Genomic DNA, 57,095 nt, shown 5'->3' with positions numbered 1-57,095 from the left:
TTCCAAGACGATTTCCAAAATTGGGTTGGATGATAGCGATATTCCACCTGTATTGGTCGGGATTGCAGAAGTGGAGAACAAAACTGTAATCAGGGCGTTGCTAAAATCGAAAAAGCTAAGGGATATCAACTACGACTTTGTTCATTTTGACTCCCCCGATGAACGAGGCATTGATACTGCACTGATCTATCACAAAGACCATTTTCAGGTGTTCCATGCCGAAACATTACCTCTAATGGTAGCGAACACTAATGGAGACAGAGATTTGACCCGGGACATTTTGTATGTACATGGGAAGTTACACCAAGAAGAAGTGCATGTTTTTGTGAACCACTGGCCGTCAAGACGAGAGGGAGCAGAAATAACGAGTTACAAACGGGTAAAGGCGGCAGAAACCATTCTTCAAAGGCTGGAAAAGATTGATGAGGAATTCCCGAACTGTATCGTTATGGGCGATTTTAACGATGATCCCAATTCGGAAAGTATCCAAACCTTGATGGCTACCAAACAGTTCATCAATCCAATGAAATCCTTATTGTCTCCCGTATCAGGAAGTGCCAATTACAAAGGGGCTTGGAGCCTTTTTGATCAAATCCTGGTTTCCCACAGTTTTTTGAACTATGAACCCGGCACCCATAGTTTTGTTAAAGCGGCTGTGTTCTCTCCCAGATTTTTAAAGGAGTGGAAAGGAAGATACAAGGGCAACCCTTTTCGCACTTATGGTGGCTCCAACTATTTAGGGGGATATAGTGATCACTTTCCTGTTTATGTGGTTTTGGAAGAACACAAATAAGTAGGAAAAAGAATACACTACATAAAAGTTAATTTTCACAACAACTTACAGCAAAACACTATGTAGTTCGTCGAAAAAAGTAGGATTTTTATCGATGAATACTACATATCCTGATATATTCGTAGTCCAAATCTTACCTTAACTTAACTATGGATTACAAGTTACCTATCGGGGCAAAGGGAGCGATCTTCTCCATTTTATTTTCAGTTTTGGGAATATGTTCTGTTTTGGGTCAATCCCAAAAGGCCAAGGAACAGATAAAGGCTACCTACAATCAAAGTAAAATGGCTTCATTCATTTCTGAATTGGAGGCCGAACATCAAAATACAGCTCAAAAAATTAGCCAATTGAAGGCCTCAAAAGGAATCAGGATTTCCGAAAAAGCCATTGATGGTTCCCCTATTGCGTTGAAAGCTATCGGTTCCGATGGAACCCCATTGTACTATACTACATTGAACGATCCATCCACCCAAACCTCTAGGGCCTATACCCTTTATGATAATGGTCTTTTGAATTTGGGACTGACAGGTAGCGGTATGGAAGTGGGTGTTTGGGATGCCGGTATCGCCCTGACTACCCATCAAGAATTTGATACTCGTGCCAAAAATGCGGATGGTTCCAGTGAAGTTAGCCTTCACTCCACTTTGGTTACCGGAAATCTGATTTCCTCAGGAGTAGAGGCAAATGCCCAAGGAGTGGCCTATGGCGCACAGGCCATGACCTACGATTGGAGCCGTGATAAAATTGAAGTGGCCGAAGCTGCCTCCAATGGCATGTTGTTGAGCAACCATTCCTACGGAATCCTTTCTGACAGGGTGCCGGATTGGTATTTTGGGGCCTACATCAAAGTAACACAGGATTGGGACAAGATCATGTACAATGCACCATATTATTTAATGGTGACCGCTGCAGGAAATGCCCAAAATTCGTACGATAACGCTTCCCCTAATTTTGGTAAGACCGCCGATGGGTTCGATTTATTGCTTGGATTTACTACCACCAAAAACGGATTGACCATCGCAGGTGCAAACACGGAAATCGACAGCAAAGGAAATCTGGTAAAAGCTTCAGTTGCGGGATATAGCAGTTTTGGACCTGTGGATGATGGCCGTGTGAAGCCAGATTTGGCTGGGGATGGTTCCAATATCCTTTCCACCAGTTCGGCGACCAACAGTAGCTATCAAGTATCTTCAGGTACTTCTATGGCCGCTCCTGGTGTTACAGGATCCCTTTTGTTGTTGCAACAGTACCATGAAGAATTGTTCGGGACCTATATGAAAGCGGCAACCCTTAAGGGTTTGGCCCTTCATACTGCGGATGACGTGGGAGCCAAGGGTCCTGACTATAAAATGGGTTGGGGAGTAATGAATGCCAAAACGGCTGCCGAATTGCTTCAAAATAAGGAATATACCAGCTTGATCCAAGAAGAAAGTCTTGCCAATGGAGAAAGTTTCACTATCACAGTGGTGGCCAACGGAAACGAACCTTTGATGGCTTCTATTTCTTGGACAGACCCTGAAGGGGAATATGTGAACCGTGGGGATTTGAACAACACCACTGCCGCCTTGATCAATGATCTGGATATCAGGATTACCAAAAACGGAGAAACTTACCTGCCTTGGAAACTGAATCCTACCAAAGCCAACGATGCTGCCACAAAAGGGGATAACAAAGTGGATCCCTATGAAAGAATTGAAATTGGCAATGCCACTGGAACCTATACTATTACCGTAACCCATAAAGGAAACTTGAAAAACACAACCCAGGATTTTTCTTTGATCGTTTCCGGCGCACAGGTATCCAAATGTTCCATTGAAACGCCATCCGATTTGGAATTGGTGTCTTCATCTCTAGAAAGTTCCACTATGGCTTGGAATGAAGCGGAAGAAACCCTTTTTGAGGTTCAATATAAAAGTATTGATACGGACGACTGGACCAGTGAATTTGTTTGGGACAGCAGTTTTGAACTGGCCAATTTGGAAATGGGTAAGGTATACGAAGCCCGTGTCCGCTCCATCTGTACCGAAAATGCAGTATCCGAATTTTCAGAGACCATCGAATTTGAATTTAACGGCGAGGAGACGCAAATGATGAGCTATGCTCCCCTCAGCTATCCGCAAGAGCTGAACATTTCCGTGTTCCCCAACCCCGCCGTTGACTATTTGAACGTTGAGGCCGAATTGTCCAAAGATGCCCAATACTCCATTGTAACCACAGCAGGTAATGTGATTAAAAGGGGTAATACGGAAGGGTCTATCAACGTATCATCCCTTTCATCCGGACTGTATGTTTTGGTTGTACAGGACTATGCCGGTATCAAGAGTACCAAGTTCTACAAAAACTGATCGCTATGGCATCCATTAAAATCAACCTCCATTTTAATGGGGAAACCCGAAGGCTGGAAAGGCTGGTGAAGTTGATCTTCCTTCCTATCATACTGTTTTAGTCGTCACCCAGAATTCATTTCAGGGTCTCATCAAGCCATAAAATTTCAATCATTAGTGAGATGCTGAAACAAGTTCAGCATGACGATATTCCATGATACTTTTTAGATTTATTTCTCGGATATAATCAGTCCTTCAAATACGAATCATGAAGGTCCAATAAAGTAGTCTTTACCGAATTTTTGTAACCAAGCTTGTTCGCTGCCCTATATTCCTTAAGTTTTTGAACAATGAAGTCGAGATATATAAACTTTCGATTATCTCTGTATTCTTGCAACAGAGCTTCGCTTCTGGACTGATTCTTCAATTGTTCCAAAATTATGACTTCCCCGGCCCTTACAAAATGCTCTATGACACAGGTTTTCCAGTTATAATAACCTTGGGGTCCCATTTCCGTCTCTATAGGATGAAACAACGCTTCTGTTTCTTTAAGCTCGGCATTATGTTGAAGCACTATCTGGTCAGCAAATGCATGTCCAAATTCATGGACGGCAAGACTTTGAAAACCTTCCATTTTAAAAATATAATCCTTTTCTATGGGTCCAAGAATGAATCGGGCCGTATTTCCTTCAGCATTTGCTCCTCCCCACCCAGGGCCTGACCAAATGGTCAAACTTGGTACAATATCATATTGAGTAAAAGAGGATCCGTAAAAGGATTCTATTTCCTTGATAATTGATGGGATTTCATTGAATTCTTTTATTTGAATCAAAGTAGAGTCACGGTAGGGTTTCAAATCATTCCAAATCGTTTCAAAATGCGATTCAGTGTAAAAGGCATCCACTTTTTGGACCAGTTTTCGGATAAAGTTGAATTCCTCATCGGTTTTAAAACCCAATTTAGCAGCTTGTTCTTCAGGTAATAGATAGTTTGGGTCAAGTGGGAATTCTGGTAAATTATACATTAATGAGATGAAAACACCGTAATCTATATCGGCTCCCATGCCGAAAATCTCTTCTAGTGATTTTTTGGTGCCATTTTCCGGATATTGATGGATCAGTTTTGAAATCGGATGATCGGGATCGTTATCCGATGGGTCCCCAAGCTCAATGATATATCCTAGGAATTCAATGTTTTTGAGGAAATGGATGTTTAGATCTGCCTCTTGTGCCTGACTTTTAAGCACAAATAGGAAAGCATAAATGGAAATTAGAATCTTCATCATTAGTTTTTGGCCAAAGAAATACTTTAAGATAATGGCAATCGACCCATAACATGTTTTCAGAAGTGTGAAAACGTGTTATAGGACACATTTAGGTAAAACACTTATCAGTTAATGTATTCTGAAGGTGATTTGCCCATGTGATTTTTAAAGACTTGGTTGAAGGTTGACTTTGAACTGAATCCACATTCCATTGCCAGACCTAAGAAAGTCTTGGTTTTGTTTTCCCCAGACTTCACTTTTTCCAAAAATGCATCAATCCTGTAGGCATTGATGTACTCTTTATAGTTTTTGTGGTGGTAATGATTGATGAGGAAAGAGACATATCTGGCAGGAAGGTTTAGTTCAAGTGCCAATTCTTTTAATGGGTAATTCGGATTTAGGTAGGGCCTGTTTTCCTGCATTGTCCTTTGCAGCAGAACCAAATTATCCTGATCATCATAGTTTGGAAACTCACGGTTTCTTTCTTCAAGTGCCAATGGTGGGAAGGTTTGGTTTTCAAGAAAATTGAAAAAGGCCAAACCAAGAAAAAGAATGATAAAGGTGTATTCAATAATTTCATAATACTTGAACCCAATAAATTCAAATAACAGCCATGCAAGGCAAACAAAGGAAAGGCTTGACATCAGCATTAGAAATCGAAATTGGGTCAGCATGCTTTTTTTTTGGGCCTTGAAATTTTTAAACACGTTCAACTTATAATATTTGACCCAAAATAGCCCAAGTACCAATATCGTTCCGAGTAGCGGTACATATTCGGAAAACCAAATCCACAATGTATGGTTGATCAAAGAAATGGAAGCCATTTTAGACCAAACATCCAATGCATAGGCAATCAAGGCAGGCAGAAAAAGCCATAAATGCCAAGGTAGAAATCTGAAATTATCATCTGTTTGATATTTGATGAATAACCATATACAGGGTGGAATCAGCAGATAATTCAATAGCATCCAATATGGAAATATATTGGGACTATTATTGATTCCCGATTGAGCGCCCCATGAAAAAAGTAGTTCAATTGCAAGTATCAACACCACAATGCCGATGAAGAAATCCCCTTTTTTTGATGTGAAAACCCTTGACAACAACGCAAGGGCAATCAAAAATCCGATTAATGAGGAAAAGAGGAATAAATGCTGTTGAATTTCCAATGTTTATTACCTTTTGTGTTCGCCTTTAGCCTGTAATGTATGGTTGGTTTTGAACTAAAAATAATGAAATAAAATACAGTTTGACCGTAATGGTCAATCCAAAATAACCTAATAATCCGGGAACTATTTTACCGTGACCGATGGAGACCCTATCTCGGTATTATTGGACAAGGGGGTCCTTGGAACTCTTCAGATGGACTGACCAGTGCAAATGCCAGTTCAGTTTAGTAAAATAAATTTAGCACTCTCTATGAAAGGGTCTTGTAGCAATGCGGGGCTTTTTGTTTTCGCTTCCAACGAATCAAGAGCCAATAAACAGGACAAAAATAAGTTCGTGTAAATCAATGGCTTTCCAACCCAAAATTTAAGATATCAGAAGTCTGACTAATTCTTTTGCTTATAGAGAGGAACAGAAGAACACGCCTCCCCATACATCACACTTTTGGCCACGGATTGAATTTTCATCATAGCCAGGATGTACGCGTTTTCGGGAACGGGTTTGCGGGAACATCCCTTAATGATTACCGGTTTATCCGTGAACGCTGAAACATCCAAGTTCTCCAAAATAGATTGGTACAGGGAAGTTTCCAAATCTACCAAGCTGCCTACAACCACTTTTTTGGCATACGGCTGCAATTGTGATGCCACCAGCATAAAAGCCCATCCTGGGATTATGGCATCCGTGGTACAGGTGAGGGACACATAAGCATCTTGGTACTTGGTCCAATCTTGGGCATCCACATGGGTTCGGAACTCCTTTTCGCGCAAAATCATGCCTTCGTAAAGCCATTCCGAAACGTCCAAAACCTTCCGTTCCCCTTTAGCATAGTAATCCTCAAGATCAAAGGTGACCAATTGGCTTTGCGCTATCCGGTTTATGATTTCTTCTTCCATAATATCATTCCTACCAAAAATGGAACCAACTATAGTTTTTGATTCTGAGACCTGAACCTGCTGGCAGGGGATGTTTTCTGATGTTTTGTTTTCCTCCCTTTGACCCGCTTTCTCCATAACTCGAATGATGCTCGCTTAAGGTTGCTTCGCATCACTTCCCTTACATCATTTTCCTTCAATCCAAATTGATATTCTATGGCCTCAAAAGGGGTTCTATCTTCCCAGGCCATTTCAATGATCCTATCAATTTGTCTTATTGTCATCTGTTCTTGGACTTATAAGGGTCTTTTACAAAAGTCCAAGCTCCAATTTCGCCTCCTCGCTCATCAGTTCCTGGGTCCAAGGGGGATCAAAGGTGATTTCCACTTCCACATCGTTAAGATCGTCAATGGATTTTACCTTTTCCTCCACTTCAACAGGCAAACTTTCAGCTACCGGACAGTTGGGAGAGGTCAGGGTCATCAAAATTTTGACATCATTGTCCTCGTTTACAAATACATCGTAAATCAACCCGAGTTCGTATATGTCCACAGGTATCTCTGGGTCATAAATGGTCTTGAGGACCCTTACTATTTTTTCACCCAGGTCCTGGGTATCTATGGTGATTTCTTCGCTCATCTTTTTCTAGTTTAATTGTGTTTGGTAAGCCACTGCGTACAATTTCAACTGCTTGATCATACTTACCAAACCATTGGCCCGTGTGGGCGACAAATGCTCCTTCAATCCAATCTCATCAATAAAAGCGGTGTCGGCATCGATGATATCCTTTGGTTTTTGATTACTGAAAGCCCGAATGAGAATTGCTATGATGCCTTTTGTAATGATGGCATCACTATCCGCCGTGAACACCAATCTGTCGCCATCCAGCTCGGCATGGACCCACACCTTGCTCTGACAACCCTTGATCAAATTGTCATCCGTTTTGTACTGTTCTTCTATCAAAGGGAGTGACTTCCCAAGTTCTATCATGTATTCATAGCGCTGCATCCAATCATCGAACATGGAGAATTCATCCACTATTTCTTCTTGTATTTCTTGAATATCCATAGCAAAAAATTCAATTGTAAAAGTACCACAATACTTCTACCCAAACAACTGGTAGGCCATAGAGAAACATTATAGCATACAACAAAAACCCAATGGTCTATCTACCCATTTTGTCGGATATGGCATAAATCCTATCAATCAATTTCACAAGATTTTCCGGGGGATTATTGTCATCAAAGGTTTGGGTACTGTACGTTCCGTTGTTCACCTGTATGCTCAATTGGCCGGATGGAGCCCGGTCCGATGCATGCAAAGTAGAAGGGATTTCAATATTTTCCAGATTGGGAATGTCTATTTTGGAAAGCAAGGACACTATATCGTTCCAATCCGCTTCCGTGGTTTTTCCTTCAATTTCATAAGCGTCAAGACCTGTCTTTTTCACTGTTGTCTTTTGCGGATCTATATTAAATACAAAGGTGGACCTTCTCCCATAACTTTCGTAATGTACGGCTTCTATAGTGTTCATCCCTTGGTTTGAATTACCACATCCCATAAGATGGGTCAATACGACGAGAATTATATATCCTATTTTCATGGTTCTTAAATGTAAGAATAAAAAAAGGCACCGAGTTTCGGTACCTTTCAATTAATTCGATAGTTTTTTAGTCGGCCATTGCCGCACGATACCCTCCTGGAGCAAAAACAGACCACATACGTTCTTTTTGACCTTCGGTGAACATGTTCAAGCACGGGTCATCGGAATAGTCCATGAAGTTCATGGTCATGTCGTTGGTTCCGCAGCTCACCGTTGGGTATACGGGGCATCCCCTACTCGGTCCATCAGAATCGGGGGTGTCATCCACAAAATCGGAAGCCCCACAGCCTCCATCACCCCAAATGTGTCTTAGGTTCAACCAGTGGCCCACCTCATGACTTGCGGTCCTGCCTGTTGAATACTGGGTAGTTCCCGTGAACCTATAGTCCAATACCACTCCATCGGTAGCGCGATCACCCCCTGGGAATTGGGCGTAGCCCAAAATGTTCCCGCCACGATAAGGCATATTGTTCACGACCCAAATGTTGAGGTATTCTTCAGGATTGACCACTGGAGAAACAAACTTCATGGAATCGTCCGGTCTCCATGAACGCCTTCTGTCATAAGTCCTGATTACTTCCTGAAGTGTAAAAGTGATGTTGATATCGGCTTCCACAGCAGAAAATTCGGATGGAATCGTTGCTCTTCCAGGGTTATTCAGATTGTAGTCCTCATTCAATGCATCAAGTTGATCCTGAATTTGGGACAATGAAATGTTTTCGCTCTGTGTTCTGTAAATAATATGGAAGACCACTGGAATCTCAATGGACCCATCCGCTAGCAGTTTTTGGGTCATTCCCTGTTTTAAAGCAGTTTTTGTATGATCTTCAACGGCCTGCATCCTGATGGCCAAGGTAGGGTCTTGGGCCAATTTTTCTTCCAAAACCCCCATGGAACCACATTGGTCCATTGATAATTCGAACACTTCCTGCTCAAGGGCTTGTTCGGTTTCCACAGTTGTTTCTGTTTTTTCACACGATGCAAATAGCACGGCACCTACAGCGAGATACTTAAAAACTTTTTTCATAAATTTTAACATTTAATTAAGGTTAATGAGGCCTGAAGATATTAAAATTTAACAAAAAATTAAGCTCTTGTTAAAAAAATCGATGAACTACAATATGTGTAAAATTATTCTTCTACAACGTTATAGTGAAACCGTTAAAAAAACAGATCAATAAGATTATAGGAGCATGTTACGGGCTCTTTTCACTCCTTCCACCAATTTATTCACTTCTTCTTGGGTATTGTAGAAGCTAAAACTGGCCCTGACCGTTCCTGGTATCTTGTAAAAATCCATGATGGGTTGGGCACAATGGTGGCCTGTTCTAACGGCTATCCCCAATTTATCGAGAATAGTCCCGATATCATACGGATGAACCCCATCGATATTGAAGGAAATCACCGAAGTTTTGTGCTTGGCCGTTCCATAAATCTGCAACCCTTCTATGGTGAGCAACTGTTCCGTGGCATACTGCATCAATTCTTCTTCATATTGGGCAATGGCTTCAAAACCGATATGGTTCATATAATCCAAAGCGGCACCAAAAGCGATTCCGCCGCAAATATTGGGGGTACCTGCTTCAAATTTATGGGGTAGATCAGCATAGGTGGTCTTTTCAAAGGTAACCTCGGCAATCATCTCACCACCACCTTGATAAGGCGGTAGTTTGTTGAGCCATTCCTCTTTCCCGTAAAGAATGCCTACCCCAGTGGGACCGCACATTTTATGGGCCGAAACGGTATAAAAATCCACATCAAGTGCCTGTAGATCGGGTTTGATATGCGCCGCAGCCTGTGCACCGTCGATCAAAACGGCTGCACCGACTTTGTGGGCCGCATCTATGATCTCTTCAATCGGATTGACGGTCCCCAAAGCGTTGGACACATGGTTACAGAAAACCAATTTCGTTCTATCGTTCAATAGCTTGTGGTATTCTTCCATGATCAATTCCCCATTCAAATTCATGGGAATCACCTTCAATGTGGCACCGGTACGCTCACAGAGCATTTGCCAAGGCACAATATTGGAATGGTGCTCCATGGCAGAGACCATGATCTCATCCCCTTTCTTTAGAAAGGAGGTAAAGCCTGTAGCCACCAAATTGATGCCATGTGTGGTGCCCGAAGTGAAGATCACTTCATAGGAATGGGCAATATTAAAGTGTTTTTGGATTTTTTGTCTTGCCACTTCATACGCATCTGTAGCTTCTTGTGAGAGCGTATGCACCCCGCGGTGGATGTTCGCATTGTACCTGTGATAGTAATCCACGATCACATCGATGACCTGCTGAGGGGTCTGGGAAGTAGCGGCATTGTCCAAATACACCAAATGCTGCCCATTTACCTCTCGGTTGAGGATCGGGAAATCCTTGCGGATGGCATCCACATCAAATTTGTTTGCTAAAATGCTTTTATCTGTCATTTTGAACGCAGTGAAAAATCTTAAATGTCAGGAGATTCCTCGCCCGTCCTTCCCTTGATCAGGAGCTTGGCTCGAAATGACACCTTACGTTATAGATCGAAACCAACCCTTACACCCAACTTATTGGCAATGATCTTATTGATTCGGGCTTTTAGCTCAGGAATACGAACACTTGCCAGAACATTATTGGCAAAGGCGTACATCAATAGGGCCGTGGCCTCTTTCTTTGGAATCCCCCTAGATCTTAGATAGAATAGGGCGTCCTCGTCCAATTGTCCTATGGTACATCCGTGGGAACATTTTACATCGTCCGCAAAGATTTCCAACTGGGGTTTTGAGTTGATGGTGGCTCTGTCGCTCAACAAAATATTGTTGTTCTGCTGAAAGGCATCCGTCTTTTGGGCAATCTTGTCCACAATGATCTTTCCATTGAAGACACCGGTGGAACTATCCCCAAAAATCCCTTTGTAATCCTGATGGCTTTCGCAATTGGGTTGTCTGTGGTGCACCAAGGTATGATGGTCCACATGTTGTTTGTCTCCCAAGATGGTCACCCCTTTCAAGGTAGAATCAATGCGTTCGCCGTTTTGGTAAAAGTTCAGGTTGTTACGGATCAATTTCCCTCCAAAGGAGAAAGTATGCACCCGAACCACACTGTTGTCCTTTTGTGAAATATAGGTGTTATCCACCAACGAAGCGGTCGGGGCATCGTTCTGGACCTTGTAGTAGTCCACAATAGCGTCCTTGCCAGCATAGATCTCCGTTACCGAATTGGTGAACACCTCATTTTCGGTCAAGCTTTGATGACGCTCTATGATCTGCACCTCTGCATTGTCCTCCACAACAACCAAGTTACGGGGCTGTAACATAAGGGCGGCCTCATTTCCCGTTGCCAAATGCAAGATTTGGATAGGCTTTTTGGGCATCTTGTTCTTCGGAATGTAAATGTAGGCCCCTTCCTTACAAAAGGCAGTGTTCAAGGTGGTCAACGACTCATCCTTGGAGGCCACTTTGTTAAAGTACACCTCAATCACCTGCCGGAACATGGGCTTGCTGAAAGCGGAGCTCATCAAACAGACATCCACCCCATCGTGGGTAGTTTCTGAAAGGTATGAACTGTATACACCGTCCACGAAAACAATCTTGTAAGTGTCAATCTCATGAAGGAAATATTTCTTCACATCCTTGTATTCCAACGTTGATTCCTCTTTTGGGAAAATGCTGAAATCTACCTTTTGAAGGCTATTGAGGGATGTATATTTCCATGCTTCCTCTTTCTTGGAAGGAAACCCTTTGATTTCAAAGTTCTTGATGGCCTCTGAACGTACTTCGTGAACCGGGTGGTCCAAGTCCACATTGTTCTCGAAAGCCAAGAATGATGAGATTAATTTTTCCTTTAAATCCATATCTAATCCGTTTTCAGTATCCGATATCTGATTTCTGATATCTGATTTCTGACATCTGATTTCTGACATCTGATTTCTGACATCTGATTTCTGACATCTGATTTCTGAAGTCTTATATCTATTAAACCGTAGCTTCCTGTTTGATCCAATCGTACCCTTTTTCCTCCAGCTCCAATGCCAATTCCTTGGTACCGGATTTCACAATCTTTCCGTTGTACAAAACATGTACATAATCGGGAACGATATAATCCAACAAACGCTGATAATGGGTAATCACGATAATTGCGTTGTCCTTGTTGCGCAATTTGTTCACCCCGTTGGCCACAATGCGAAGGGCATCAATGTCCAATCCGGAATCCGTTTCATCCAAAATGGCCAATTTGGGTTCCATCATAGCCATTTGAAAAATCTCGTTACGTTTTTTCTCCCCTCCGGAGAACCCTTCGTTCAAAGAACGGGAAAGAAATTTACGGTCGATCTCCAACAACTCGGATTTTTCACGAATCTTCTTCAACATCTCATTGGCGGGCATTTCTTCCAAGCCCCTTGCCTTGCGCGATTCGTTGATGGCGGTCTTGATAAAGTTCGTTACCGAAACCCCTGGAATCTCCACAGGATATTGGAACGAAAGAAAAATCCCTTTGTGGGCCCTTTCTTCGGGAGCAAGGTCCTCAAGGTCCTCCCCTTCCAACATGATATTACCTTCTTCTACCTCAAATTCTTCCTTGCCCGCGATTACCGATGCCAAGGTGCTTTTCCCTGAACCGTTTGGTCCCATGATGGCGTGCACCTCTCCGGCATTCACCTTTAGGTCGATTCCTTTTAGGATTTCCTTATCTTCTACGCTTGCGTGTAAATTCTTGATTTCTAACATGCTGTTCTTCTTCAAATATTATTTTAAGTAGTTAGGTGCCTTGGGCAATTTTTCAAAATCCTCTTTTGAATGTTGTAAGTAGACCGTTGCTCCCATTTCATCGGCAAACGCTTCAAAAGCTGCCATGCTTGCCTTGGTCTGGGCCACATCGTAATTAAAAATGGGCACTCTACGGTATTCCCTGTTTTCATAAAAATGGTACATGTCGCCAGAAAGCAACAATGGACCGAATTCGGCCAAATCCACAAACAAGACCTGGTGGCCCGGCGTATGTCCCGGCATGAATTTCATCACCACAGTGCCATCCCCAAACACATCATAATCGGTGTTCGCTATTTTCTTGACCTTGGTCAAATCTTTTATAGCATTATAGATGTCCGCGTTGTTCTTTTGATTTTCCTCACTGGTCGCAAAATCATATTCTTTCTCCTGCACCAACCACGTTGATCCTGCAAAAACATTGGCATGGCCAACATGATCAAAATGTGTATGGGACAAGGCGATATAATTAATATCACTAGGTTTCATCCCGATGGTAGCCAACTGGTTCGCCACGGAGTCCTTTCTAGAAACGGTGAAGGCACCATCCGGAGACGTGTAGGGTGCGTCCATCCCCACCAAGCTTTCGGGAAGTCCGGCATCCCACATCAAGGTTCCCTTTGGATGCACGATTACGTAAAATGCATCGGCAAATTCCTTGGATTGCCCGGTATAGGTGGTATCCTGAGAAAAGAGCTCCAATTTGTTGGCATTCACGGTTCCTCCGCTGAATGCATATAGTTTTATCTCTGGTTTTGCTTCTTCCACTGTGGTCTGTTCTGCCTCAGCGGTTTCTTTTTTGGCCTGCTTGCAAGAAAAAGCAGCAACAAGGACCAATAGTAATGCCATTATCTTTTTCATACTAATTTCTTTAATTATCCTACTGATCCCTCAAGGCTGATCTCCAATAGTTTTTGGGCTTCCACGGCAAATTCCATGGGCAGTTTGTTCAATACCTCCTTACTGAAACCGTTCACGATCAAGGCAATGGCCTTTTCGGTGTCGATACCGCGTTGATTGCAATAGAAAATCTGGTCTTCCCCGATCTTACTTGTGGTGGCCTCGTGTTCTATCTGTGCCGATTTGTTCTTCACCTCAATGTAGGGGAAGGTATGTGCCCCGCAACGGTTGCCCATCAATAGGGAATCACACTGGGAGAAATTACGTGCATTGTCTGCCCGGCTGCTCACCTGCACCAAGCCTCGGTAACTGTTTTGGGACTGTCCTGCCGAAATACCTTTGGAAATGATGGTGCTCTTGGTGTTCTTGCCCAAGTGGATCATCTTAGTCCCGGTATCGGCCTGTTGAAAGTTGTTGGTCACTGCGATGGAATAGAACTCGCCAATGGAGTTGTCTCCCTTCAAAATGCAGGAAGGGTATTTCCAAGTTACGGCGGAACCGGTTTCTACCTGGGTCCATGAAATTTTCGCGTTCTTTTCGCAAAGACCACGCTTGGTCACAAAGTTGTAGACGCCTCCTTTACCTTCCTTATCGCCTGGGAACCAGTTTTGTACGGTTGAATATTTGATCTCGGCATTGTCCAAAGCAATGAGTTCCACTACCGCGGCGTGCAATTGGTTTTCGTCCCGCGATGGTGCGGTACATCCTTCCAAGTAACTTACATAACTGCCCTCATCCGCTATGACAAGGGTTCTCTCGAACTGGCCAGTCCCTGCTTGGTTGATTCGGAAATACGTGGAAAGCTCCATCGGACACCTAACCCCTTTTGGAATGTAACAGAAAGACCCATCGGAGAATACGGCCGAGTTCAATGCGGCATAAAAGTTATCTTTTTTGGGAACAACGGAACCGATATATTTCTTAACCAATTCAGGGTGTTCCTTTATCGCTTCGGAAATGGAACAGAAAATAATGCCTTTTTCTGCCAAGGTCTTTTTAAAAGTGGTGGCCACGGAAACGGAGTCCATGACGATATCCACTGCAACCCCCGCCAATTTCTTTTGCTCATCCAACGAGATTCCTAACTTTTTGAAAGTATCCAACAGTTCGGGATCTACCTCATCCAAGCTATCGTATTTTGGTTTCTTATTGGGAGCCGAATAATAGGAAATATCCTGAAAGTTGGGTTTTTTGTAGGTCACGTTCGCCCACTCGGGCTCCTCCATTTCTGTCCAAGCACGATAAGCCTCCAATCGCCATTCCGTCATCCAATCCGGTTCATCCTTCTTTTTGGAGATGGCAATCACGATTTCTTCGTTCAACCCTTTGGGAAAGGTATCCGATTCAATATCCGTGTAGAAACCGTACTCGTATTCCTTGGTCTCCAGTTCTTTTTTTAATTCTTCCTCTGTATATGCCATACGTTCTCAATTTGTCAATTGACAATGATCAATCAACAGTTTTCAATTTAAAGTGAAAAGCTCTCGCCACAACCACAAGTGCGCTGGGCATTTGGATTGTTGAACACAAAACCTTTTCCGTTCAAACCTCCTGAATATTCCAATGTGGTGCCTACCAAATAGAGAAAACTCTTTTTGTCCACAATGATGCGAACCTCGTTGTCCTCAAAAATTTTATCCGTATCTGCCGCGGTCTTGTCAAACTTCAATTCGTAAGACAATCCGCTGCACCCACCACTCTTCACGCCGACACGCACAAAATCGGTAGTGGCATCATAACCTTCCTCGGTCATGAGTGATACCACTTTTTGTTTAGCCGTATCCGATACTTTTATCATCTTACTTGTATTTAATCTAAATAGCCCACAAATATACTGTATAATAAGGGTTTTACCACATTTACTAACATTATAATAACGAATGATTCCATAGGTCTTTTCTATGGAATTCGTACCCACTGGCTTTCTGGAACATTACATCAATATTTTGAGGCCTTTGTCGTAAAAAATATTATCCCATTGCCCCCTTTACAATTTACAATTACCTGTTTACTTTTGCAAAATGCTAGAAGACAAGAATCCACAACGAACTTCCTTGGAAGAATTGGGCGAATTTGGCCTGATCGACCATCTGACCCAACATTTTGAATTGAAACAACCATCCTCTTTGGTAGGTGTTGGCGACGATGCCGCAGTGATGGACTTCAAGGGCAAAAAAGTGGTCGTTTCTACCGATATGTTGGTGGAAGGAGTCCATTTTGACCTGAGTTACATGCCCCTTAAGCATTTGGGATACAAATCCGTAATGGTCAATCTTTCAGATATTTATGCCATGAATGCCATGGCCACTCAAATAACCATTTCCATGGCGGTTTCCAATAGGTTTTCTTTGGAAGCCCTTGAAGAATTTTACCAGGGTGTGGCGTTGGCCTGCAAGATGTACAACGTGGATCTGGTTGGAGGGGATACTACCTCGTCCAACAAAGGAATGATCATTAGTGTGACGGCTATTGGCTCCGCGGATGAGTCCCAAATTGTGTACCGAAAGGGCAGCAAACCGAACGATCTTTTGGTGGTGACCGGGGATTTGGGCGGTGCCTATTTGGGCCTGCAGGTTTTGGAACGTGAAAAAGAAGTGTACAAGGTCAACCCGAACAGTCAACCTGATCTGGAACCCTACTCCTATCTTGTGGAGCGCCAACTAAAACCAGAGGCCCGAAAGGACATGGTAGAATTGTTGGAAAAGCTGGAGGTTAAACCGACTTCCATGATCGACATCAGTGATGGACTTTCTTCGGAAATATTGCATTTGTGCAAACACGGGGGAGTGGGTTGCAATCTGTTCGAAAATAAAATTCCATTAGATCCTTCAGTCATTTCTACCTGTGAGGAATTTAAAATGGACAGTACCATGGTAGCTTTGGCAGGTGGGGAAGATTACGAACTGCTATTCACCATTGACCAGGCCGATTTTCCTAAGATAAAGGGCAATCCGAACCTAACGGTTATCGGGCATATGACGCAGAAAAGCGAAGGGGTACATTTGATTACAAGGGCCGAGACCAAAATTCCCATTACGGCGCAGGGCTGGAACTCGTTCAAGACATAAAAAAATCCCGAAAATCAAGGGCATCCCTACCATGGTTTTGGGGCACGCAACCGATAGCAGTAGGCAATTACTTAAGTTTCCGGGATCAAAGATTTGGGCCTCTTAAAAAATAAAAAAGGGCTATGCCACTTGGTGCACTACCCTACTTTTTCTTTTTCTGTACATATCTTCCAATGTACTGTTGATTTCTTGCATTTGGGGTGTCAAGACAGATAGGTTGCCGCTGACATCCGTCGTGACCTCTTTCTGGCAATGAAGGCATTTGTATTCCTTGATGTGTTGCGTAACTTTTTTGGAAACCACATAATGGTGACCGAACAAATTGCAGAAAAATGATGAGAATTTGTTGCCGTGGTGGTGGGTAGAAGTTTTCATAGGCCAGTAAGTTTGGAAAAAGCATGCATACGATTTGGGGAATCGAAAAATGCCGTAATTTGGTTAATAGTAGTTTTGTTTATATCAAATTGTTTTTGGTTCAGCTTTTTTATAGGAACGGATGTTAATAACTTTTTATTTTGTACGCTTCCCAACAAAGTCCTTTTTTCGATGAAATGCAGGCTTATCGGCAAAAAGTCATGAAAATCCGTTAAAAAACACTTTTGAAATATACCACATCGATTAGAAATTATCAACAATCCATGGACAAAAAATCGTTAACAATTACCTCTTTTGCCCTTTTTTCCCTCTTTTTTGGGGCAGGCAACCTTATTCTTCCGCCTCTTCTGGGTTTCAAAGCTGGAAATCTGTGGTGGTTGGTAGCCTTGGGGTTCTGTGTTTCGGGTGTTGTGGTCCCTTTGATGGGTATTCTGGCCCATGCCAAATTACAGGGTACCATGTTCGATTTTGCCAAAAAAGTTTCGCCCCTCTTCAGTACGGTGTATTGTTTTATCATGTATGCCATCGCCATTGCGTTGCCCTCACCCCGGACAGCTTCGGTGACCCATGAAATGGCCATACAACCTTTTTGGGATACCCCATACCTCCTTACCAGTCTGATCTATTTTGTATTGGTTTTCATTTTTGCCATCAATAGGACCAAGGTGCTCGATCTTATTGGGAAATTGCTCACCCCCGGCATCTTGATCGTTTTGATACTGATCATTGCCATTGCAGGTTTTACATTGGATTTTGATTTTGCCGATTCCACCCTGGCCAGTCCATTCAGCTATGGAATTTTGGAAGGCTATCAAACCTTTGATGCCATTGGTGCCGTGGTGGTCGGAGCCGTTATCATAGTGTCCATCAACCTGAAAGAGAAGGATTTGGCCTATGATGACAAAAAACGATTGATCCGTACGGCCGGGTTTTGGGCGGGTCTCGGCCTTTTTATCATTTACACTGGACTAATTTTGACGGGCGCCCTTTTTGGAAAATCCTTTGATGGGGATATTTCCCGAACCGCATTGTTGAGTGGCATCAGCATAGCAACTTTGGGCAACACGGCCAACCTATTTTTGAGTGTTTTGGTCAGCCTGGCCTGTTTCACCACCGCTGTTGGTATCGTTACCGGCACTTCGGATTTTGTGAAGAGCCAGTTCAAGGACTCTGCTTTGGCTTACAGGATCACTGCCTTTGTGGGCTGCGTTTTGGGTGTTTTGGTGGGGCAGTTCAATGTGGGTTACATCATTGCCGTGGCGTTGCCGGCCCTTATGTTCATCTACCCCATCACCATTATATTGATTTTGTTGAACGTATTGCCCGATAGATTTACCACGCCCACGGTATTCAAAAACGTGGTCTTGGCAACCATACTTTTCAGTATTCCTGATTTTTTGGGAAGTATTGGTTTTAGGGAACCCATCGACCCATACACCTCATGGATACCTTTAAGCCAACATCAATTGGGATGGGTACTGCCCGCTCTTATAGCCTTTGTTGTTTCAAACATGATCCAACAAAAATCCGAACTCGCTTAGTAAAAAACCGAATCAAAAAAAGATTTCATTTCGGCGGCATAGGGAACCCCGTATTTTTCAAATGTGGCCCGGGTCTGTGCATCGGGTTTCCAGTCAAAAAAAGCATGCCCAACGCCATCGACCACCAAATACTCCACCGTTTGTCCATTCTCCTTTAACAAGTCTATGTAGGGTTGTACCACGGCATCACTGATCAAAGCGTCCTGGGAACCCCGCACAATAAAATGGGGGATGGTGCGATCGGCCACATTAGGTATGTGCTTAATGGGCGAAACGGCATCCAAATACCCTTGATCCGTCTGCTGAATGAACATTTTAAAATCCTTGGAATCAAATGGGCCATAACTTGGAGCCGCCACTTGAACGGCATCCACAATCTCCTTTTTAACCTCATCCACGGATTTGCCTTTTGGCATATAGGTGGGCATGTACTCAAAAACACCTTCCGTTGTTCCAAAACCGCCATCGCCGATCATGGGGCTCAGCACTGCCGCTGCTGCAGAAAGATGCCCGCCCGCACTATCGCCCGTCACCGCAATTTTGGTCGGATTGGCCCCATATTCCCTCGCATGTTCCTGAATATGGGCAATACCACCAAAAACATCCTCAATCAAATTGTGCATAGAATTAGGTGTTGCATCCCCATCCAAGTTGTTCACCCAACGGTAATCCATACTGAACACCACATATTGATTCCCTTTGGTGAGTTCCCTGGCCAATCCCCTCATCACATCCTCGTTATTGGAAGACCATCCTCCACCATGAATGATTACCACGGCAGGAAGGTCCTTTGCGCCTTTTGGGGCAAACACATCATATTTTAATGGTTTAACACCCGGTTTGGCATACACCACATCATGGGTCACATTCAGGTTATCGACCAAGTTACTCTCTACAAAAGTGGCCCCTACGGACATGTCCTTGTCCACTTTGATCTTCATGGTCGGGGTGAAATTCTCAACGCTCGTTGTTCCCCACATGCCCCCTTTGAAGGTGTAATACACCACATCCAAGCTATATCCTTCAGACGGGGTTGCCGTAATGGTCAATTCGGTCCCTGTAGCTACTTGTCCGTCAGCAGGTAGTTCTGGGGAAACTGTGTAGGATCCATTTTCGGGAGCGACCAAGGTCACCACAAAAGTTTCTTGTACTTCTGTATCAATTTTTGGGGTTGATGCCATGATAGTTCCAAAAATAAAAAGGGAACATATTGTGAGTGCTCCTTTCAGTACTACATTATTGTTGGTGTTGATAACATGTTTCATTGAAGGTTTGTTTAGATAGAAGTACAATATATCCAATAAAATGCATTCTTTTAGATCAAAGATCCTTTTTTCCGAAACCACAGAACAGAAAATTTTGTTTGGTGCCAAATGGAGTCATGTGGTCTTCGGTGAGACATTTGATTTTGTCGAACTTTTTCCCGAACAATTCTGTCATTGATTTTTCCGAGTATTGTTGGATTTCGAGACCGCTGCATTTGGTGGGGCCTGCTTCTGAAAAAGTACCCAATACCAAATATTTGGACACATATTGATCGACCAGTTTAAGATAGGTGTCGATTTGCTCAGGGTCAGTCAAAAAATGAAAGGCAGCTCGATCATGCCAAAGATCAAAGGTTTCCATGGGATGGTATTCGACAACGTCACTCACCACCCACTTCACCTTACCGGCACGTTCCCCCAAACGGTTTTGAGCCTTTTCCAAGGCTTTTGCGGAAATGTCGAGCACTGTGATATCGGAATATCCCAAATCCAATAAAAAATCCACCAAATTGCTGTCGCCGCCACCCACATCAATGATCTTGGCATCTTTGTCAAGTGTAAAACTTTCTATAAATTCCAAAGAAGTACTGGGTCGCTTTTGCGTCCAGCTTACCTCATCGGGAGATTTGGTCCCATACACCTGTTGCCAGTGTGCTCTTCTATCCATAAAAATTCAACTCTTCAGGTACAGCAACAGTGTTTGTCGCTATTGGCTTTTTCAAAACATTCCTTACCTTCCTTATAGGCAAAATATGCCAAACCCAGGGTTCCCAAACTATCAATATAAGGTATATTGAAAAGTTCATACACTCCACTGCTTACCAACAAAATGATGGACATGTAGATGCAGACCAAGGTGCAATTGGCATCTGCCAAAATAGGGGCGGAATGGAGTTGGTTACCTACCTTCCTTTTCCACAAAACCAATACCCACATGATCAAAATGGAAATCAAGGAAATTACAACGCCCCAAAAGGTGGTCAACGGGCGATGCCCTGTCCAAATATTGTAGAGACTGGTAACTACCAATCCCGCTACCAAAATGTAAAAGGCAACCCCGGTGATACGCAGTGCGGTGCGTTCAAAATTGTCCCGATTGCTTTCAGGGTTTTTCTGGATGCGTAGGATCATATGCGCAATGCCCAACCCCGAAATCACCTCAATAAAACTATCGGTTCCAAAGCCGAAAAGGGCCAGACTTTCATCCTCAAAACCCAAATAGGTGGAAACGATGCCCTCCACCACATTGTAAAAGATGGTGAACAAGGCCAATCCGAAAGCTGTTTTGTACAACTGTTGTTGCTTTTCCATAAGACTGTGAATTTAGGGGATTTTAGAGCAATAATCAAAAGGTATCAACTACGGGGCAATTCCGATTTCCATTTGACCAATTCTCCCAACAATCTGGTTTCTTGAACTTTGTCCGACACGTTCAAAGCCTGCGCCATTCGGAAAATTTCAAAGTTCAACGTGTCTATCTCGGTCTCCCTTTTATTATTGATGTCCTGTAGGGTCGAAATGAATTGCCCATCGGACATTCTGCTGATTTTCAAAACCTGATCCTCTAGCTCATAAACGCCCAAATCTATTCCCTTTTTGTTGGCGATCAAAGCGCATTCGGCAATCACTCTTTTGGCTATGGACATCACCTCCTCATTCCTGTGGAAAATGCCATTATCCACTTCCAATAAGGGACAAATCGAATTAAAGACGCAGTTGGCAATAGCCTTCTTCCAAATGATTCGTTGGATATCGGTTTCCTCAACAAACCTAAAATTCGGGGTATCGAGGTTTTCCACTACCGTTTTTAAATCGGAGGTATTTTGGTTTATGATGCCAATCGGGGATTCTGCCACAGGTTTATAACTGATCGTGTTCTCATCTATATGCTGGCAGGTCACAAAAAGAACACATCGATAGACTTCCGAGAACCCTTTCCGCAAAAAGGGTTGTTCCACCCCAAGGCCATTCTGCAAAAGAACGATGGGTGAGTTTTTGGTTTTCTCCTCCAGTTTTTTTGAAAGCATTTCATTACCGAACGATTTGTTGGTCAGTACCACAAGACCGTTCAATTGATGGTGGTCTTTCAAGATGCTAACCTGAACATCTTCCTGGATTTCGGTTCCATCCTTAAACTGAAGGGTTATCTTTTGTTTCTCTGGAACGCCCTCGTCCACATGCCCGCGAACCAATTCCACTTGTTTACCTTGATGTTGTATGCATACGGCCAGGGCCTTCCCAACAGCCCCTGCCCCAATAATATAGATTTTCATACCACTAAAGGTACCAATATTCAAAGTGTTTTCAATCCGTTTGGTTGGTCTCTAAAACCATTTTTGCTATTTCCCTGGTCACCTCCGTAGGGGAGTTGCAATCACAGTTGCTCAACCCGATCACATAAATGTCCTCTTGGGGCAAATACACCCCCATGGACTTAAACCCGAAAATGGACCCTCCGTGTTCATAGCTCAACGTATCCTCCATCTCTTTAACATGCCAGCCGTAGCCATAATGAATGGGGTCGCCATTGTTCAACGTATAATTGGTGAAGGCCAATTGGGTGGTTTCCTTACTTAGCAGCACATGGTTTTTGATGGCCTCTTCCCAAGTGAACATATCTGCTACCGTGGACATCAACGAACCCGATGCGTAGGGAATGGAAAAACTGATGTGTCGGGCATTGATGTAATCTTCCCTTTTGTGGTACCCAGATGCTCTTTTGGGTACCACTTCGCTATGGCTTGCATAACGTGAAGATGGCATGCCCAACCTATTAAAAATGCGCTGCTCCACAAAATCTTCATAGCTCATTTCGGATACCTTTTCAATGATGTACCCCAATAGCACATACCCTGAATTGTTGTATTTGAATTCCGCTCCAGGCGCAAAATCCATAGGCTCGTCCTTGAAAAAATCAATAATTTCCATGGGCTCCATATGGTTTTGGGCGATGGCGTTGAGTCCTTTGACCTTTGTGAAATCCTTGATGCCAGAAGTGTGGGTCAACAAATGATGAATGGTAATCCGGTGCCCATGTGTGGGATATTCCGGAATATATTGGGTAGTCTCCTCTTCCAGTCCCAACTTGCCTTCCTCCATTAGCATCAAAATGGCAACCGCCGTAAACTGTTTGGTCATGGAGCCGATCTCAAAAACATTATCGGTCTGCATGGGTATCTGAAGCTCCAGATTGGAAAGTCCAAAGGCCTTGTTGTAGATAATCTTTCCGTTTTTAGTTGCCAAAAAAACCGCACCAGGGCCGTTGCTTTCAAATTTGGTTTCCAAAACTTGGTCGATTTCGGATTCCAAATCCTGTGCTGTCAAATGCTGTTGAATACCTAAAACAAAAATTAGGAACAGGGGTAAAACCATAGTCCTGAAAATGTATTTCATGCTTGCCTTCCGTTTTTTGATTTGGAAGGTTGGACGACCTCTTTTCGGATTAGGTTACAGAATTGAAATCCATTAATTGGCTTTTGATCGATTTGTCAAAAGGTTATAGTTAAAAAACCCATCAACTACTCCGTGCCTCGTTTCTTTTTGTTGAAGTAATAAATGGCATAGGCAACCCCGGCCAAGACCACAAAGGGCAGGTAGCTTCCGATAACGACCCCAATTTCATAGGAACTGTCCGGAGCTTCCTGCATTTTCTTTTCAATATCGACTTGTATCAGTAAAAAAACTAGACGCATACCCTTCGTTTATTGGCTAGAAGTCATTCTGAACGTCCTGATAGCATCAGGATGAAGAATCTAAAATCAACAAAAATGAGATGCCTCACTTCGCTCAGCATGACCATAAAACCCATTATTTGTTCATCAACTCCTCAATTTCCTCGATTTCAATAGGGATGTTCCGCATCAAATTGAAGGGTTCTCCTTTTTCTTGGATGACCACATCGTCCTCCAAACGGATTCCCATTCCCTCCGCAGGGATATAGATGCCGGGTTCCACCGTAAAGACCATATTGGCTTTCATAGGGGTCTTCAATTCGCCATAATCATGGGTGTTCAGACCAATATGGTGGCTTGTTCCGTGCATAAAGTATTTTTTGTAAGCGGGCCAATCGGGGTTTTCGTTCTGCACATCGGCTTTGTCCAAAAGTCCAAGGCCAATCAATTCAGAAGTCATGATCTTCCCGACCTCTTTGTGGTATTCGGCCCAAATGGTGCCCGGCACCAACATTTTGGTAGCCTCATTCTTTACCCGGAGCACGGCACTGTATACTTGCTTTTGGCGGTCGGAAAACTTTCCATTGGCAGGAACGGTTCTAGTAAGATCACTGGAATAATTGGCATATTCGGCGGCCAAATCCATTAAGATCATGTCCCCATCCTTCGCTTGTCTGTTATTTTCCAAATAGTGAAGCACATTGGCATTGGCCCCTGCTGCAATGATCGGGGCATAGGCAAATCCTTTTGAGCGATTGCGAACAAACTCATGCAGAAACTCGGCCTCAATTTCATATTCCCATACTCCCGGTTTTATAAATTCAAGAATTCTTCGGAATCCTTTTTCGGTAATATCGCAGGCAATTTGCATCAAAGTGATTTCCTCAGGTTCCTTTACCCCACGGATCTGTTGCAAAATGGGGTTGCTCTTGGCCCATTGGTGCGCCGGGTATTGCTTTTTACATTTTTCAATGAACCGATCTTCCCGGGTCTGGGTTTCCACAGCTTGGCGATAATGCTCGTTGGTGTTGAAATAGATGGTGTCGGCCTCCGTCATCAAATCAAAAAAGATCTTGTCAAAATCGGTCAACCAATAAATAGTTTCAATGCCTGAAACCGCAGTAGCCTGATCCTTGGTAAGTTTGGCGCCTTCCCATACGGCAATATGATCGTTCGTTTCCCGAACAAAGAGTATTTCCCTTTTCTTTTTGTCCATCGCATCGGGAAAAAGCAGCAGAATGGTTTCCTCTTGGTCCGCCCCGCTCAGATAGAAAATATCACGGGCCTGTTCAAACGGCATGGTACTGTCCGCACCTATCGGATAAATATCGTTGGAATTGAACACGGCAATACTTTTTGGCTTCATTTGGTCCATGAATTTCTTGCGGTTCTTCACAAAAAGATTGTTGTCTATGGGGGAGTATTTCATATTGTTGATTTTGATTTGTCCAAAAGTAGTCAATTGCGTTAGCGATCACAAATGATTACCTTCACCAATAAAACGCCTCCATGCAACTTTCCCTGAATATACCTGCCCTTTTGTTCCCTGCCATTTCATTGACCATGTTGGCTTACAATGCACGTTATTTGGCCATCGCCGCCCTGATCAGACAATTGCACAAGCAATTTGAGGAAACTTCGGCCCAACCTTTAAAACAACAGATCCTTTATTTAAGAAAGCGCTTGGGGATCATAAAAAATATGCAGGCTTCGGCTATCATCAGTTTTTTGTTGGCAGCCGTGACCATGTTCCTGGTTTATGTTGAAATGAATGTGTGGGCCAATGCCATTTTTGGTGTGAGTCTGGTTTTTTTGGTCATTTCCTTGATTCTTTCGTTCCTTGAAGTTCAGTTATCCACCAAGGCACTGGCAATTCAATTGAAGAACATGGAAAAATGAAGGTGTAGGATTTGAATTTGTTGTAGGAATCGTTTCTCATTAAACATTGCGTAAATTCTGATGGCTCTTGGTTAAATTTGTCGCTCATCAATCAAAAACTGATATGTGCCAATTTTTTGACGGTATTTGCAAAAAAGACTCTTATCGTGCTTCTTTCCTTTCTACCTTTATTTATAACCACAAGCTTAACGAAATGGTACTATGAAAAAGGTAAAAGAGTTGGACTTCTTCAAAAATATACGCCAGGTAAGGGAATATCAATTCGGTGTTTTCTATTTTTTTGATGGATTGGTCATTTCTGAGATCAACGAAGGGGAAACTTTTGGTTGGTCCATGGCAAAAAAAGTAATAGATACCGCCTACGAGTTGCTAGGAAGGGAGCAACCCATCGCCTATATTTCCAACCGTATCCATAACTACTCTGTGGTGCCGACCGATTGGCTTAAATTTTATAAACACCGGCACGAGCTGGAATTTTATTCCGTGGTTAGTTACAACCAAAGTGGATTGGCCAGTTTGGTTTTGGAAAAGATGTTTTTCCGGAAAAACATTAGACAATTTTCAGATCTGGAAAGTGCCATTAAATGGAGCCTAAACCAAGTAAACGACAAACGCCTCAACCTATCTTCCTAAATGAAAGAGGGCGTCGCCCTGGTTCACCACCGCTTGGTGGTTGATACAAATGACAAATCCATCAAAAGCCGCTTTTACCTTTTTGTTCTTTTTGGCATACGTATCGGCCACCAAACCCAACACTTGACCCTTTTCCACCCATTGCCCATTGTACACTTGAGGTATGAACATTCCTGCCCTTGGTGCCCTTGTCCATCTTGTTTGTTCTAGATGGATCGATGGATCTGAAGTTGTGCCCATGTCTTTGGGCAGCATGCCCAAATAGGCCAAAACATTTTGGATGCCTTTTGATGCGGTCGCTATGGCATTTTCATCAAAACGCATACTTTCACCGGCCTCGTAGACCATTGTTGGTACTCCCATCTTAAACATAACCTTTCGGAACGAACCTGTTATCATTCGTGAGGAAAAATAAAAGGGTGCCCCAAAAATTTGGGCCAATTCCTTGCTTTTTGGATCATTGCTAGAATACCGTACCTGCGGATGGTTGTGCCTTTGGCCTCCACCTGTATGCAGATCGATACCATAATGAACCTGGGGCAAGATCTGCTCGGTATAGGTATGGGCGATCCTGCTGGCAAGCGACCCTGTTTTTGAACCGGGAAAACTCCGGTTTACATCCTTACCATCGGGAACGTCCCTGGAGAAATGGATAAAACCAAAAATGTTCAATATTGGAACCACGATCACCGCCCCTTTTTTTACTTGAAAGAAATCTTCCTGCAACAACCTTCTCAAAGTTTCCACACCATTAATCTCATCTCCGTGCAAACCTGCTTGGATCAAAACGGTAGGTCCTGCTTTTTTTCCGTTGAACACATGAACTGGAATATCGATCAAGGTTCCCGTGGGCAATCTGGCAATGTTCATCTGTACCAGTTTTTGTTCCCCGGGGGCAATGGTTTCCCCATTAATGGTGATGCTCTTATTTTCGATTTCTTCGGCCATGCTTTTCTACAAATTGAATGATGTGCCTTGCCACGTTCACCTTGGTGGCCGCCTCAATTCCTTTGAGGCCCGGTGATGCGTTGACCTCAATCAACAAGGGTCCATTGTTGGAACGGATCAGGTCTACCCCGGCGACCCCAAGGCCCAAATGTTTGGTGGCATGTATGGCAATAAATTTTTCCCTTGGGGTCAGTTGTACCGCATGGGTATCAGCACCCCGGTGCACGTTGGACCTAAAATCATCCAGCCCACTGGTTCGTCTCATACTGGCCACGATCTTGTTCCCTACCACAATTATCCTCAGATCTTCTCCCTTCGCTTCCTCTATATATTGTTGTAGCAAAATACTGGTGTTCATGTTGTATAGGGTATCGATGATGGACTTTGCCGATTTTTTGCTTTCTGCCAACATCACTCCCTTGCCCTGTGTTCCTTCTTGTAGTTTGATGATGACAGGCGGTCCTCCCAAAAGTTCAATTTGGTGTTCCACATTGTCCGGGTTGATGGAAAATACGGTTTCAGGAATCGGAATCCCTCTTTTTGACAAAAGTTGCAGGGTGGTCACCTTGTTCCTTGCCTTAAGGATGCCCAAGGATTTGGCACTGGTGAAAACATCATTAATCTCGAATTGTTTTACAATGGCAGCTCCATGGCGGGTAACCGTTGTTCCAATCCTTGGGATTATGGCATCGAATTCTTCTGTAATGTTTTCTGAACCAAAATAGATCTGGGGTTTATTCGGTCCCAATTTCACGGAACATTTGGTATGATCAATAGATTCCACATAATGGCCTGCTCGCTCTGCCTCCTCAATGATCCGTTTGGTGGAGTATACGTGATGGCTCACAGAAAGAATGGCAATGTCCATTTTGGTTCAACGAGATTTTACCTGTTCAAATTCGGATAAATCTTTGGAATATAGGTTGAGTTTTAAAAATTCTTTTCCAGTTGGTCTGTCTCGGGCATCAACTTTGGCAGATGGATCACCACTTCGGTACCTAAAGGCTTTCCTGATTTTTCATCCTTAAGATCACTGATGGCGAAATTGAAATCGCCTTGATATTTCTTGGAAAAGAAATCCAACCGATCCTTGATTATGGAAAGTCCCAATGATTGTCCTTTTAACGGATTTTGAATGTTTTTGGCACGGGATGCCTGTCTACCGATCCCATTATCCGAAATGGTAATCTTTAGGTGGTCCGATGGATTCTGGCCCTCAATCTTAATGGTCAGTTTCTTTTTTCCGGCTTGGGTTGAGAGTCCGTGCCAAATGGAATTTTCTACAAAGGGCTGTAACAATAACGATGGCACTACAATGATATGGGCGGGGATGTCCTTATCCATTTCCAAGACATATTCCATACCGTTTTTAAAGCGATCGCTCTCTATTTCCACATACATTTTAATAATGTTCATCTCTTCTTCCAAAGTGATGAGGTCTTTCCTGGAACTTTCCAAAATACCACGGATCAATTTAGAGAACCGCCCCAAATAATAAATCGCCTTTTCTTGGTTGTTCTCAATAAAATAGGATTTGATGGAGTTTAGGGCATTGAAGATGAAGTGTGGGTTCATTTGACTGCGAAGGGCCTCCAATCGCAGTTGGGCAATTTTGTTTTCCACCTTAATGGCCAATTTTTCCGACCGTTCCTTTTGTGCCTCCGTACTAAGACCTACAATCTCTGCCTTGGTCTGCACCAATTCATCGGACAGGGCCTTATTTATGCTTTCCTTTATCGACTGGTTTTCTTCCAGTTGGTCAATATATTTTTTCTGTACATGTGCCTTTTGCACATACACCATTTTCTGCTCCAAACCTATGGCCAAGGCAAACATCAAACTTTCCAAAAGCACTCCCACATAAAAAATATAAAGGGTTTCCGTATTGGCGGTTTTGGCCTTTAACGAATACAGGGAAATGATCAGATAGGAAATAAACAGCGAGGTCATCCCAAAAAGAATGTACCATTTTATGATCCTATTTTGTTTGACCACAAGACCAAAACCCCAAATAAAGGCAATAAGGTTCATCGGAAGCAAAACAAAGGCCTCACAATAATCGATCAGGTATGATCTGGGATTGAACACATAAACCACCCATAATGTAAAATAAAGAGGAGCCATGCCCCAATAACCCCATTTAACAAATTTCACAAACTTGGGATGGTCCTTTTTAAAGCCCATGATTTCCGCAATGAAAAGTATGAACAGAATAGAAGCCATCCATTGGGAAGGATAGTGGAACCATCTATTAAAAATCCTTCCGGCGGGAGCGTTAAAAAAGTCACTGAAAAATACCCCATCCACATATTTCATCAATGTTATCCCCGTGATTAGGGCGTAAAGGGCATAAAAGAGGTAAAACCGTTTCTTGTGCTGAAAAAATTGAATCAGAAAAAAAACAAATAGGTAAAAAAGAACGGACACCACAAAGAAACCAAAACCGTTTTGGTTGCTCTCCGCGAAGAAATCCATCACCCCATTTACCATGCATTCATATTATTGGGCCATTCTGTGGAGAAAGGCATCCTTTTTATTTCTTGATATCGGTATCTTACTATTGTTTGAGAGGACAAGGTATCCATCATTCCGAATGTATTCGTCCACCTTGAGCAAATGCACTATGAAGGAATTATGAATCCTGAAAAACAACCGTGCAGGCAAAAGTTCCTCCAGTTCCTTGAGTTTTTTGGACACCAGTACTTGTTCCCCGGATTCCAGGTAAACCTTGGAATAATTCCCGTCCGACTCACAGTACACAATGTCCGCCAAGCGCAAAAAAAGAATCTTTCCACTAACGGGAATCTGGATCAATTGAGGCGCACTTGCCCGGGAAAGGGCCTCGAAGGTCTGTTTAAATTGATGCTGAAAACTTTGCTGGCCGTTCAATTTTTTCAGTTTTTCAATAACCCCTTGAATATCATCCTGATCCACGGGTTTCAGCAAATAATCCACGGCACTTTCCTTTATGGCCTGAATGGCATATTGGTTATAGGCCGTGGTGATCACAATGGCAAAATTGCGGTATTCCAGTTTGTCCAACAGGGAAAACCCGCTCATCTCCGGCATCTCTATATCCAGGAAAACACAGTCTGGCTTCAGATAATTGATTCCTGAAATAGCGTCCTTTGGTGATGTAAAGGTCTCTATTACCGAAATAAAATCGGGGTACTTTCTCAATTCCCACGAAAGGCTGTTTATGGCAGCCGCTTCATCATCCACAATGATTGCCCGCATAGCTTGAGTGTTGAACCTTCCAATTTAAAGATTCAAGCGAGACCGTGCATCAGCATAATGATGCATGGTACCAATGGGTGTATGTACTACAATTTTGACGTATGGATTGCAAATAGTGCATAAAAAGAAACTTGAAGGTGATCTGTACATAAAAACCCCATGGAGGCGAATTCGTTTGGGCATCCTATCACAATTCAACATCGCTTGGAAAACCTTACTTCTAACTTGGCCGATCTAAACCCACAAAAAATAAAAACATGAAAACAAATCTTTTTACTGTAAAAACCTTTTTATTGATGGCCCTTTCCTTTGTGCTGGTAACTTCTTGTTCCTCTGATGACGGGGAAGATGGTGCCCAAGGACCCCAAGGGGAACAAGGAGCAACCGGACCTCAAGGACCCCAGGGAGAACAAGGGGAACCAGGGGAGCCCGGAACAGCCAACGTGATGTATTCGGATTGGGCAAACACCGAGTTGGGGAACAGTATTGCAACTAGTTCAGCTTCCTTTGATATAGATGCTCCAGAAATCGATCCTGATATGTTGAACTTTGGGACCATTTTGGTTTATGGTAGACGAATAGATGCCGTTAATGGAAACACCGTGTACCAACTTCCCATAGTCTTTGGTGCTGCCAGACAACAATCCTACTTCTTTGTGGCTACGGACGGGAATATCAGGATTTCCGTACATGCCAATGAACCAGGAGATGCTGTAGGCGATGGCTCCTTTTTGGCACAATACCGTTATGTATTGATTCCTGGTGGTGTTTCCACTTCCGGTAAATCTAGTTCCGGCATGGACTTTACCAAGATGACCTACGAAGAGGTTTTGGATTATTTCAACATTCCTGAATAAAAACTTGTAAGTAGGTCTAAAGTTCCCCCTATTATCAACTTCTAAAAAATAAAAGCATATGAAAAAGCTAATTTTTGGCTGGGCCTTCTTGGGTTTTATTTTCTTGGCCTGTTCGCCAGATGATGGCGAGGACGGTGCCATGGGTCCGCAGGGTATTCAGGGGGAACAAGGACCTGCCGGAGCCCAAGGAGATCAGGGAGAACAAGGGGAAACCGGCACAGCCAACGTCATCTATTCCGATTGGATCCCTTCCGGTTTTGAATCGCCCATTGCGGCCACGAGTGCCTCGTTCAGCATACTAAACGTTGAAGAGCTAACGGACGAGATTAAGGCAACTGGATACATTGCGGTATATGGCAAGTATACTTCTATTTACACCATAATTGACCCCTTGCCAAAATCCATTTTCGGTCTCCGGATGCAACATTATGATTTCCAAATCAATGATCTTAACCAAAACATTGCCATTTGGATCACTTCCATCGATGGTTCGGATATTGAGATTCCCATTTACGATGATTATCGTTATATCATCATACCGGGTGGTACCCCATCCACAAGTGGCAAAGCTGTTGTGGACTATTCCAAAATGAGTTACGAAGAATTGGTAGCCCTTTTCCATATTCCAGAATAATATCAATATGAAGAACTTAGTCTATTTGATAATTACCCTGTTGCCCTTTATGGGATTTTCCCAAGACCAGATCACAACCATAAAAGTCAGTGCACGGGCCATCCATATAGATCCTTCGCCCACCTACAAGGCCACGGTATCATTGAGTACGGTTTTTTCCAGTTATGCAGTAGATGGCATGGATTTGCCACAGTTGAAATCCCATTACCAAAAAGCATTGGAATCCAAAGGTATTTCCTGGAATGAACTAAAGGAAACTCCTTACGAATTCGGTTTTGAGACCATGGGGTACGATAAGGAAGGTGCCGTGTACGAATTCACCACTACCTCAACCGAAAAGATGCGGGCTTTCTTGGGGATAAAATCCATGGGGCTTCAACGGTTGAATGCTATTGCCTTATTTGAAATTGATGTGGAAGAAGCGAAAACTTTGTACGAATCCGCATTGCAGGACGCCCGAATCAAAGCGGAGGCCATCGCCAAAACCTTGGGCAAGAAACTGGGAGAGGTCATGATTGTGGAAGACAACCAATATATCGGAAAACAATTGGAAACCGCCATATACTATGACCGTCCGGTTGGGGAATACATCTATACCCTTCAAGTTACTTTTGCCACCTATTGAGATGGGCCTGTAAAATTCCCACAACCATTGACTATAACATTTTTAAGCCCCTTTTGGGGCTTTTTTTGGTTTTTATGGGGCGAATTCTCCTTGCCTATTGCTTAAAACGTTTCTAAATAAGGTATTTCAAACGTTTTATTCCTTGTTAATAACTTGTCCGTACTGTAAATTTGTTGAAAAACTAACTTCTAATGAGTTTGATAAAATCTTCATTGGCCCGGAAATACGTTATGGCACTTTCGGGTCTTTTTTTGGTCATCTTTTTGCTGCTGCATGTGACCATCAATTTGGCTTCGGTGCTTTCCCCCGATTTTTTTAACGAAGCTTCCCACTTTATGGGCTACAACCCGTTGGTACAATTTCTGATGCAACCTATTTTGATCATTGGGGTGATCGTGCATTTTGTGATGGGCTTCGTTCTCGAAATCCAGAATAAAAAAGCACGGAGCATTGGTTATGTAAAATACAATGGAAGTGCCAATGCGCCATGGGTATCCCGAAACATGATTTATTCCGGATTGGTGGTACTCGCCTTTTTGGCCCTGCACTTTTATGATTTTTGGGTACATGAAATGGCCTACAAATATGTGGAGGCCAATCCCGAGGACCCAACCCGTTATTATCATGAAACAGTGGAAAAATTTTCACCTATTTGGAGAACGGTATTGTATGTGATATCCTTTGTGCTCCTAGGACTTCACCTGTGGCACGGATTCGCATCTTCGTTCCAATCCATGGGGGTCAACAACAAGTACACCCCCAACATTAAACGATGCGCCAAAACGTTTGCGGTGGTGGTTCCCCTGCTCTTTGCTTTTATAGCCATTTATCATCACCTTAACCCAATAACACATTAATTATGGGCATATTGGATTCTAAAATTCCATCTGGGCCATTGGCCGACAAATGGACCAAGCATAAAAATGACATCAACCTTGTAAACCCTGCCAACAAAAGGAACATAGACATTATTGTTGTAGGTACTGGACTTGCCGGTGGTGCCGCTGCGGCAACATTGGCCGAGTTGGGTTACAACGTTAAAACTTTCTGCTATCAAGATTCTCCACGTAGGGCACACTCCATTGCTGCCCAGGGAGGTATCAACGCAGCCAAAAATTATCAGGGTGATGGCGACAGTAACTATCGCTTGTTCTACGATACCATCAAAGGGGGCGATTACCGTTCCCGCGAGGCCAACGTATACCGATTGGCTGAGGTATCTGGAAACATCATCGACCAATGTGTGGCACAAGGCGTTCCCTTTGCCCGTGAATATGGGGGTATGTTGGACAACCGCTCCTTTGGAGGGGTATTGGTGTCCCGTACTTTTTATGCAAAAGGACAGACCGGACAGCAATTGTTGTTGGGTGCCTATGCAGCCATGAACCGTCAGATCAACCGTGGTAAGATCCAATCCTTCACCCGTCATGAAATGATGGATTTGGTTTTGGTTGACGGTAAGGCCCGTGGTATCATTGCCCGCGACTTGGTGTCAGGAAAAATTGAAAGACACAGTGCCCACGCCGTGGTCTTGGCCACAGGAGGGTACGGAAACGTGTTCTTCCTTTCCACCAATGCTATGGGAAGTAACGTAATGGCCGCTTGGAGGGCCCACCGAAAAGGTGCCTTCTTCGCCAATCCATGTTTTACCCAGATTCACCCTACCTGTATTCCTGTTTCCGGAGACCATCAATCCAAATTGACCTTGATGTCCGAATCCCTCCGAAACGATGGACGTATTTGGGTGCCCAAGAAAATGGAAGATGCCGTGGCCATCCGCGAAGGAAAATTGAAGCCTACGCAGATTGCCGAAGAAGACCGTGACTACTATCTGGAAAGAAGATATCCCGCATTTGGTAACCTAGTGCCCCGTGACGTGGCTTCCAGAGCTGCCAAAGAGCGTTGCGATGCCGGATTCGGAGTGAACAAGACCGGAGAGGCCGTTTATTTGGATTTTGCTTCCGCCATCAAACGATATGGAAAAGAAAAGGCCATGACGTCTGGTATCAAAGATCCGGACGAGGCTACCATCATCAAATTGGGCGAGGAAGTCATCGAAGCCAAGTATGGGAACCTTTTCCAGATGTATGAAAAAATCGTGGACGAGAATCCATATAAGACCCCAATGAAAATCTATCCAGCGGTACACTACACCATGGGCGGACTTTGGGTGGATTATAACCTACAGACCACCATACCTGGTTGTTATGCCGCCGGGGAGGCCAACTTTAGCGATCACGGGGCCAACCGTTTGGGAGCCTCTGCGTTGATGCAAGGTCTTGCTGACGGATATTTTGTGCTACCCTACACCATTGGAGACTATCTCTCCAAGGACATTAGGACCGGTAAAATCCCTACCGATTCCCCGGCCTTTGACGAAGCTGAAAAACTGGTCCGCGACCGCATGGAGAAATTGATGTCCGGTTCTGGTATCCACTCCGTGGATTACTATCACAAAAAACTGGGCAAGATTATGTGGAACAAATGTGGTATGGCCCGTAATGCCAAAGGATTGGAAGAAGCCATCAAGGAGATTGCCGAACTGAGAAAAGATTTCTGGGAAAACGTAAAGGTTACCGGAACCATCGAATCCAAAAACCAAGAATTGGAAAAAGCCGGAAGGGTAGCCGATTTCTTGGAGTTGGGTGAGCTGTTTGCCAAGGATGCCCTACACCGAAACGAATCTTGTGGAGGTCACTTCCGTGAAGAGTACCAAACCGAGGAAGGCGAGGCCCTACGTGATGACGAGAACTTTAAATATGTGGCCGCTTGGGAATATGTAGGCGAGCCCAAAGATGCCAAATTACACAAAGAGGATTTGGTATACGAAAACATTGAACTTAAAACAAGGAGTTATAAATAGTTGAAAGTTGATGGTTGATGAAAAACCCAGCAACAAACAACAGACAACGAACAACTACATAACTATGAAATTATATCTAAAAATATGGCGTCAAAAAGACGCCTCCACTCCAGGTAAAATAGTTGATTATACCCTTGACGGTGTTGAAGGGGACATGTCTTTCTTGGAAATGTTGGACATTCTTAACGAGGAATTGGTCTCCAAAGGAGAAGAGCCTGTGGAATTTGACCACGATTGTAGGGAAGGTATCTGCGGAACCTGTTCCTTGCAGATCAATGGGGAGCCCCACGGTCCTGATAGATTGGTAACCACCTGCCAATTGCACATGCGCAAGTTCAATGACGGCGATACCATTGTGATCGAACCGTTCCGTGCCAATGCGTTCCCCGTGATCAAGGATTTGATCGTGGACCGTAGTGCTTTTGACAGGATCCAACAAGCCGGTGGTTACATTTCCGTGAACACTTCTGGAAATACTGTGGATGCCAACTGCATCCCTATCAACAAACACGATGCCGACGAGGCGATGGACGCTGCCACCTGTATTGGTTGTGGTGCCTGTGTGGCCGCTTGTAAAAATGCAAGTGCCATGTTGTTCACCTCGGCCAAGGTATCCCAATTTGCCTTGTTGCCACAAGGTAGGATCGAGGCTGTGGAGCGTGTGCAGAACATGGTGCGCCAAATGGATTTGGAAGGTTTTGGAAACTGTACCAACACGGGAGCTTGCGAAGTGGAATGCCCAAAAGGCATTTCGTTGACCAACATTGCCCGAATGAACAGGGAATACCTTTCCGCTTCGTTGAAGGGATAACCGTTTAGCATATCAAATTACAAAACCCAAACTCCGAATGGAGTTTGGGTTTTTTATTACCTCAAGAGAAGGCTGATGCCGATTCCTTCGACTACGCTCAGGGACCTTGATTAACCAAAACATTAAGGTATGATGTAGATTCTTCATTCGCTTCGCTCACTCAGAATGACAATTCAATTACTAGGCTAGCTTTTCACCAAAACCTTTGTAAATTGTCCTATGCCCAAAAAATATCCACAGGAACGTATCAAGGTACCTCGGTTTAATGAGGAAGGAGGATTTTACACCACGCCGGAGCGTTCCAAGATCATGGGCAAGATCCGTGGTAAAAATACCAAGCCGGAATTGGCCTTTAGAAAAGCGTTATGGGAAGCAGGCTATCGTTATCGCATCGATTACAAAAAACTTATTGGGAAGCCAGATATCGCCCTAAAAAAGTATAAAACGGTCATCTTTATTGATGGGGAGTTCTGGCATGGATACAATTGGGTGGAACGACGGGACAAAATCAAAACCAACCGTGAATTTTGGATCGCCAAAATCGAGCGGAACATCCAACGGGATGAAGAAGTGAACGAAGTCCTGGATGAAATGGGCTATAAGGTGTTCCGGTTTTGGGAAACGGAAGTGAAAAAGAACCTTGATGTTTGTTTGGAAGAAGTCCTCTCCCATTTGGAAAAAATCAAAGCTGCTTTTTGACCACTTTGAAGACTTGGAGCACGTCATTCAACGGCAACTCAAAATCTTGATATTCGGGCGACGTGTTTAAGTTATGACACTGGATGGTCTTGGACTGTTTGTTAAACCCTGTAAGCTGCTTACAGATAATCCTGTCCGCACAGACCAAAACATAAGGCTGATCCCAAAAAGTTTCATTGGCACGGACGAAGCTCTCCTTTTTGATTTCCAAACCCAGCACAAAAGCTTTATTTGGGATGGCGTCACTGGTGGTATTGTTCATCGAATCACCGGAAATTTCAAATACCCGATGGGGCTCATCGGTCAAAAAGTCAATGACAAAACCTGATTGAAACGGATTTTGCATCCCTTCTTTATCGAGGCTTTCCACATATTTTTTTTGCCACTCCACCAAAACCAAGGGAGCCATGACCAAATACTTACCAAAATCCAACGGATAGAACACACTACCGTGTCTGGTGAAAGGTTGTTTCTTGGTATAGGCCTCCCCCATATCGTTGACCTCGTGCATATAGAGTTCCGCAATGGTAAGTCCGAAATACTCGGCAATCTTGGTAAGGTTCTTTATGGGAATGTTGGCATCCTTCCTTTCGTAGAGCTGAATGGTGCGCAAGCTCACACCGATTTCTTTACCCAATTCTGATTGGCTTATATTTTTTTTACGCCTTAACTGCTTAATTATATACATTTATTTTCTATATTGTGTAATATTGTTACGCAATACGCACTAGCCGCAGCAATCTCTCTGCTTTTCTGTAATTGGGTTACAGGCCAAATATAGAAAATAGGATTTGACCCCAACAAGATATTGTTCATTCTCAACAGAATTTATATGGGTTCCAATAAAGGCTTAGGCTTGGTTATTAAAAGTGACATTATTTTCCACGACAGTGACTATGGTAAGCCGATCAGTGAAAAGCTTTCCGAAGTCATCCGCAGAAATGTTTCCAAAGATGATTTTGCCAATATTGCCATTCAAAGCCATGTGAGCTTTTCCACCATTCGGGATGTGGTCTACCGCACCAATAGTCTCACCAAAATGAATGCCCAAGCTATTGCCTTGCTCATACATGCCGCCTTTGAAAATTCCATTGCCTACAAACTTCGCGCCGAAAGCGATATCCTGTATTTGGGAAAATTATTGAAGGTCTAGCCGCAACAGCCAATCGGTCTGCTTGTCTGTTCCAATATAATAAGGGTGCTCCGCAAATTTCTCAAAACCATGTCTTTGGTAAAATCTGATGGCCTTTGGATTGCGTTCCCAAACTCCCAACCAAATAAAGGTTTTACCCAACTTCTTTCCCATACGGATAATCTCTTGGAGCATCCACGCACCAATCTGTTTTCCTTGGTGGGATTCCAGCACATAGATGCGTTCGATTTCTACGGCCCTGGGATCTTTGATGTCGGTTTGTGATTCGTTTAAGTTGAGTTTAAAATATCCGACCAACTCTTTCCCCTCAAATATAAAATAGAACAGCGAATTGGCATCGTTGAGTTCCGAGGCCATCTTATCCGGACGAAAGGCCTTCTGAAGATAGTCCTGAAAATCCTTCGGGTCGTTGTCCTTTTCAAAAGCGGCTGTAAACGTTTCCTTTGAAATGTTGACCAAGGCATCCAAATCGGCATGGGTGCACGCCCGTAAGGTTAGTGCCATCTTATTGTTTTTGCTTAAAAATATCGCAAAAAAAAGAGCCTAACAAAGTTGCCGGCTCCAATTTTTTCAGGGGGAAGGATTTAAAGTCTAAAGCATAAAAAGCTTTTTGATCAAGAGCATAAATCCAGTAAAAAAGTCGTTTCGGTAAACTTGAACGCTTTCGTCCATTGTGTTGTTAGATTTGAGGGCCATGGTAGTCTGGTTTTAGGATATTAATTTGGGTCAAATAATCGATATAACCAAATGTAAATCCGATAAACGGTAATTTAAAACTAATGTTGTGTAATGATTTCTTTTTGTTGTAAAAAAACGGTTGGTATTTGCTAAATATTCATTTCGGGGATTTCTCCTTCCACAATCAGCTTTCCTTCAGTTGCCTTTACAATCACATCAACAGAAACCCCTGGAGCCCTTTCCAGTAACTTAAAACCATCTTCGGTAACTTCCAAAACGGCCAAATTGGTCACGATTTTCTTCACGCAACCTACGCCGGTCAAGGGAAGGGTACATCGTTTCAACAATTTAGATTCACCATCGCGATTGGTATGCATCATGGCCACGATGATGTTTTCGGCCGAGGCCACCAAGTCCATGGCACCCCCCATACCTTTTACCATCTTACCGGGTATTTTCCAATTGGCGATATCGCCATTCTCAGATACCTCCATGGCACCCAAAATGGTGAGGTGTACATGTTTGCCCCGAATCATGGCAAAACTGGTGGCAGAATCAAAAAAAGAGGCGCCTGGTAAGGTGGTAATGGTCTGTTTTCCCGCATTGATGATATCCGGGTCCTCGTCTCCCTCAAAAGGGAAGGGGCCCATGCCCAATACCCCATTTTCACTTTGGAACTCCACACTGATATCGTCCCGCACAAAATTGGCCACCAAGGTGGGAATGCCAATGCCCAAGTTCACATAATACCCGTCCTTGACTTCTTTTGCAATGCGTTTTGCTATTCCGTTCTTATCTAACATAGTTTGAAAATTTCCCGATTGTTCAATTTGAAAGTTTAGTCCTCTTGCTAGAGGAAATAATTTTTGAAATGATCAATATTATTGACCTAAGTTCTCCTACCAATTCATCATTTGGGGATGGATAATGAATGGAATCACGACAAAGCCCCAACCAATATTCCAATTCATCAGCTTCCTTTGCTGCTATCTTAAATTTATGAATGAAATCGGCCAAACTTTCCGCATTTTGGGCTTCCCTAATATTTGCACCAATGGAAGTTCCGCTTCTAAAAATCTGTGAGGCCATTTCGAACTTATTATGACCTCTAATGATTTCTGAAAACTCGATGATATTGAGGGAAAATTCAAAAGTCTTGCCAACTATTAAATTTTGCTTGTCATCTCTCATTTTCAAATAAACTAATCGGTTAATTATATAATTGGTCTGACGGTTCTTTGTTCTATTCGTTTCTCATATTTTTCTCCTTGGAAAATGCGCTGGACAAATATACCGGGGATATGGATTTCATTGGGATCTAGGCTTCCAGCAGGGAGCAATTCCTCCACTTCGGCCACGGTTATGGTAGCCGCCCCGCACATACAGGGATTAAAATTCCTAGCCGTTCCCTTAAATATTAAGTTACCTGCTTCATCTCCTTTCCATGCTTTTACAAAGGAAAAATCAGCTTTAAAGGCAGGTTCCAAAACGTACATTTTACCATCAAATTCTCGGGTTTCCTTGCCTTCGGCCACTTCGGTACCATAACCCGCTGGAGTATAAAAGGCAGGAAAACCCGCTTGTGCTGCCCGGCATTTTTCCGCCAAAGTCCCTTGGGGCGTAAGTTCTACTTCCAATTCCCCGCTGAGCATTTGGCGTTCGAACTCGTCATTTTCACCCACGTACGAGGATATCATTTTTTTTATTTGATGTTTTTGAAGCAACAATCCCAATCCAAAATCATCCACTCCCGCATTATTGGAAATGCAGGTAATGTCCTTGATGCCTAACCGTACCAGTTCTGCAATGGCATTTTCCGGGATACCACAAAGTCCAAAACCACCTAACATGAACGTCATGCCGTCTTTTACTCCATGCAAGGCCTGTTGCACATTGGCCACCGTCTTCTTGATCATGTGATTCTCATTTTTGATTGCCTGAAATTACGATTTAAATAAAAAAGCCCCAAGCAAATTGTACTCTGCTTGGGACTAAATGTTGTATAACAAGGAGGTGCCCTAAAAGTCTAGGCCGTCCAAATCATCCTCGGTATCCAAATCGTCATCATTTTGCTGGGCCTCTTTGGAACAATCTATATTGATCGACATTTCCTCTGGAGCTTCAAAGGCATCGGTGGAAACATCCAAATCTTTGTTGGCATAATTCTTTTTCATGTACAAGGCCCAAATAGGAAGTGCCATGGTAGCTCCTTGTCCATAAAGAAGCCGATCGAAATGAATGGCTCTTTCTTCTCCACCAACCCAAACACCAGTGACCAAATTGGGTACCATACCCATAAACCATCCATCACTTTGGTTTTGGGTAGTACCTGTTTTTCCAGCTATCGGGTTGTTCAGTTCATAGGGATATCCGGTCATTACTTCTTTGTACATGGTTTGGTTCTTGCCATAGGCATGGCGTAACCTTCCACCAGAGCCATATTGTGTTACTCCTTCCATCAAATTGACCATGGCATAAGCCACGTCCTTACTCAAAACATCTTTGGTCTCAGGAGTATATTCGTAAAGCACAGTACCGTTCTTATCCTCTATGCGGGTTACCATCACCGGTTTTACATATACCCCCTGGTTGGCAAACGTACCATAGGCCCCGACCATTTCAAAAACATTGATATCCAATGTTCCCAAGGCAATGGAAGGCACTTCAGGAATGTCCTTGGTAATGCCCATATTCCTGGCAATTGAGACTACCGATCCTGGACCCACCCTATCGATCAATTGGGCGGTAACGGAGTTTACTGAGTTGGCTAAAGCACTTTTCAACGTCATATTATCACCAGAATAGGTGCCATCCGAGTTTTTGGGACACCAAGCATCAATATTTCCATGCTTGCCGGGTTCGATACAGTATTGGTTATCGGGCAAGGTATAGCAAGGGGAATAACGCAATTGATCAATGGCAGCCGCGTACACAAAAGGCTTAAAGGTAGACCCAGCCTGTCTGGCTCCCTGGATGACATTGTCATATTGGAAATGTTTGTAGTCAATACCCCCGACCCAAGCCTTTACATGCCCGGTTTGGGGTTCCATAGACATCATGGCCGTCCTTAAAAAGGTTTTGTAATATCTTATGGAATCCAATGGGGTCATGGTGGTGTCCTTTTCATAGGAATCGCTGTTCCAATCAAAAACGGTCATCTCGGCTTTCTTGTGGAAGGTGGCCTCAATTTCTTTATCGGACAAACCTTCCCTTTTCAGATGGCGCCATCTTTCAGAATTTCTCATGGCCCGATCCATAATCGTATCTATTGCCCCTTTGGTCAAATCCAAAAATGGAGCGGTCGGATTTCGTTTGGGCGTATTTTGATTGAAGAATTCGGCCTGCAAATTTTTCATGTGCTCTTGTACAGCTTCCTCGGCGTTACGCTGCATGCGGGAATCCACCGTGGTGTATACCTTTAGCCCATCCAAGTAAATGTTCCATTTTTCACCATCGGGTTTGGGGTTCTTGTCCACCCATCCATTCAACCATCGCTGTAGGTACATTCTAAAATAGGTGGCCAATCCTTCTCGGTGAGATTCCGGACTGAAGTTGATTTTCATTTCAAGCTTCTGTAGAGAATCCTTTTCTTTATCCGTAATGAAATCGTATTTCGCCATCTGTCCCAATACCGTATTCCTTCGGTCCAGCACCAATTGCCTTCTGCGGATGGGATTGTAGTAGGAAGAATTTTTTAGCATTCCCACCAAAACTGCCGATTCCTCGGTACGAAGTTCAGAAGGTTCCTTGCCAAAATAAATCCTAGCCGCAGAACGGATACCATCTGCATTATAATTGAAATCATAGATGTTGAGGTACATGGCTATGATTTCCTCCTTGGTGTAATTGCGTTCCAAACGGGTTGCAATGACCCATTCCTGAACTTTTTGTATGAGTGCATTGGTGGTACTTTCTTTATCCCGAACTCCTATGAAAAGTTGTCTAGCCAACTGTTGCGATATGGTACTTGCTCCTCCTTTTCTGCCCAAATACGCCAAGGCCCTTGCAAAACCAATGGCATCAATGCCAGAGTGGTTATAATATCTAGCATCTTCGGTGGCCACCAGGGCATTCACCAAATTTTTTGGTAAGTTCTCATAGGCGATGGGGGTACGGTTGTCATCCAAATAAAGCTTACCCAAGGTTTCCCCATCGGATGAAATAAATTCGGTTGCCAAATTGGTCTCGGGGTTTTCCAAACGTTCAAAAGTGGGCATCTCGCCGAACACTCCCCATGAGGCCAGCAGAAAAACGAGTATTACGGAAAGTACTCCCGCCCCGAAAAGAATCCAGAACCATTTGATGAATTTAACAAAGCTCTGTTGCTGTTTTTGACCGGTCTTTGCCATTGTTTATTGGGTGCTTTTTTCAATTTCCAAACCAACATCCGTTACGCCTTCAAGAATATGCAGTCCTTCTACAACGCCATTTTTTCTCATGGCATGCGAAACGGTAACCTTATATACGCCTGTTTCGGGAAAAACGATGTTTTCCTTGAACCAAAGTTTGTTTTCCTTGACACTTCCCATGCCTTTACCCAGCCATTCGCCCGTGGGTTCGGCCATTTTGTATTCCAAAGTGTCCTTGGTGGCATTGCCACTGGGATATTCCAACTCCGCAATCAAGAATAAATTGCTAAATGGAAAAGAATCATCGTTTCTGATATTCAGAAACACATTGTAGGTTGTGGTGGAATCTATCTCGGAAAACTCAAACTGAACCGGTTCGTCCATTTGCCATTTACCATCTTTGATGGGTTTGTACTTGGAATAGACCAGTTGGTCATTGCATGAGGACAATGCTGCAATGGCGATGAGTAAAACCAATAGGCTATTTCGCATTGGATGATGCTTTAGGTTTGGACTTTCTCCGGTTTTTATTGTTCCTGCGCTTTTTGTTCTTGGGTTTGTCAAAACGCGTCAAGCTATCCTGGCCTACCACATTTTCAAATGTGGTCTTCTCTTCGCTGACATTGTCCACAGCATAATCTTCCAAGCTATCGATTTTCTCGTTGTTCTTGTTGAGTTCCAAAATTTCCAGAACTTGTTCCTTGGACAGGGCGTGCCATGTTGCGGGATCATCTTTATAGGAAAACCAAAGGGTCTCCTTGAAAATATCCGCTTTTTGACAGAAGGCCAATCCTTTTTTGGTCATAATTTTGCTGTCCTGCGGTGGAAAATCCTGCAGGGCCTCCATGTACATATCTAGCTCGTAATTTAGGCAGCATTTGAGCTTACCACATTGCCCGGCCAATTTTTGCGGGTTAAGGGCCAATTGCTGGTATCTGGCGGAGGCAGTGCTGACCGATCTAAAGTCCGAAAGCCATGTGGAACAGCACAATTCACGCCCACAAGAACCTATTCCCCCCAACCGTTGGGCCTCTTGCCTATAGCCTATTTGGCGCATTTCAATACGGATACCAAAGGCCTTGGCCATGTCTTTGATCAATTGTCTAAAATCGACCCTATCCTCAGCAGTATAATAAAAGGTTGCCTTGGATCCGTCGCCTTGGAATTCCACATCACTGAGTTTCATTTCCAATTTGAGGGCAATCGCAATCTCCCGGGACCGCTTTTTTATCTCCTCTTCCCTATCCCTACATTTTTGCCAAATATCGATGTCTCGTTGGGTGGCCTTTCGGTAAATCTTAGGAAGTGTTTTATCGTCTGGCGAAACTTTTTTTCGTTTCATTTGAACACGGACCAATTCGCCGGTAAGCGTCACCACACCAACGTCGTGACCAGACTTGGATTGGGTGGCCACTACATCGCCAATACCCAAAGAGAGATTTTCGGAATTTCTGTAAAATTCCTTCCTACTGTTCTTGAAACGCACCTCAACACAGTCAAAAGGAGTTTGACCGTTGGGCAACGACATATTGGAAAGCCAGTCAAAGACCGTTAGCTTGTTACAACCATCAGTGCCGCAAGTACCATTGTTCTTGCAACCACGCGGTTGTCCATCCTTCCCGGTTGAACAACTGCTACACGCCATATATAGTATCTTGATTTAAAGAAACCTGAAAAGTTTCCTTAAATAGGGTTCATAAATAATTCTTATGGTAAATATAGTATAATTTATAGCAGTGGTGAAATGCTATCTCTTGTATTTCAAAATGGGGGAACGTCCCTTTTTGAATATTTTGTTGCTGGCCCCCTTGCCTTTACGCAATTGTTTCTGTTCCTCTTCGGGCAATGCATGGATCTCTTGGCACTCCACAGAGCAACATTGATCCATGGTTTCCGCGCACTCCTCACACTGTATGAACAATAGATGGCAGGCCTCGTTGGCACAGTTTACATGGTTATCACAAGGTTTGCCACATTGATGGCAATGGGAAATCACATCCTCTGAAATCCTTTCTCCCCTGCGATGGTCGAACACAAAGTTTTTACCCAAGAACTTATTTTCAAGTTGTTGCTCCCTCACTTGACGAGTGTACTCGATAATGCCTCCTTCAAGCTGGTATACATTTTTAAATCCTTTGTGTTTGTAGTAGGCGCTGGCCTTTTCGCAACGGATTCCTCCGGTACAGTACATGACCAGTTTTTTGTCTTCCTTGTGTTCTGCAAGATCTCTTTCAATAATATCCAAGGAATCCCTAAAAGTGTCTACATCAGGCGTGATGGCATTTTTAAAATGGCCTATTTCACTCTCGTAATGGTTCCGCATATCCACTAAAACCGTATCAGGGTCCTCTATCAACCTGTTGAATTCTTCGGCGCCAACATGGATCCCCTTGTTTGTCACATCAAAAGTGGCATCGTTAAGACCGTCTGCCACAATTTTCCTGCGCACCTTTACCTTCAATTTTAAAAAGGATTTATTATCCTGTTCAATGGCAATGTTCAGTCTTACATTTTCCAAAAAACTGATGCTATCAAGATAATTTTTAAAGTCCGCAAATTTTTCTGCCGGTACGGAAAGTTGGGCGTTGATTCCCTCGTTGGCCACATAAATGCGACCAAGAACATCCATTTGGTCCCACGTAATGAAAAGGTGGTTCCTTAAAATGTGGGGGTTGCCAATATGTGCATATTTATAGAAAGAGATGGTAAGCCGATCCTTGCCGGCCTCCTCTATGAGCTTTTCCCTTTCTTTTGCACTTAAGGTATTGTACAGTTGCATGCTATATCAATAATTAAGTTTAAGAATGGATCATTTTCCAGGACAAAGATAAGCATTCGTGATCGGGAGAAAATAAGCGGGCCCCAATTTGGGGCCCGCCTACCTTTTTATAATCTTTTTCAAAGCTATATTTCTTCCCACCCTGTATTTGCGAGCTTGGCACAGCTCTATAAATATGAGTTAGTACCCATTAGATACGATGTTATTAAAAAGGTTGCGTGCCTTTTGTCGTATGTAGAAAGAAATGGTATTTTAGCCTTCCTAATCATTTGAACCATGAGCAACGATAAAGAAGCAAAATTAAAAGCCCTTAAACTAACCCTAGACAAATTGGACAAGACCTATGGCAAGGGTGCGGTCATGAAAATGGGCGATAGTGTTGTTGAGGATGTTGAGGTCATTTCTTCGGGATCGTTGGGATTGGATATTGCCTTGGGTGTGGGTGGTTATCCCAGGGGAAGGGTCATTGAAATCTATGGCCCGGAATCTTCCGGTAAAACCACATTGACCCTTCATGCCATTGCCGAAGCGCAAAAAGCTGGTGGCATTGCCGCCTTTATTGATGCGGAACATGCCTTTGATCGCTTTTATGCCCAAAAATTGGGGGTCGATATAGACAACCTGATCATATCACAACCCGATCACGGGGAGCAGGCTTTGGAAATTGCCGAAAACCTGATCCGCTCAGGGGCTATTGACATTGTGATCATCGATTCCGTTGCGGCGCTGACACCAAAAAGTGAGATCGAAGGTGAGATGGGGGATTCCAAAATGGGCCTTCATGCCAGATTGATGTCCCAAGCCTTGCGAAAATTGACATCCACTATCAGTAAGACCAAGTGTACCGTAATCTTTATCAACCAATTACGTGAAAAAATTGGAGTAATGTTCGGGAACCCTGAAACCACTACCGGAGGTAATGCCCTTAAATTTTACGCCTCTGTTCGATTGGATATCAGAAGGTCGACGCAGATCAAGGATACCGACGGGGAAATACAAGGAAATAAAACCCGGGTGAAAGTGGTCAAGAACAAAGTGGCGCCACCTTTCAAAACTGCAGAATTCGACATCATGTATGGCGAAGGTATCTCCAAAATAGGGGAAATCCTGGATTTGGGAGTCGCTTACGAAATCGTGAAAAAAAGTGGTTCGTGGTTCAGCTACGGAGATACTAAATTAGGGCAGGGCAGGGATGCCGTAAAAGCCCTTTTGTTGGACAATCCGGAGCTTTCCGATGAGTTGGAGAACAAGATCAAAGAAGCCATTACCGCAGTAAAGGCCTAAACTGGTTTCTTTTTGGGCAAAATAGACATTTGGTTCTAAACATCCTTACGCAACCCTTGGCACTACAGTACATCTAGGGAATAAAAAGGATTAGATTATGAAAAAAGTGTTAATGCCCTTATTGTTGTTTGTGGCATGCTCATGGTTCAGTTCATGCGATCTGGACGATGATTCCCCCAATTTTTACTTCACTACCCTAAATGTTGTGGAAGCGGATGTTCCTGAATCGTTCGTTTTTGGAGAAACCTACGACATTGATGTTACTTATGTTAGACCCAACGGCTGTACCTTCTTTGAAGGATTTGATGTAACCAAGACCGCGGAAACCGATCGTGACATTGTGGTGATCGGTTCTGTGTTGACGGACGAGAACAGGGCATGTACCGAAGCGTTGGAGGAAGTTGTGGCCACCTTAAAGTTCAGCGTAATTTATACCAACGAGTATCATTTTAGATTTTACACGGGTGACGATGAGAACGGGAACGCTACCTTCGTGGAATATACCATTCCTGTAACGGAAGAAGCGCCCACAAACTAGAAAACAACAATCCAAAATTGACCAACATTTGGATCTGGAAGAACTGATAAATAATTGCAAAAACGGCAAACGACAGGCGCAGGCCGAACTATACCGGAGATATTCCGGTATTCTTTTCGGTATGTGTCTCAAGTATTCGCGCAATAAAACAGAGGCAGAGGACCATCTGCATGATAGTTTTATGACCATTTTTGAAAAAATTGACCAGTACAGCTTCCAGGGTTCCTTTGAGGGTTGGATGAAACGCATTACCGTAAACACCGTTCTTCAGAAATACAGAAAGGAACAACACCTCAACGTAATTTCTGAAAATATTGAGGAAGAGGAGGAAGTGGATACCGAACAGACCGATATCAGTCTTTCCACACTTTTGGCACATATACAGGATTTGCCGCACAAGTATAGGCTTACGTTCAGCCTTTATGTATTGGACGGCTATAGCCATAAAGAGATCAGTGAGATGTTGGGGACATCCACGGGTACCTCAAAATCGAATTTGGCACGTGCCAAAACCATATTGAGGGAGAAAATAGAAAAAACCAAAGTTAACATTGCTTAAATAGACTCACGATGGGGAAAAAGAATTTAGAGCAATTGTTCAAGGACACCTTCCGAGATTTTCAGGAGGTACCAGATGAAAAAGTCTGGAAATCCATTGAATCGTCGTTGGACAAAAGGAAACAGAAGAAACGGGTCATTCCAATTTGGTGGCGCCTTGGTGGTGTTGCCGCAGCGGCGGCCCTGTTGTTCTTCTTGATCGATCCTTTAGATAAGGAGCCGATCCATGATCAGACCATTACGGATACCGAAACTACTGTTGTGCCTACTCAGCAGGATCCTTCGGATGTTGACGACGGCGACTTCCAAGATCCATCCGGTAGCCAGAAAACCGAACAGATGGCAGGCACGGCTGGAGATACCGAATCGGCCAAAGAAACGTGGGGCATTGAAAAGACTACCGTCCCTTCGGAACGAGTGGCAGGCACCGATAGGAATCATGACGATTATGATGCCTGGACGGGTTCAAAAAACAAGACATCCAAAGAAAAGAACGCTATCGCCAGTAATACCGATGGAAATTCTAAAAAAGAAGGTGAAGAAGTTGCGAACCAAAATAAAAAACAACTTTCCGGTAATTTGAATCCAAACAAAGAGGTCATTGCGGATAACCTCAACCTAAAGGATGGTCATAAAGATCCGATTGGTTCCAATAAAGAAGAAGATGCCGTTGCCCTAAATGACGAGGAAGAAATACAACCTGAAAAGAAATCCATTTTTGATGCCATTAAGGAACAACAGGAAGAAGAGGATATTGTGGCCCAAAGTACTTCTGGCAAATGGTCCGTTGGCCCATCAGTGGCCCCGGTATATTTTAGTGCGGCCGGAAACGGGTCTCCGATCCATTCCGATTTCGCCTCAAATTCCAAATCAGGCAATCTTAACCTCAGCTACGGGCTCACTGTTGGTTATGATATTGGCAAAAAACTGAAAATACGTTCAGGTATCCACAAGGTAAACTATGGTTATGACACCAATGATGTGGTCTTTTCTTCCACATTGAGAACTGCCTCCAATGAAAAATTCGACAATATCGATTATGGCCAAAATTCTGAAAATGTAGTGGTCCTTAGCAAAAAAAGTGCCGTTTCCGATGTGACCTCCAAGGAAATTGCTTTGAGCGAATCTCCCACATTGGATGGGAAAATGGTACAACAATTGGGCTATATTGAAGTTCCTTTGGAATTGAACTATGCCCTGGTTGACAAAAAGTTCGGGGTAGATTTGATCGGTGGTGTAAGTTCCCTGTTTTTGATAGACAATTCCGTATTGTTGGAGTCCGATGAGCTTATTACCGAAATAGGCGAAGCCAATAATGTAAACTCCACGAATTTCAGTGCAAATGTGGGGATGGGGCTCAACTACAATTTTGCACCCAAGTTCCAGTTGAGCCTTGAACCCGTTTTTAAATATCAATTGAATACCTTTTCCAAAACGGCAGGGGATTTCCGCCCCTATACCATTGGCGTTTACAGTGGTATCAGCTTCAAGTTTTAGGAAACAAAATGTTGGTTAGGAAGATTGTCCCTTTAGACAATCATTTGAGTGCCCCGCCAGAACGGGGCACTTTTTTTGTAATGCCTTCATAATTAAATTTTTATTACTTTTCTTCCATATACTAACCTCATTTATTTTGATCAGTGAATCGTTTGAAGATATCCTCATCTACTTTTCCAAATCCCTGTTAGGAAAGGAAAATGAAGATGACATTCTCTGGGACCTCGCCAAGAATTGCATTGCAAAACTTGGATTCGTGGACTGTGTAATCTATATTTTGGATCAAGAAACGGATATTCTGGTACAAAAGGCGGCCTATGGCCCTAAAAGCCCCAAGGACAAAACTCTTTTCAACCATTTGGAAATTGTCCTAGGACAAGGTATTACCGGGACAGTAGCCAAAACGGGTATTGCCGAAATCATCAACAACACCTCCGAAGACCCCAGATATATTGAGGATGACGACAACCGTCTTTCTGAGATCTGTGTTCCCATAGCCCATGAAAACATTGTATATGGGGTCATAGATTGTGAGCACCCTGAAATTGGATTTTTCACACCACACCATCTTAAAATGCTGACCGCGGTGGCTTCCATTTGCGCCATTAAGATCAAGAGTGTCAGGGCCAACAGGGAGTTGGCAGAAAAGCAGGACAAACTCCTGAAAATTAGGGAAGAGATGCTCGAGCTAAAACTACGTGCCCTCAACTCACAGCTAAATCCACACTTTGTCTTTAATTCATTGAACGCCATACAGTATTTCGTGACCTCGGAAAAAAAGATTCCCGCCTTGGAATATTTGTCCACCTTCAGCAGGTTGATGCGGTTTTATCTGAAGCAATTGGACAAGGATACGGTATCACTATACAACGAAATCGACATGTTGAATTGGTACCTAAAACTTCAGAAATTGCGTTATGACGATTCGTTTGAATATACCATCACCTTGGAAAAAACCATGGATAAATTGGAAGAGGCCATTATTCCGGCTTTCATAATCCACACGCTGTTTGAAAACATTATTGAGCATTCCATGTTCAACCATCACAAGGGACAACATTTCAATATTGTTTTTAAAGCTTCAGCAAAAGAGGTCATTGTGGATGTGGAATACAGAGAACTGGATTCCGACGTGGCCAACCAACCAGAATATAGGGACAGTATCCTAAAATGGCAGGACCAAATAGAGCTGCTAAATACCGTAAAGGGGTACGCCATTCAAAACAAGAACGTCACGGTGACGAACGGCACAAAAGAATACAGGAAAACCACCCTAACATTACCCAATCTTATGTAAGTTACCCTGAAGGGTCGGTTAGTTCCTTCAAGATTACGGTGCGAACTTCTTCCCTTAAAGTCGAAGTGTCCTCGGAACTGAGAATGCCCGTTTCGAAAAATGGGTGCACCTTGGCCCGCATCCTACCTGGCCCCCCACTTAAAAACGTGAACGAAAACCGCTTTTTGTTATCATAAAAAGTCATGGGTACCACTGGAATTCTATGGGCAATGGCCATCTTAAAGGCCCCGTCCTTAAATTGGTCCAAAACAATATGTTCCTCGGGAACGCCCCCTTCGGGAAAAATGCAGATGCTCAATCCTTGATCCAATCTCCGCTGCGCCCTTCTGTACACTCCGGTGCGGCTCCTCACATCGTCACGGTCCACCATAATACAGACCCGCTTATAGAAAAATCCAAAAACCGGGATTTTTACCAATTCCTTTTTTCCAACAAAAACAAATGGATTTCGGCTTACAACCAACATCAACATGATATCCAACATACTGGTATGGTTGGCCACCAGCATATAACTTTTGCCTTTCACCATTTGTTGTTCCCTAACAATTTTAGGAAAACAACCCATACCAAATAGAATTGGTCTTGCCCAAAGATTTCGCGCTGTCCAAAAAAACTGGGCATACGTGCGTTCGGAAATGGTTAACAGCAGTAAAAAGGGGAAAAACAACAAAATGGGAATGGTAACCAACACATAGAACCATATCCTATAGATTACATGCCCAAAGTTCTTGATAAGCTGTAGCATATGCTAAAAGTAGCCTTTTTGAACGGCTTTGGAAACAAAGAACGATCATCCTTCGACCAATGGTAATTAAGTAGCCGTTTCGGCCACTTTTTTAATACCCAAGGGATGCTTACTTTTACGGGCAAAATTTAAAGGATGGCCCGAATTCTGACCGGAATACAAAGTACAGGTGTACCCCATTTGGGAAATATTTTAGGAGCAATCGTTCCTGCCATACAAATGGCAAAGGATCCTGCAAACGATTCTTTCCTATTCATTGCCGATATGCACTCGCTTACGCAGATCAAAAATGGGGAACTGTTAAGAAAGAACACCTATGCCATTGCCGCTGCGTGGTTGGCTTTTGGACTTGACATCAACAAGACTGTTTTCTATCGTCAGAGTGATATTCCACAAACTGCGGAACTGGCTTGGTACTTGAGTTGCTTTTTTCCCTATCAACGGTTGACCCTGGCCCATTCCTTTAAGGACAAGGCCGATCGTTTGGACGACGTAAATGCTGGTATTTTTACCTATCCAATGCTTATGGCGGCCGACATCTTGTTGTACGATGCCGATATAGTACCCGTAGGAAAGGACCAATTACAACACTTGGAAATGACCCGCGATGTGGCCTCCCGGTTCCACAACCAAATGGGAGAAACCTTTGTTTTGCCACAGGCCAAGGTTCACGAAGAAACGATGTACGTGCCCGGTACCGATGGTGAGAAAATGAGTAAGAGTCGCGGCAATCTTATCGATATTTTTCAAGCGGATAAACCCTTGCGCAAGCAGATCATGGGCATTGTAACCGATAGTACCCCGATGGAAGACCCAAAGGATCCAACCCATGACAATGTCTTTGCCCTATACAAACTATTGGCTTCCCAAGAACAGATCGAGGAAATGAGTGCTAATTATTTAGCGGGAAACTATGGTTATGGGCATGCCAAACAAGCTTTGTTCGAGCTGATTGTAGAAAAATTTGCAGAGCCTCGTGAAAAGTTCGATTACTATATGAACCACCTTAGCGAAGTAGACGATGCTTTGGCCCATGGAGCAGAAAAAGCCCGAAAAGTGGCCAACGAGGTTCTGGCCAAGGTTCGGGAGAAGTTGGGGTATTAATGTTCGGCTTGTCATTCTGAGACGGAACGAAGTGGAGACGAAGAATCCCATACAACCACTCAAAGAGATGCTTCACTACGCTCAGCATGACGTTGGACTCAACTGTCAAATCGCCTCGAACAGTTTACCGGGCAATGGTCGGATAACTCCCTTCATTTCCATATTCAATAGAGTGGACGATGTTTTAAAAATGGGCAATTGGCACTCCAAGGCCACGGTGTCCAGTAATTGTTTCCCGTTCAACTGTAAATACGAGTAGATAGACTGTTCTGTTGGATCCAACTCGATGAAAAGCTGTTTTTGTATAGTGGTTTTCTCATTTTTCTGCTCCAAATCCCATCCTAAAAGATAGATCAGCTCCGCCGCAGAGGTCAACATATGGGCTTTATGTTGTTTGATGAGGTCATTACAGCCCTTGCTCCACTTATCCGAGACTCTTCCCGGTACCGCGAACACCTCCCGATTGTATCCGTTGGCCAAATCCGCGGTGACGAGGCTGCCTCCCTTTTCAGCCGATTCTACCACAATGGTTGCTTCACTCATCCCGGCAATGATCCGGTTCCTTTTCAAAAAATTTTCCCGATCGGGTTGACTGGTGCTCCAGAACTCCGTTAAAAACCCGCCGTTTTCTTCAATCTGATGCTTATACTTTTTGTGCGTTTTGGGATAAATCTGGTTCAAACCATGAGCCAGACATGCAATGGTCTGCAACCCTTTGTACATGGCAGCTTTTTGAATGGCAATGTCCACTCCGTAAGCCAGACCACTTACAATGACAGGATCCAGGGGAGCAATTTCATCGATAAAACTTTCGCAAAAAGTAGTTCCGTAATTGGTCACGTTCCTTGTTCCCACCACACTGATGATCTTACGATGTTTCAAATCCATATTTCCTCTTTGGAACAGCACAATAGGACCATCCACACAATGTTTTAATTGGGTTGGGTACGCTTCATCCATAAAATAAAGGGGGGTGATACCTTCTTGGGACAAAAATTGATATTCCCCTTCGGCTTCGTCAAGATAAATGGGCTTGAACAAATCCCTCAAGGTCTGTTTCCCAATGCCATCAATTTTTAGCAGGTGATGTAGTTTATCCTCAAAAACCGCTTTTGGACTACCGCAATGGGCAATTAATTTCTTCGCGGTGATATCCCCAATATTGGGAATGGCCTGCAGCCTCAGGGCCGCAATAATTTCAGGTTCAGTCATTTGATTTGGGATCAATGTTGTCCACAAAATACAGAATTTCAAATGTTAATAAAAAGTCATTCGGCTTATTTTCTACTCTTCCATTTTTTATAATATTTGTGCCCATGCGGATTGATTCTTACATAGAAAAATTGCTGTTCGAGTACAATTGTGTTGTAGTTCCCGGTTTCGGGGCCTTCTTGGCACACAGCAAATCCGCAGAAATTGATATGGTGACCAAGACCTTTGCGCCACCAACAAAATCCATCTCTTTCAACGCACAACTGTCCAAAAATGATGGGCTTTTGGTATCTCATATTGCCAAGGAAAAAAAATTGGGGTACGAGGAAATTTTGCAGGAGGTAGAAGATGTGGCCAACACCTGGAACAAAAGGTTGACCCTTGGGGAAAGTATTGAACTATACGGAATAGGCAAACTTTTCCACAACAAGGATCAAAAAATCCAGTTTCAACCCGAGAACAAGACCAATTTCTTGACCTCATCGTTCGGTCTTACCTCTTTCGTAGCCACACCCATTCAGCGCGAAGTCTTGAAAGAAGAAGTGCAGGAACTGGAAGAAAAAATTCCGTTCATCATCACTCCAGAGGTGAGGGAAACCACTTCGTTCAGACCTTGGTTGAAATATGCAGCCATTATTTTATTGGCCGTTTCTTTGGGCGTAACCTCTTACCGCACTTATGGAGACCTTCAACAAAAACAGGTTGCTGCGCAGCAAGATGCCCAACAAGAAGTTTCCCGTTTGATCCAGGAGGCAACTTTCTTTGAAAGTGCACCATTGGAACTTCCTGCCGTTGTCATTGAGGTGACCAAGAGACATTTGGGTAAACATCATGTGATCGCTGGTGCTTTCCGTGAAGAGCCCAACGCCGAAAAAAGAGTGGAACAACTCAAAGAAAAGGGATTCAACGCCTTTTATTTGGGCGTAAACCGATATGGTCTGCATCAAGTGGCCTATGACAGCTTTGATGACCCTAAGGAAGCACTTGCCTTTTTAAGGAAAGTAAAGGCCACAGAATCCAAGGACGCTTGGTTGCTTTCCGAGAAATAGCCCTTAATCTTTTTAAACCATACCCCACTTCAATATCTTTGCGCAAAATTAAAAGGTATGCGCGCCAAAACTCCAAGAGAATCACGAACCGTCATGACCGATTTGGTCCTGCCCAGTGAAACCAATCCGCTCAACAATCTTTTTGGGGGCGAACTGTTGGCCCGAATGGACAGGGCGGCCAGTATTGCGGCCCGAAGACACAGCCGAAGGATCACCGTGACCGCTTCGGTAAACCATGTGGCCTTTAACCGTGCCGTTCCCTTGGGTAGCGTGGTCACCGTTGAAGCTGCCGTTTCCAGAGCGTTTACAACCTCCATGGAAATTTTTATCGATGTGTGGATCGAGGACCGGTTTACTGGGGAGCGTACCAAGGCCAATGAGGCCATTTATACCTTTGTAGCGGTGGATGACACCGGAAAACCAACTGAAGTCCCTCTACTGGAGCCAGAAACCGATCTAGAGAAGGAGCGTTTTGCCGCCGCACTCCGAAGAAAGCAATTGAGCTTGGTGTTGGCAGGTAAGTTAAAGCCCTCGGATGCCACGGAACTGAAGGCTCTGTTCATGTCCTAGTTTAAAAATCGAAATTATCCGGATTTGGACCAAAGCGTTTGCCCCTTTCCAAGCTATCCAACAACTGCACATCGGCTTCATTGATCTCAAAATCGAATAAATCCGCATTGGCAATAATGCGTTCCTTTTTGGATGATTTGGGAATGGTCACCACTCCTTTTTGAAGATCCCAACGCAATACGATCTGTGCAATGGTCTTGTTGTATTTGGCCGCAAGATCTTTCATTACCTCCAAATCAAAGATATTTCCCTGCATCAAGGGTGACCAAGCTTCGTATTGTATGCCTTTGGATGCACAGAAATCCAACAGTTTTTGTTGCACCAAATACGGATGGAACTCCATTTGGTTCACCATAGGAACAATTTCTGCGGAAGTCAGCAAATCTTCCAAATGATGCTGTAAAAAATTGCTCACACCGATAGATCTAACACGTTTTTCCTTGTAAAGTCGTTCCAAAGCTTTCCAAGTCTCCTTTGATAGATCACCTTTGGGCCAATGGATCAGGTAAAGATCCAGATAATCGGTTCCCAACCGCTCCAAACTGGCATCGAAAGCCTTTAGAGCAGAGTCATAGCCCTGGTCCGTATTCCAGACCTTGCTGACGAGAAAAACATCTTTACGGTCCACTGAACTTTCCTTGATTCCGGTTCCCACACCTTCTTCATTGTGGTAAATGGCGGCAGTGTCAATATGACGATAGCCGTGGTCCAAAGCTTCCTTAACGGCATGGATCACCTCGTTACCATCTTTGGAAAGATATACGCCCAATCCAAAATAGGGCATTTCGACCCCGTTGTGCAGTTCAAAGGTCCCCTGTAGATCTGTAATTTTTTTCATAAGCTATAGTTGATAGATCCACTCCTCGGGATTCAAGCGATTGGAATCTTTATAAAGATAAAACTTCAATTTGGTAGTGCCATCAAACCGATTGGTATCTATTTCGCCCAAGACTTCCTTGGCAGTCACTTTATCCCCTTTTTTTACATACAACCTGGATAGGTTATAATAGGTACTGATGTAGTTTCCGTGCTTTACCTGAACCCCTTTGTTTCCTCCGGGAACAGAAAGGATGGCAATGACCTCTCCCTCAAAAATGGCCCTGGCCTTGCTTCCTTTATCGGTGGTGATGGTAACCCCGTTGTTCTGATGTTTGATGCCCGGATACAGTTTGTCAGCATATACCCCATAACCTTGGCTTTTGATACCTTTTTCCACAGGCCAAATGAGCCTTCCCTTGTTGGCGGAAAAGTTATCGGCGACCAATTTGGACTCAGGCGTTAAAGCAAAAGTGGCACTGCTTGTGGACTTGCCCGAACTTTTATTTGAACTAGCGATTGCACTCTTGATCAATCGTTCTATCTCACGGTCAATTTTACGGGCCTCCTTTTGCTTTTCGGAGATGGCGGCAGTGTATTTGGCCTCATTCTGCTTGATGCTCGTTAAAAGGCTTCTTTGGGATTCAATTTCTTTGGAAAGTTCGTTCTT

61 protein-coding genes (2 of these 61 cut by a window edge) are annotated in these 57,095 nt (G+C 43.6%); 22 read left to right on the top strand and 39 right to left on the bottom strand.

Features of this window, described 5'->3' with window-relative positions:
- Both GTK07_RS02780 and GTK07_RS02775 read left to right on the top strand, forming a co-directional pair.
- Positions 1-793: the 3' portion of an endonuclease/exonuclease/phosphatase family protein gene (locus GTK07_RS02780; RefSeq protein ID WP_163632806.1), read on the top strand. It extends 155 nt beyond the left edge of the window; the window shows 793 of its 948 coding nt (coding positions 156-948); its start codon lies beyond the left edge, outside the window; the stop codon is at positions 791-793.
- A gap of 149 nt (positions 794-942) precedes the next feature.
- Positions 943-3,138 carry a S8 family serine peptidase gene (locus tag GTK07_RS02775; protein WP_163632804.1) on the top strand — a complete coding sequence of 732 codons (2,196 nt, stop codon included), beginning with the start codon at positions 943-945 and terminating at the stop codon, positions 3,136-3,138.
- Positions 3,139-3,364: 226 nt separating this feature from the next.
- Here GTK07_RS02775 and GTK07_RS02770 read toward each other — a convergent pair whose 3' ends face one another.
- The 14 genes from GTK07_RS02770 to GTK07_RS02705 all read right to left on the bottom strand — a co-directional run bounded on the left by GTK07_RS02770 (position 3,365) and on the right by GTK07_RS02705 (position 15,468).
- A complete protein-coding gene (locus GTK07_RS02770) occupies positions 3,365-4,402 on the bottom strand; it encodes a DUF4932 domain-containing protein (protein WP_163632802.1) in 1,038 nt (345 codons plus the stop codon).
- Positions 4,403-4,506: 104 nt separating this feature from the next.
- A complete protein-coding gene (locus tag GTK07_RS02765; protein WP_163632800.1) occupies positions 4,507-5,055 on the bottom strand; it encodes an AraC family transcriptional regulator in 549 nt (182 codons plus the stop codon).
- A gap of 879 nt (positions 5,056-5,934) precedes the next feature.
- Complete coding sequence (locus GTK07_RS02760; RefSeq protein WP_163632798.1) at positions 5,935-6,444, bottom strand: DUF2480 family protein; 510 nt, start codon at positions 6,442-6,444, stop codon at positions 5,935-5,937.
- Between the two features lie 29 nt (positions 6,445-6,473).
- Entirely contained in the window at positions 6,474-6,707 is a 234-nt protein-coding gene (locus GTK07_RS02755) for a TIGR03643 family protein (RefSeq protein WP_163632796.1), read from the bottom strand.
- Positions 6,708-6,732: 25 nt separating this feature from the next.
- Positions 6,733-7,062: an SUF system Fe-S cluster assembly protein gene (locus GTK07_RS02750; protein WP_163632794.1), complete on the bottom strand. Its 330-nt coding sequence runs from the start codon at positions 7,060-7,062 to the stop codon at positions 6,733-6,735.
- 6 nt (positions 7,063-7,068) lie between these two features.
- Positions 7,069-7,491, bottom strand: a complete 423-nt coding sequence (locus GTK07_RS02745; protein WP_163632793.1) for a SufE family protein — start codon at positions 7,489-7,491, stop codon at positions 7,069-7,071.
- A 97-nt stretch (positions 7,492-7,588) separates the two neighbouring features.
- Positions 7,589-7,957, bottom strand: a complete 369-nt coding sequence (locus GTK07_RS02740) for a hypothetical protein (RefSeq protein WP_163632791.1) — start codon at positions 7,955-7,957, stop codon at positions 7,589-7,591.
- Positions 7,958-8,093: 136 nt separating this feature from the next.
- Complete coding sequence (locus GTK07_RS02735; RefSeq protein WP_163632789.1) at positions 8,094-9,053, bottom strand: zinc metalloprotease; 960 nt, start codon at positions 9,051-9,053, stop codon at positions 8,094-8,096.
- A gap of 156 nt (positions 9,054-9,209) precedes the next feature.
- Positions 9,210-10,451: an aminotransferase class V-fold PLP-dependent enzyme gene (locus tag GTK07_RS02730; RefSeq protein WP_163632787.1), complete on the bottom strand. Its 1,242-nt coding sequence runs from the start codon at positions 10,449-10,451 to the stop codon at positions 9,210-9,212.
- Positions 10,452-10,540: 89 nt separating this feature from the next.
- Positions 10,541-11,857 carry a Fe-S cluster assembly protein SufD gene (sufD, locus tag GTK07_RS02725; protein WP_163632785.1) on the bottom strand — a complete coding sequence of 439 codons (1,317 nt, stop codon included), beginning with the start codon at positions 11,855-11,857 and terminating at the stop codon, positions 10,541-10,543.
- Positions 11,858-11,978: 121 nt separating this feature from the next.
- The gene (gene sufC, locus GTK07_RS02720) at positions 11,979-12,731 is read right to left on the bottom strand and encodes a Fe-S cluster assembly ATPase SufC (RefSeq protein ID WP_163632783.1); all 753 of its coding nucleotides are present in this window, start codon (positions 12,729-12,731) and stop codon (positions 11,979-11,981) included.
- Positions 12,732-12,749: 18 nt separating this feature from the next.
- On the bottom strand, positions 12,750-13,631 hold the full coding sequence (locus tag GTK07_RS02715; RefSeq protein ID WP_163632781.1) for an N-acyl homoserine lactonase family protein: 882 nt from the start codon (positions 13,629-13,631) through the stop codon (positions 12,750-12,752).
- A 14-nt stretch (positions 13,632-13,645) separates the two neighbouring features.
- Entirely contained in the window at positions 13,646-15,091 is a 1,446-nt protein-coding gene (sufB, locus tag GTK07_RS02710; protein WP_163632779.1) for a Fe-S cluster assembly protein SufB, read from the bottom strand.
- Between the two features lie 47 nt (positions 15,092-15,138).
- Positions 15,139-15,468, bottom strand: a complete 330-nt coding sequence (locus tag GTK07_RS02705; RefSeq protein WP_163632777.1) for a HesB/IscA family protein — start codon at positions 15,466-15,468, stop codon at positions 15,139-15,141.
- A 223-nt stretch (positions 15,469-15,691) separates the two neighbouring features.
- On the opposite strand from GTK07_RS02705, the gene thiL reads away from it, so the two are divergent.
- Positions 15,692-16,738 (top strand): thiamine-phosphate kinase, encoded by a 1,047-nt coding sequence (gene thiL / locus GTK07_RS02700; RefSeq protein WP_163632776.1) that lies wholly within the window; start codon positions 15,692-15,694, stop codon positions 16,736-16,738.
- A 120-nt stretch (positions 16,739-16,858) separates the two neighbouring features.
- Here the strand turns inward: thiL and GTK07_RS02695 are convergent, their stop codons facing one another.
- A complete protein-coding gene (locus GTK07_RS02695; protein WP_163632774.1) occupies positions 16,859-17,113 on the bottom strand; it encodes a hypothetical protein in 255 nt (84 codons plus the stop codon).
- A 263-nt stretch (positions 17,114-17,376) separates the two neighbouring features.
- Here GTK07_RS02695 and brnQ point away from each other — a divergent pair, with 263 nt between their 5' ends.
- Positions 17,377-18,654 carry a branched-chain amino acid transport system II carrier protein gene (gene brnQ / locus GTK07_RS02690; protein WP_163633464.1) on the top strand — a complete coding sequence of 426 codons (1,278 nt, stop codon included), beginning with the start codon at positions 17,377-17,379 and terminating at the stop codon, positions 18,652-18,654.
- On the opposite strand, the gene GTK07_RS02685 is transcribed toward brnQ, so the two are convergent.
- The 7 genes from GTK07_RS02685 to GTK07_RS02660 all read right to left on the bottom strand — a co-directional run bounded on the left by GTK07_RS02685 (position 18,651) and on the right by GTK07_RS02660 (position 25,019).
- Positions 18,651-19,919 (bottom strand): alpha/beta fold hydrolase, encoded by a 1,269-nt coding sequence (locus GTK07_RS02685; RefSeq protein ID WP_203583703.1) that lies wholly within the window; start codon positions 19,917-19,919, stop codon positions 18,651-18,653. The genes brnQ and GTK07_RS02685 overlap by 4 nt on opposite strands.
- 55 nt (positions 19,920-19,974) lie before the next feature.
- A complete protein-coding gene (locus GTK07_RS02680) occupies positions 19,975-20,586 on the bottom strand; it encodes a class I SAM-dependent methyltransferase (protein WP_163632772.1) in 612 nt (203 codons plus the stop codon).
- A gap of 14 nt (positions 20,587-20,600) precedes the next feature.
- The gene (locus tag GTK07_RS02675) at positions 20,601-21,230 is read right to left on the bottom strand and encodes a cation efflux transmembrane domain-containing protein (protein ID WP_163632770.1); all 630 of its coding nucleotides are present in this window, start codon (positions 21,228-21,230) and stop codon (positions 20,601-20,603) included.
- Positions 21,231-21,274: 44 nt separating this feature from the next.
- Positions 21,275-22,192, bottom strand: a complete 918-nt coding sequence (locus GTK07_RS02670; protein ID WP_163632768.1) for a ketopantoate reductase family protein — start codon at positions 22,190-22,192, stop codon at positions 21,275-21,277.
- 31 nt (positions 22,193-22,223) lie between these two features.
- A complete protein-coding gene (locus GTK07_RS02665) occupies positions 22,224-23,312 on the bottom strand; it encodes a serine hydrolase domain-containing protein (protein WP_163632766.1) in 1,089 nt (362 codons plus the stop codon).
- Positions 23,313-23,437: 125 nt separating this feature from the next.
- Positions 23,438-23,611, bottom strand: coding sequence for a hypothetical protein (locus GTK07_RS19155; protein ID WP_203583702.1), 174 nt, complete (start codon positions 23,609-23,611; stop codon positions 23,438-23,440).
- 115 nt (positions 23,612-23,726) lie between these two features.
- Positions 23,727-25,019 (bottom strand): aminopeptidase P family protein, encoded by a 1,293-nt coding sequence (locus GTK07_RS02660; RefSeq protein WP_163632764.1) that lies wholly within the window; start codon positions 25,017-25,019, stop codon positions 23,727-23,729.
- An 80-nt stretch (positions 25,020-25,099) separates the two neighbouring features.
- Between GTK07_RS02660 and GTK07_RS02655 the strand changes: the two genes are divergently transcribed.
- Both GTK07_RS02655 and GTK07_RS02650 read left to right on the top strand, forming a co-directional pair.
- Entirely contained in the window at positions 25,100-25,489 is a 390-nt protein-coding gene (locus GTK07_RS02655) for a DUF2721 domain-containing protein (protein WP_163632762.1), read from the top strand.
- Between the two features lie 201 nt (positions 25,490-25,690).
- A complete protein-coding gene (locus GTK07_RS02650) occupies positions 25,691-26,122 on the top strand; it encodes a hypothetical protein (protein WP_163632760.1) in 432 nt (143 codons plus the stop codon).
- On the opposite strand, the gene GTK07_RS02645 is transcribed toward GTK07_RS02650, so the two are convergent.
- The 4 genes from GTK07_RS02645 to GTK07_RS02630 form a co-directional block, all read right to left on the bottom strand.
- Positions 26,111-27,070 (bottom strand): succinylglutamate desuccinylase/aspartoacylase family protein, encoded by a 960-nt coding sequence (locus GTK07_RS02645; protein WP_163632759.1) that lies wholly within the window; start codon positions 27,068-27,070, stop codon positions 26,111-26,113. The genes GTK07_RS02650 and GTK07_RS02645 overlap by 12 nt on opposite strands.
- On the bottom strand, positions 27,048-27,938 hold the full coding sequence (locus GTK07_RS02640; RefSeq protein ID WP_163632757.1) for a RimK family alpha-L-glutamate ligase: 891 nt from the start codon (positions 27,936-27,938) through the stop codon (positions 27,048-27,050). The genes GTK07_RS02645 and GTK07_RS02640 overlap by 23 nt, the downstream gene beginning before the upstream one ends.
- Positions 27,939-28,000: 62 nt before the next feature.
- Positions 28,001-29,545: a sensor histidine kinase gene (locus tag GTK07_RS02635; RefSeq protein WP_163632754.1), complete on the bottom strand. Its 1,545-nt coding sequence runs from the start codon at positions 29,543-29,545 to the stop codon at positions 28,001-28,003.
- Between the two features lie 24 nt (positions 29,546-29,569).
- A complete protein-coding gene (locus tag GTK07_RS02630) occupies positions 29,570-30,307 on the bottom strand; it encodes a LytR/AlgR family response regulator transcription factor (protein ID WP_163632753.1) in 738 nt (245 codons plus the stop codon).
- Positions 30,308-30,564: 257 nt separating this feature from the next.
- On the opposite strand from GTK07_RS02630, the gene GTK07_RS02625 reads away from it, so the two are divergent.
- From GTK07_RS02625 to GTK07_RS02595, 7 genes are all read left to right on the top strand, one after another.
- Positions 30,565-31,164 carry a collagen-like triple helix repeat-containing protein gene (locus tag GTK07_RS02625; RefSeq protein WP_163632751.1) on the top strand — a complete coding sequence of 200 codons (600 nt, stop codon included), beginning with the start codon at positions 30,565-30,567 and terminating at the stop codon, positions 31,162-31,164.
- Positions 31,165-31,222: 58 nt separating this feature from the next.
- On the top strand, positions 31,223-31,798 hold the full coding sequence (locus GTK07_RS02620) for a collagen-like protein (RefSeq protein ID WP_163632749.1): 576 nt from the start codon (positions 31,223-31,225) through the stop codon (positions 31,796-31,798).
- A 7-nt stretch (positions 31,799-31,805) separates the two neighbouring features.
- The gene (locus GTK07_RS02615) at positions 31,806-32,423 is read left to right on the top strand and encodes an SIMPL domain-containing protein (RefSeq protein WP_163632747.1); all 618 of its coding nucleotides are present in this window, start codon (positions 31,806-31,808) and stop codon (positions 32,421-32,423) included.
- Positions 32,424-32,614: 191 nt separating this feature from the next.
- Positions 32,615-33,280, top strand: a complete 666-nt coding sequence (locus GTK07_RS02610; protein WP_163632745.1) for a succinate dehydrogenase cytochrome b subunit — start codon at positions 32,615-32,617, stop codon at positions 33,278-33,280.
- Positions 33,281-33,282: 2 nt separating this feature from the next.
- Complete coding sequence (locus GTK07_RS02605) at positions 33,283-35,286, top strand: fumarate reductase/succinate dehydrogenase flavoprotein subunit (protein ID WP_163632743.1); 2,004 nt, start codon at positions 33,283-33,285, stop codon at positions 35,284-35,286.
- A gap of 64 nt (positions 35,287-35,350) precedes the next feature.
- Positions 35,351-36,097, top strand: a complete 747-nt coding sequence (locus GTK07_RS02600; RefSeq protein WP_163632741.1) for a succinate dehydrogenase/fumarate reductase iron-sulfur subunit — start codon at positions 35,351-35,353, stop codon at positions 36,095-36,097.
- A gap of 219 nt (positions 36,098-36,316) precedes the next feature.
- Complete coding sequence (locus GTK07_RS02595) at positions 36,317-36,796, top strand: very short patch repair endonuclease (RefSeq protein WP_163632739.1); 480 nt, start codon at positions 36,317-36,319, stop codon at positions 36,794-36,796.
- Here the strand turns inward: GTK07_RS02595 and GTK07_RS02590 are convergent.
- Complete coding sequence (locus GTK07_RS02590) at positions 36,780-37,484, bottom strand: XRE family transcriptional regulator (protein ID WP_163632737.1); 705 nt, start codon at positions 37,482-37,484, stop codon at positions 36,780-36,782. The two genes, GTK07_RS02595 and GTK07_RS02590, sit on opposite strands and share 17 nt — an antisense overlap.
- Positions 37,485-37,628: 144 nt before the next feature.
- Between GTK07_RS02590 and GTK07_RS02585 the strand changes: the two genes are divergently transcribed.
- Complete coding sequence (locus GTK07_RS02585) at positions 37,629-37,949, top strand: hypothetical protein (RefSeq protein ID WP_163632735.1); 321 nt, start codon at positions 37,629-37,631, stop codon at positions 37,947-37,949.
- On the opposite strand, the gene GTK07_RS02580 is transcribed toward GTK07_RS02585, so the two are convergent.
- From GTK07_RS02580 to trhO, 8 genes are all read right to left on the bottom strand, one after another.
- Entirely contained in the window at positions 37,935-38,453 is a 519-nt protein-coding gene (locus GTK07_RS02580) for a GNAT family N-acetyltransferase (protein ID WP_163632733.1), read from the bottom strand. The genes GTK07_RS02585 and GTK07_RS02580 overlap by 15 nt on opposite strands.
- Positions 38,454-38,776: 323 nt before the next feature.
- Positions 38,777-39,430: a 3-oxoacid CoA-transferase subunit B gene (locus tag GTK07_RS02575; RefSeq protein ID WP_163632730.1), complete on the bottom strand. Its 654-nt coding sequence runs from the start codon at positions 39,428-39,430 to the stop codon at positions 38,777-38,779.
- Positions 39,431-39,452: 22 nt separating this feature from the next.
- Positions 39,453-39,818, bottom strand: coding sequence for a four helix bundle protein (locus GTK07_RS02570; RefSeq protein ID WP_163632728.1), 366 nt, complete (start codon positions 39,816-39,818; stop codon positions 39,453-39,455).
- A gap of 23 nt (positions 39,819-39,841) precedes the next feature.
- Entirely contained in the window at positions 39,842-40,543 is a 702-nt protein-coding gene (locus GTK07_RS02565) for a CoA transferase subunit A (protein WP_163632726.1), read from the bottom strand.
- Between the two features lie 102 nt (positions 40,544-40,645).
- Positions 40,646-42,976: a penicillin-binding protein 1A gene (locus GTK07_RS02560; protein ID WP_163632724.1), complete on the bottom strand. Its 2,331-nt coding sequence runs from the start codon at positions 42,974-42,976 to the stop codon at positions 40,646-40,648.
- A 3-nt stretch (positions 42,977-42,979) separates the two neighbouring features.
- Positions 42,980-43,468: a gliding motility lipoprotein GldH gene (locus tag GTK07_RS02555; protein WP_163632722.1), complete on the bottom strand. Its 489-nt coding sequence runs from the start codon at positions 43,466-43,468 to the stop codon at positions 42,980-42,982.
- On the bottom strand, positions 43,458-44,621 hold the full coding sequence (locus GTK07_RS02550) for a PSP1 domain-containing protein (protein ID WP_163632720.1): 1,164 nt from the start codon (positions 44,619-44,621) through the stop codon (positions 43,458-43,460). Before GTK07_RS02550 ends, GTK07_RS02555 begins: the two co-directional genes overlap by 11 nt.
- Before the next feature lie 102 nt (positions 44,622-44,723).
- On the bottom strand, positions 44,724-45,755 hold the full coding sequence (gene trhO, locus GTK07_RS02545) for an oxygen-dependent tRNA uridine(34) hydroxylase TrhO (RefSeq protein ID WP_163632719.1): 1,032 nt from the start codon (positions 45,753-45,755) through the stop codon (positions 44,724-44,726).
- A gap of 276 nt (positions 45,756-46,031) precedes the next feature.
- Between trhO and recA the strand changes: the two genes are divergently transcribed.
- From recA to GTK07_RS02520, 5 genes are all read left to right on the top strand, one after another.
- Positions 46,032-47,039: a recombinase RecA gene (gene recA, locus GTK07_RS02540; protein WP_163632717.1), complete on the top strand. Its 1,008-nt coding sequence runs from the start codon at positions 46,032-46,034 to the stop codon at positions 47,037-47,039.
- A gap of 97 nt (positions 47,040-47,136) precedes the next feature.
- A complete protein-coding gene (locus GTK07_RS02535) occupies positions 47,137-47,577 on the top strand; it encodes a hypothetical protein (RefSeq protein WP_163632715.1) in 441 nt (146 codons plus the stop codon).
- Positions 47,578-47,605: 28 nt separating this feature from the next.
- Complete coding sequence (locus tag GTK07_RS02530; protein WP_163632713.1) at positions 47,606-48,136, top strand: RNA polymerase sigma factor; 531 nt, start codon at positions 47,606-47,608, stop codon at positions 48,134-48,136.
- 11 nt (positions 48,137-48,147) lie between these two features.
- Positions 48,148-49,632 carry an outer membrane beta-barrel protein gene (locus tag GTK07_RS02525; RefSeq protein WP_163632711.1) on the top strand — a complete coding sequence of 495 codons (1,485 nt, stop codon included), beginning with the start codon at positions 48,148-48,150 and terminating at the stop codon, positions 49,630-49,632.
- A 136-nt stretch (positions 49,633-49,768) separates the two neighbouring features.
- The gene (locus tag GTK07_RS02520) at positions 49,769-50,929 is read left to right on the top strand and encodes a histidine kinase (RefSeq protein ID WP_203583701.1); all 1,161 of its coding nucleotides are present in this window, start codon (positions 49,769-49,771) and stop codon (positions 50,927-50,929) included.
- Between the two features lies 1 nt (position 50,930).
- Here the strand turns inward: GTK07_RS02520 and GTK07_RS02515 are convergent, their stop codons facing one another.
- Positions 50,931-51,674 (bottom strand): lysophospholipid acyltransferase family protein, encoded by a 744-nt coding sequence (locus GTK07_RS02515; protein ID WP_163632709.1) that lies wholly within the window; start codon positions 51,672-51,674, stop codon positions 50,931-50,933.
- Positions 51,675-51,809: 135 nt separating this feature from the next.
- On the opposite strand from GTK07_RS02515, the gene trpS reads away from it, so the two are divergent.
- Positions 51,810-52,778: a tryptophan--tRNA ligase gene (gene trpS / locus GTK07_RS02510; protein WP_163632707.1), complete on the top strand. Its 969-nt coding sequence runs from the start codon at positions 51,810-51,812 to the stop codon at positions 52,776-52,778.
- A gap of 105 nt (positions 52,779-52,883) precedes the next feature.
- Here trpS and dprA read toward each other — a convergent pair whose 3' ends face one another.
- Positions 52,884-53,990: a DNA-processing protein DprA gene (dprA, locus tag GTK07_RS02505; RefSeq protein WP_163632706.1), complete on the bottom strand. Its 1,107-nt coding sequence runs from the start codon at positions 53,988-53,990 to the stop codon at positions 52,884-52,886.
- 104 nt (positions 53,991-54,094) lie between these two features.
- Here dprA and GTK07_RS02500 point away from each other — a divergent pair, with 104 nt between their 5' ends.
- Positions 54,095-55,039 (top strand): HU domain-containing protein, encoded by a 945-nt coding sequence (locus GTK07_RS02500; protein ID WP_163632704.1) that lies wholly within the window; start codon positions 54,095-54,097, stop codon positions 55,037-55,039.
- 57 nt (positions 55,040-55,096) lie between these two features.
- On the top strand, positions 55,097-55,609 hold the full coding sequence (locus tag GTK07_RS02495; protein WP_163632702.1) for an acyl-CoA thioesterase: 513 nt from the start codon (positions 55,097-55,099) through the stop codon (positions 55,607-55,609).
- Position 55,610: 1 nt separating this feature from the next.
- Here the strand turns inward: GTK07_RS02495 and GTK07_RS02490 are convergent, their stop codons facing one another.
- Entirely contained in the window at positions 55,611-56,447 is an 837-nt protein-coding gene (locus GTK07_RS02490) for an aldo/keto reductase (protein WP_163632700.1), read from the bottom strand.
- 3 nt (positions 56,448-56,450) lie between these two features.
- Positions 56,451-57,095: the 3' portion of a murein hydrolase activator EnvC family protein gene (locus tag GTK07_RS02485; protein WP_163632698.1), read on the bottom strand. Its footprint extends 582 nt past the window's final position; the window shows 645 of its 1,227 coding nt (coding positions 583-1,227); the start codon falls outside the window, past its right edge; its stop codon occupies positions 56,451-56,453.

The organism is Flagellimonas sediminis, from assembly GCF_010500845.1.
Classification (GTDB): Bacteria; Bacteroidota; Bacteroidia; order Flavobacteriales; family Flavobacteriaceae; genus Flagellimonas; species Flagellimonas sediminis.
This window is presented reverse-complemented; position numbering and strand designations above follow the sequence as displayed.

Excerpts from the sequence above, each read along its gene's own strand:
- GTK07_RS02775 (WP_163632804.1), top strand. The coding sequence starts at position 943 with ATGGATTACAAGTTACCTATCGGGGCAAAGGGAGCGATCTTCTCCATT.
- GTK07_RS02770 (WP_163632802.1), bottom strand. The coding sequence starts at position 4,402 with ATGATGAAGATTCTAATTTCCATTTATGCTTTCCTATTTGTGCTTAAA.
- GTK07_RS02765 (WP_163632800.1), bottom strand. The coding sequence starts at position 5,055 with ATGCTGACCCAATTTCGATTTCTAATGCTGATGTCAAGCCTTTCCTTT.
- GTK07_RS02760 (WP_163632798.1), bottom strand. The coding sequence starts at position 6,444 with ATGGAAGAAGAAATCATAAACCGGATAGCGCAAAGCCAATTGGTCACC.
- GTK07_RS02755 (WP_163632796.1), bottom strand. The coding sequence starts at position 6,707 with ATGACAATAAGACAAATTGATAGGATCATTGAAATGGCCTGGGAAGAT.
- GTK07_RS02750 (WP_163632794.1), bottom strand. The coding sequence starts at position 7,062 with ATGAGCGAAGAAATCACCATAGATACCCAGGACCTGGGTGAAAAAATA.
- GTK07_RS02745 (WP_163632793.1), bottom strand. The coding sequence starts at position 7,491 with ATGGATATTCAAGAAATACAAGAAGAAATAGTGGATGAATTCTCCATG.
- GTK07_RS02740 (WP_163632791.1), bottom strand. The coding sequence starts at position 7,957 with ATGAACACTATAGAAGCCGTACATTACGAAAGTTATGGGAGAAGGTCC.
- GTK07_RS02735 (WP_163632789.1), bottom strand. The coding sequence starts at position 9,053 with ATGAAAAAAGTTTTTAAGTATCTCGCTGTAGGTGCCGTGCTATTTGCA.
- GTK07_RS02730 (WP_163632787.1), bottom strand. The coding sequence starts at position 10,451 with ATGACAGATAAAAGCATTTTAGCAAACAAATTTGATGTGGATGCCATC.
- sufD (WP_163632785.1), bottom strand. The coding sequence starts at position 11,857 with ATGGATTTAAAGGAAAAATTAATCTCATCATTCTTGGCTTTCGAGAAC.
- sufC (WP_163632783.1), bottom strand. The coding sequence starts at position 12,731 with ATGTTAGAAATCAAGAATTTACACGCAAGCGTAGAAGATAAGGAAATC.
- GTK07_RS02715 (WP_163632781.1), bottom strand. The coding sequence starts at position 13,631 with ATGAAAAAGATAATGGCATTACTATTGGTCCTTGTTGCTGCTTTTTCT.
- sufB (WP_163632779.1), bottom strand. The coding sequence starts at position 15,091 with ATGGCATATACAGAGGAAGAATTAAAAAAAGAACTGGAGACCAAGGAA.
- GTK07_RS02705 (WP_163632777.1), bottom strand. The coding sequence starts at position 15,468 with ATGATAAAAGTATCGGATACGGCTAAACAAAAAGTGGTATCACTCATG.
- thiL (WP_163632776.1), top strand. The coding sequence starts at position 15,692 with ATGCTAGAAGACAAGAATCCACAACGAACTTCCTTGGAAGAATTGGGC.
- GTK07_RS02695 (WP_163632774.1), bottom strand. The coding sequence starts at position 17,113 with ATGAAAACTTCTACCCACCACCACGGCAACAAATTCTCATCATTTTTC.
- brnQ (WP_163633464.1), top strand. The coding sequence starts at position 17,377 with ATGGACAAAAAATCGTTAACAATTACCTCTTTTGCCCTTTTTTCCCTC.
- GTK07_RS02685 (WP_203583703.1), bottom strand. The coding sequence starts at position 19,919 with ATGAAACATGTTATCAACACCAACAATAATGTAGTACTGAAAGGAGCA.
- GTK07_RS02680 (WP_163632772.1), bottom strand. The coding sequence starts at position 20,586 with ATGGATAGAAGAGCACACTGGCAACAGGTGTATGGGACCAAATCTCCC.
- GTK07_RS02675 (WP_163632770.1), bottom strand. The coding sequence starts at position 21,230 with ATGGAAAAGCAACAACAGTTGTACAAAACAGCTTTCGGATTGGCCTTG.
- GTK07_RS02670 (WP_163632768.1), bottom strand. The coding sequence starts at position 22,192 with ATGAAAATCTATATTATTGGGGCAGGGGCTGTTGGGAAGGCCCTGGCC.
- GTK07_RS02665 (WP_163632766.1), bottom strand. The coding sequence starts at position 23,312 with ATGAAATACATTTTCAGGACTATGGTTTTACCCCTGTTCCTAATTTTT.
- GTK07_RS19155 (WP_203583702.1), bottom strand. The coding sequence starts at position 23,611 with ATGCGTCTAGTTTTTTTACTGATACAAGTCGATATTGAAAAGAAAATG.
- GTK07_RS02660 (WP_163632764.1), bottom strand. The coding sequence starts at position 25,019 with ATGAAATACTCCCCCATAGACAACAATCTTTTTGTGAAGAACCGCAAG.
- GTK07_RS02655 (WP_163632762.1), top strand. The coding sequence starts at position 25,100 with ATGCAACTTTCCCTGAATATACCTGCCCTTTTGTTCCCTGCCATTTCA.
- GTK07_RS02650 (WP_163632760.1), top strand. The coding sequence starts at position 25,691 with ATGAAAAAGGTAAAAGAGTTGGACTTCTTCAAAAATATACGCCAGGTA.
- GTK07_RS02645 (WP_163632759.1), bottom strand. The coding sequence starts at position 27,070 with ATGGCCGAAGAAATCGAAAATAAGAGCATCACCATTAATGGGGAAACC.
- GTK07_RS02640 (WP_163632757.1), bottom strand. The coding sequence starts at position 27,938 with ATGGACATTGCCATTCTTTCTGTGAGCCATCACGTATACTCCACCAAA.
- GTK07_RS02635 (WP_163632754.1), bottom strand. The coding sequence starts at position 29,545 with ATGGATTTCTTCGCGGAGAGCAACCAAAACGGTTTTGGTTTCTTTGTG.
- GTK07_RS02630 (WP_163632753.1), bottom strand. The coding sequence starts at position 30,307 with ATGCGGGCAATCATTGTGGATGATGAAGCGGCTGCCATAAACAGCCTT.
- GTK07_RS02625 (WP_163632751.1), top strand. The coding sequence starts at position 30,565 with ATGAAAACAAATCTTTTTACTGTAAAAACCTTTTTATTGATGGCCCTT.
- GTK07_RS02620 (WP_163632749.1), top strand. The coding sequence starts at position 31,223 with ATGAAAAAGCTAATTTTTGGCTGGGCCTTCTTGGGTTTTATTTTCTTG.
- GTK07_RS02615 (WP_163632747.1), top strand. The coding sequence starts at position 31,806 with ATGAAGAACTTAGTCTATTTGATAATTACCCTGTTGCCCTTTATGGGA.
- GTK07_RS02610 (WP_163632745.1), top strand. The coding sequence starts at position 32,615 with ATGAGTTTGATAAAATCTTCATTGGCCCGGAAATACGTTATGGCACTT.
- GTK07_RS02605 (WP_163632743.1), top strand. The coding sequence starts at position 33,283 with ATGGGCATATTGGATTCTAAAATTCCATCTGGGCCATTGGCCGACAAA.
- GTK07_RS02600 (WP_163632741.1), top strand. The coding sequence starts at position 35,351 with ATGAAATTATATCTAAAAATATGGCGTCAAAAAGACGCCTCCACTCCA.
- GTK07_RS02595 (WP_163632739.1), top strand. The coding sequence starts at position 36,317 with ATGCCCAAAAAATATCCACAGGAACGTATCAAGGTACCTCGGTTTAAT.
- GTK07_RS02590 (WP_163632737.1), bottom strand. The coding sequence starts at position 37,484 with ATGTATATAATTAAGCAGTTAAGGCGTAAAAAAAATATAAGCCAATCA.
- GTK07_RS02585 (WP_163632735.1), top strand. The coding sequence starts at position 37,629 with ATGGGTTCCAATAAAGGCTTAGGCTTGGTTATTAAAAGTGACATTATT.
- GTK07_RS02580 (WP_163632733.1), bottom strand. The coding sequence starts at position 38,453 with ATGGCACTAACCTTACGGGCGTGCACCCATGCCGATTTGGATGCCTTG.
- GTK07_RS02575 (WP_163632730.1), bottom strand. The coding sequence starts at position 39,430 with ATGTTAGATAAGAACGGAATAGCAAAACGCATTGCAAAAGAAGTCAAG.
- GTK07_RS02570 (WP_163632728.1), bottom strand. The coding sequence starts at position 39,818 with ATGAGAGATGACAAGCAAAATTTAATAGTTGGCAAGACTTTTGAATTT.
- GTK07_RS02565 (WP_163632726.1), bottom strand. The coding sequence starts at position 40,543 with ATGATCAAGAAGACGGTGGCCAATGTGCAACAGGCCTTGCATGGAGTA.
- GTK07_RS02560 (WP_163632724.1), bottom strand. The coding sequence starts at position 42,976 with ATGGCAAAGACCGGTCAAAAACAGCAACAGAGCTTTGTTAAATTCATC.
- GTK07_RS02555 (WP_163632722.1), bottom strand. The coding sequence starts at position 43,468 with ATGCGAAATAGCCTATTGGTTTTACTCATCGCCATTGCAGCATTGTCC.
- GTK07_RS02550 (WP_163632720.1), bottom strand. The coding sequence starts at position 44,621 with ATGGCGTGTAGCAGTTGTTCAACCGGGAAGGATGGACAACCGCGTGGT.
- trhO (WP_163632719.1), bottom strand. The coding sequence starts at position 45,755 with ATGCAACTGTACAATACCTTAAGTGCAAAAGAAAGGGAAAAGCTCATA.
- recA (WP_163632717.1), top strand. The coding sequence starts at position 46,032 with ATGAGCAACGATAAAGAAGCAAAATTAAAAGCCCTTAAACTAACCCTA.
- GTK07_RS02535 (WP_163632715.1), top strand. The coding sequence starts at position 47,137 with ATGAAAAAAGTGTTAATGCCCTTATTGTTGTTTGTGGCATGCTCATGG.
- GTK07_RS02525 (WP_163632711.1), top strand. The coding sequence starts at position 48,148 with ATGGGGAAAAAGAATTTAGAGCAATTGTTCAAGGACACCTTCCGAGAT.
- GTK07_RS02515 (WP_163632709.1), bottom strand. The coding sequence starts at position 51,674 with ATGCTACAGCTTATCAAGAACTTTGGGCATGTAATCTATAGGATATGG.
- trpS (WP_163632707.1), top strand. The coding sequence starts at position 51,810 with ATGGCCCGAATTCTGACCGGAATACAAAGTACAGGTGTACCCCATTTG.
- dprA (WP_163632706.1), bottom strand. The coding sequence starts at position 53,990 with ATGACTGAACCTGAAATTATTGCGGCCCTGAGGCTGCAGGCCATTCCC.
- GTK07_RS02500 (WP_163632704.1), top strand. The coding sequence starts at position 54,095 with ATGCGGATTGATTCTTACATAGAAAAATTGCTGTTCGAGTACAATTGT.
- GTK07_RS02495 (WP_163632702.1), top strand. The coding sequence starts at position 55,097 with ATGCGCGCCAAAACTCCAAGAGAATCACGAACCGTCATGACCGATTTG.
- GTK07_RS02490 (WP_163632700.1), bottom strand. The coding sequence starts at position 56,447 with ATGAAAAAAATTACAGATCTACAGGGGACCTTTGAACTGCACAACGGG.